Source organism: Microbacterium lushaniae (genome assembly GCF_008727775.1).
GTDB lineage: Bacteria > Actinomycetota > Actinomycetes > Actinomycetales > Microbacteriaceae > Microbacterium > Microbacterium lushaniae.
This window is the reverse complement of the sequence record NZ_CP044232.1, coordinates 1643291-1696798: the sequence shown is the minus strand read 5'-3', so window position 1 is coordinate 1696798 and position 53508 is coordinate 1643291. Positions and strand designations below refer to the sequence as shown.

The 53508-nt window shown below is 68.9% G+C and carries 64 protein-coding genes, 1 tRNA gene and 1 pseudogene (2 of these 66 only partly in view); 33 read left to right on the top strand and 33 right to left on the bottom strand.

The genetic code is table 11. The features are described from left to right. Positions 1–365: the 5' portion of a hypothetical protein gene (locus tag F6J85_RS08015; protein WP_150924550.1), read on the bottom strand. Its footprint begins 4 nt before the window's first position; 365 of the gene's 369 nt are visible here — the first part of the coding sequence; it begins with the start codon at positions 363–365; the stop codon falls past the left edge of the window. 114 nt (positions 366–479) lie between these two features. On the opposite strand from F6J85_RS08015, the gene F6J85_RS08010 reads away from it, so the two are divergent. Beyond that, on the top strand, positions 480–908 hold the full coding sequence (locus F6J85_RS08010; RefSeq protein WP_150924549.1) for a hypothetical protein: 429 nt from the start codon (positions 480–482) through the stop codon (positions 906–908). 63 nt (positions 909–971) lie between these two features. Here the strand turns inward: F6J85_RS08010 and F6J85_RS08005 are convergent, their stop codons facing one another. Further along, the gene (locus tag F6J85_RS08005) at positions 972–1442 is read right to left on the bottom strand and encodes an NUDIX domain-containing protein (protein WP_150924548.1); all 471 of its coding nucleotides are present in this window, start codon (positions 1440–1442) and stop codon (positions 972–974) included. Positions 1443–1508: 66 nt separating this feature from the next. Between F6J85_RS08005 and F6J85_RS08000 the strand changes: the two genes are divergently transcribed. Next, positions 1509–1973 (top strand): pyridoxamine 5'-phosphate oxidase family protein, encoded by a 465-nt coding sequence (locus tag F6J85_RS08000; RefSeq protein WP_150924547.1) that lies wholly within the window; start codon positions 1509–1511, stop codon positions 1971–1973. A 10-nt stretch (positions 1974–1983) separates the two neighbouring features. On the opposite strand, the gene F6J85_RS07995 is transcribed toward F6J85_RS08000, so the two are convergent. Both F6J85_RS07995 and arfB read right to left on the bottom strand, forming a co-directional pair. Further along, the gene (locus F6J85_RS07995; protein WP_150924546.1) at positions 1984–2424 is read right to left on the bottom strand and encodes a VOC family protein; all 441 of its coding nucleotides are present in this window, start codon (positions 2422–2424) and stop codon (positions 1984–1986) included. 53 nt (positions 2425–2477) lie between these two features. Next, positions 2478–2915, bottom strand: coding sequence for an alternative ribosome rescue aminoacyl-tRNA hydrolase ArfB (arfB, locus tag F6J85_RS07990; protein WP_150924545.1), 438 nt, complete (start codon positions 2913–2915; stop codon positions 2478–2480). 168 nt (positions 2916–3083) lie between these two features. Here arfB and F6J85_RS07985 point away from each other — a divergent pair, with 168 nt between their 5' ends. Both F6J85_RS07985 and F6J85_RS07980 read left to right on the top strand, forming a co-directional pair. Continuing rightward, positions 3084–3608: a helix-turn-helix domain-containing protein gene (locus F6J85_RS07985; RefSeq protein ID WP_150921188.1), complete on the top strand. Its 525-nt coding sequence runs from the start codon at positions 3084–3086 to the stop codon at positions 3606–3608. Further along, positions 3605–3847, top strand: coding sequence for a hypothetical protein (locus tag F6J85_RS07980; RefSeq protein ID WP_150924544.1), 243 nt, complete (start codon positions 3605–3607; stop codon positions 3845–3847). Before F6J85_RS07985 ends, F6J85_RS07980 begins: the two co-directional genes overlap by 4 nt. A 110-nt stretch (positions 3848–3957) precedes the next feature. Here F6J85_RS07980 and F6J85_RS07975 read toward each other — a convergent pair whose 3' ends face one another. The 6 genes from F6J85_RS07975 to F6J85_RS07950 all read right to left on the bottom strand — a co-directional run bounded on the left by F6J85_RS07975 (position 3958) and on the right by F6J85_RS07950 (position 7207). After that, positions 3958–4338, bottom strand: coding sequence for a hypothetical protein (locus F6J85_RS07975; protein WP_150924543.1), 381 nt, complete (start codon positions 4336–4338; stop codon positions 3958–3960). Between the two features lie 303 nt (positions 4339–4641). Next, entirely contained in the window at positions 4642–5067 is a 426-nt protein-coding gene (locus tag F6J85_RS07970) for a MerR family transcriptional regulator (RefSeq protein WP_150924542.1), read from the bottom strand. Then, a complete protein-coding gene (locus F6J85_RS07965; protein WP_150924541.1) occupies positions 5064–5405 on the bottom strand; it encodes a hypothetical protein in 342 nt (113 codons plus the stop codon). Before F6J85_RS07965 ends, F6J85_RS07970 begins: the two co-directional genes overlap by 4 nt. Before the next feature lie 302 nt (positions 5406–5707). Continuing rightward, positions 5708–6271: a dihydrofolate reductase family protein gene (locus tag F6J85_RS07960; protein WP_150924540.1), complete on the bottom strand. Its 564-nt coding sequence runs from the start codon at positions 6269–6271 to the stop codon at positions 5708–5710. Positions 6272–6275: 4 nt separating this feature from the next. Then, positions 6276–6806, bottom strand: a complete 531-nt coding sequence (locus F6J85_RS07955; RefSeq protein WP_150924539.1) for an SRPBCC family protein — start codon at positions 6804–6806, stop codon at positions 6276–6278. Next, positions 6806–7207, bottom strand: coding sequence for an ArsR/SmtB family transcription factor (locus F6J85_RS07950; RefSeq protein WP_150924538.1), 402 nt, complete (start codon positions 7205–7207; stop codon positions 6806–6808). Before F6J85_RS07950 ends, F6J85_RS07955 begins: the two co-directional genes overlap by 1 nt. A 117-nt stretch (positions 7208–7324) precedes the next feature. Between F6J85_RS07950 and F6J85_RS07945 the strand changes: the two genes are divergently transcribed. The 9 genes from F6J85_RS07945 to F6J85_RS07905 all read left to right on the top strand — a co-directional run bounded on the left by F6J85_RS07945 (position 7325) and on the right by F6J85_RS07905 (position 15653). Beyond that, a complete protein-coding gene (locus F6J85_RS07945; protein WP_150924537.1) occupies positions 7325–8581 on the top strand; it encodes an MFS transporter in 1257 nt (418 codons plus the stop codon). Continuing rightward, complete coding sequence (locus F6J85_RS07940) at positions 8574–9320, top strand: MerR family transcriptional regulator (RefSeq protein WP_150924536.1); 747 nt, start codon at positions 8574–8576, stop codon at positions 9318–9320. The genes F6J85_RS07945 and F6J85_RS07940 overlap by 8 nt, the downstream gene beginning before the upstream one ends. A gap of 50 nt (positions 9321–9370) precedes the next feature. Then, positions 9371–9703, top strand: a complete 333-nt coding sequence (locus F6J85_RS07935; protein WP_150924535.1) for an ArsR/SmtB family transcription factor — start codon at positions 9371–9373, stop codon at positions 9701–9703. Then, positions 9700–10356, top strand: a complete 657-nt coding sequence (locus tag F6J85_RS07930) for a cation efflux transmembrane domain-containing protein (protein WP_150924534.1) — start codon at positions 9700–9702, stop codon at positions 10354–10356. Before F6J85_RS07935 ends, F6J85_RS07930 begins: the two co-directional genes overlap by 4 nt. A gap of 330 nt (positions 10357–10686) precedes the next feature. Continuing rightward, complete coding sequence (locus tag F6J85_RS07925) at positions 10687–11610, top strand: hypothetical protein (protein ID WP_150924533.1); 924 nt, start codon at positions 10687–10689, stop codon at positions 11608–11610. Further along, positions 11600–11950, top strand: a complete 351-nt coding sequence (locus tag F6J85_RS07920; RefSeq protein WP_150924532.1) for a GntR family transcriptional regulator — start codon at positions 11600–11602, stop codon at positions 11948–11950. Before F6J85_RS07925 ends, F6J85_RS07920 begins: the two co-directional genes overlap by 11 nt. A 172-nt stretch (positions 11951–12122) precedes the next feature. After that, positions 12123–12722 (top strand): RNA polymerase sigma factor, encoded by a 600-nt coding sequence (locus F6J85_RS07915; protein ID WP_238707096.1) that lies wholly within the window; start codon positions 12123–12125, stop codon positions 12720–12722. After that, positions 12685–13866: a hypothetical protein gene (locus tag F6J85_RS07910; protein ID WP_150924531.1), complete on the top strand. Its 1182-nt coding sequence runs from the start codon at positions 12685–12687 to the stop codon at positions 13864–13866. The genes F6J85_RS07915 and F6J85_RS07910 overlap by 38 nt, the downstream gene beginning before the upstream one ends. 851 nt (positions 13867–14717) lie before the next feature. Then, a complete protein-coding gene (locus F6J85_RS07905) occupies positions 14718–15653 on the top strand; it encodes a CPBP family intramembrane glutamic endopeptidase (RefSeq protein ID WP_191906788.1) in 936 nt (311 codons plus the stop codon). Positions 15654–15669: 16 nt separating this feature from the next. On the opposite strand, the gene F6J85_RS07900 is transcribed toward F6J85_RS07905, so the two are convergent. Further along, a complete protein-coding gene (locus tag F6J85_RS07900) occupies positions 15670–15852 on the bottom strand; it encodes a hypothetical protein (protein WP_150924529.1) in 183 nt (60 codons plus the stop codon). A 260-nt stretch (positions 15853–16112) separates the two neighbouring features. On the opposite strand from F6J85_RS07900, the gene F6J85_RS07895 reads away from it, so the two are divergent. Then, positions 16113–16538 carry a DUF4279 domain-containing protein gene (locus F6J85_RS07895; RefSeq protein ID WP_191906787.1) on the top strand — a complete coding sequence of 142 codons (426 nt, stop codon included), beginning with the start codon at positions 16113–16115 and terminating at the stop codon, positions 16536–16538. A gap of 281 nt (positions 16539–16819) precedes the next feature. On the opposite strand, the gene F6J85_RS07890 is transcribed toward F6J85_RS07895, so the two are convergent. Further along, positions 16820–17341 carry an RNA polymerase sigma factor gene (locus F6J85_RS07890; RefSeq protein ID WP_150924527.1) on the bottom strand — a complete coding sequence of 174 codons (522 nt, stop codon included), beginning with the start codon at positions 17339–17341 and terminating at the stop codon, positions 16820–16822. A gap of 23 nt (positions 17342–17364) precedes the next feature. Further along, a complete protein-coding gene (locus tag F6J85_RS07885; RefSeq protein WP_150924526.1) occupies positions 17365–17955 on the bottom strand; it encodes a hypothetical protein in 591 nt (196 codons plus the stop codon). Positions 17956–18277: 322 nt separating this feature from the next. On the opposite strand from F6J85_RS07885, the gene F6J85_RS07880 reads away from it, so the two are divergent. Beyond that, positions 18278–18586, top strand: a complete 309-nt coding sequence (locus F6J85_RS07880; protein WP_150924525.1) for a hypothetical protein — start codon at positions 18278–18280, stop codon at positions 18584–18586. An 818-nt stretch (positions 18587–19404) separates the two neighbouring features. Next, a complete protein-coding gene (locus tag F6J85_RS07875; RefSeq protein WP_150924524.1) occupies positions 19405–19752 on the top strand; it encodes a hypothetical protein in 348 nt (115 codons plus the stop codon). Between the two features lie 67 nt (positions 19753–19819). Here the strand turns inward: F6J85_RS07875 and F6J85_RS07870 are convergent, their stop codons facing one another. After that, the gene (locus tag F6J85_RS07870) at positions 19820–20314 is read right to left on the bottom strand and encodes a DUF2199 domain-containing protein (protein ID WP_191906786.1); all 495 of its coding nucleotides are present in this window, start codon (positions 20312–20314) and stop codon (positions 19820–19822) included. Between the two features lie 129 nt (positions 20315–20443). Beyond that, positions 20444–20899 carry a hypothetical protein gene (locus F6J85_RS07865; protein ID WP_150924522.1) on the bottom strand — a complete coding sequence of 152 codons (456 nt, stop codon included), beginning with the start codon at positions 20897–20899 and terminating at the stop codon, positions 20444–20446. A 946-nt stretch (positions 20900–21845) separates the two neighbouring features. Between F6J85_RS07865 and F6J85_RS07860 the strand changes: the two genes are divergently transcribed. From F6J85_RS07860 to F6J85_RS07840, 5 genes are read left to right on the top strand one after another with little or no spacing between them, the layout of a single operon-like run. Continuing rightward, entirely contained in the window at positions 21846–22919 is a 1074-nt protein-coding gene (locus F6J85_RS07860; protein ID WP_150924521.1) for an ABC transporter permease, read from the top strand. Further along, positions 22916–23341, top strand: a complete 426-nt coding sequence (locus F6J85_RS07855; RefSeq protein WP_150924520.1) for a hypothetical protein — start codon at positions 22916–22918, stop codon at positions 23339–23341. Before F6J85_RS07860 ends, F6J85_RS07855 begins: the two co-directional genes overlap by 4 nt. After that, entirely contained in the window at positions 23266–23562 is a 297-nt protein-coding gene (locus F6J85_RS07850; RefSeq protein WP_338037106.1) for a helix-turn-helix transcriptional regulator, read from the top strand. The genes F6J85_RS07855 and F6J85_RS07850 overlap by 76 nt, the downstream gene beginning before the upstream one ends. Beyond that, a complete protein-coding gene (locus tag F6J85_RS07845) occupies positions 23559–24512 on the top strand; it encodes an ABC transporter ATP-binding protein (RefSeq protein WP_150924518.1) in 954 nt (317 codons plus the stop codon). The genes F6J85_RS07850 and F6J85_RS07845 overlap by 4 nt, the downstream gene beginning before the upstream one ends. Continuing rightward, positions 24509–25282 carry an ABC transporter permease gene (locus F6J85_RS07840; protein WP_150924517.1) on the top strand — a complete coding sequence of 258 codons (774 nt, stop codon included), beginning with the start codon at positions 24509–24511 and terminating at the stop codon, positions 25280–25282. Before F6J85_RS07845 ends, F6J85_RS07840 begins: the two co-directional genes overlap by 4 nt. A gap of 474 nt (positions 25283–25756) precedes the next feature. Here the strand turns inward: F6J85_RS07840 and F6J85_RS07835 are convergent, their stop codons facing one another. Beyond that, positions 25757–25990, bottom strand: a complete 234-nt coding sequence (locus F6J85_RS07835; RefSeq protein WP_150924516.1) for a hypothetical protein — start codon at positions 25988–25990, stop codon at positions 25757–25759. A 491-nt stretch (positions 25991–26481) separates the two neighbouring features. Between F6J85_RS07835 and F6J85_RS07830 the strand changes: the two genes are divergently transcribed. The 4 genes from F6J85_RS07830 (at position 26482) to F6J85_RS07815 (ending at position 29782) form a co-directional block, all read left to right on the top strand. Then, positions 26482–27225, top strand: coding sequence for a hypothetical protein (locus F6J85_RS07830; protein ID WP_150924515.1), 744 nt, complete (start codon positions 26482–26484; stop codon positions 27223–27225). A gap of 220 nt (positions 27226–27445) precedes the next feature. Continuing rightward, positions 27446–28606 (top strand): serine/threonine-protein kinase, encoded by a 1161-nt coding sequence (locus tag F6J85_RS07825; RefSeq protein WP_150924514.1) that lies wholly within the window; start codon positions 27446–27448, stop codon positions 28604–28606. After that, positions 28603–29142: a hypothetical protein gene (locus F6J85_RS07820; RefSeq protein WP_150924513.1), complete on the top strand. Its 540-nt coding sequence runs from the start codon at positions 28603–28605 to the stop codon at positions 29140–29142. The genes F6J85_RS07825 and F6J85_RS07820 overlap by 4 nt, the downstream gene beginning before the upstream one ends. An 82-nt stretch (positions 29143–29224) precedes the next feature. Beyond that, on the top strand, positions 29225–29782 hold the full coding sequence (locus tag F6J85_RS07815; protein WP_150924512.1) for an HdeD family acid-resistance protein: 558 nt from the start codon (positions 29225–29227) through the stop codon (positions 29780–29782). Positions 29783–29800: 18 nt separating this feature from the next. On the opposite strand, the gene F6J85_RS07810 is transcribed toward F6J85_RS07815, so the two are convergent. Then, positions 29801–30253 (bottom strand): GNAT family N-acetyltransferase, encoded by a 453-nt coding sequence (locus F6J85_RS07810; RefSeq protein WP_150924511.1) that lies wholly within the window; start codon positions 30251–30253, stop codon positions 29801–29803. Between F6J85_RS07810 and F6J85_RS18205 the strand changes: the two are divergent. Further along, positions 30240–30780, top strand: a pseudogene (locus F6J85_RS18205) (DUF6226 family protein). The gene F6J85_RS07810 and the pseudogene F6J85_RS18205 sit on opposite strands and share 14 nt — an antisense overlap. A 4-nt stretch (positions 30781–30784) precedes the next feature. On the opposite strand, the gene F6J85_RS07800 reads toward F6J85_RS18205, so the two are convergent. After that, a complete protein-coding gene (locus tag F6J85_RS07800; protein ID WP_150924510.1) occupies positions 30785–32779 on the bottom strand; it encodes a S9 family peptidase in 1995 nt (664 codons plus the stop codon). 2 nt (positions 32780–32781) lie between these two features. After that, positions 32782–33546 (bottom strand): SDR family oxidoreductase, encoded by a 765-nt coding sequence (locus F6J85_RS07795; protein WP_150924509.1) that lies wholly within the window; start codon positions 33544–33546, stop codon positions 32782–32784. Positions 33547–33671: 125 nt separating this feature from the next. Here F6J85_RS07795 and F6J85_RS07790 point away from each other — a divergent pair, with 125 nt between their 5' ends. The 4 genes from F6J85_RS07790 (at position 33672) to F6J85_RS07775 (ending at position 36479) form a co-directional block, all read left to right on the top strand. After that, positions 33672–34145 (top strand): NfeD family protein, encoded by a 474-nt coding sequence (locus F6J85_RS07790; protein ID WP_202980882.1) that lies wholly within the window; start codon positions 33672–33674, stop codon positions 34143–34145. Then, complete coding sequence (locus F6J85_RS07785) at positions 34142–35215, top strand: SPFH domain-containing protein (protein WP_150924508.1); 1074 nt, start codon at positions 34142–34144, stop codon at positions 35213–35215. The genes F6J85_RS07790 and F6J85_RS07785 overlap by 4 nt, the downstream gene beginning before the upstream one ends. Before the next feature lie 3 nt (positions 35216–35218). Beyond that, complete coding sequence (locus tag F6J85_RS07780) at positions 35219–35995, top strand: glycerophosphodiester phosphodiesterase family protein (protein ID WP_150924507.1); 777 nt, start codon at positions 35219–35221, stop codon at positions 35993–35995. 106 nt (positions 35996–36101) lie between these two features. Beyond that, complete coding sequence (locus F6J85_RS07775) at positions 36102–36479, top strand: RNA polymerase-binding protein RbpA (protein WP_135065978.1); 378 nt, start codon at positions 36102–36104, stop codon at positions 36477–36479. 72 nt (positions 36480–36551) lie between these two features. Here the strand turns inward: F6J85_RS07775 and lnt are convergent, their stop codons facing one another. The 9 genes from lnt to F6J85_RS07730 form a co-directional block, all read right to left on the bottom strand. Further along, complete coding sequence (lnt, locus tag F6J85_RS07770) at positions 36552–38081, bottom strand: apolipoprotein N-acyltransferase (RefSeq protein ID WP_150924506.1); 1530 nt, start codon at positions 38079–38081, stop codon at positions 36552–36554. Positions 38082–38120: 39 nt separating this feature from the next. Further along, the gene (locus F6J85_RS07765; protein ID WP_150924505.1) at positions 38121–40607 is read right to left on the bottom strand and encodes a DEAD/DEAH box helicase; all 2487 of its coding nucleotides are present in this window, start codon (positions 40605–40607) and stop codon (positions 38121–38123) included. Further along, entirely contained in the window at positions 40604–41362 is a 759-nt protein-coding gene (tatC, locus tag F6J85_RS07760; protein ID WP_150927278.1) for a twin-arginine translocase subunit TatC, read from the bottom strand. Before tatC ends, F6J85_RS07765 begins: the two co-directional genes overlap by 4 nt. A 72-nt stretch (positions 41363–41434) precedes the next feature. Then, a complete protein-coding gene (tatA, locus tag F6J85_RS07755; protein ID WP_224793545.1) occupies positions 41435–41686 on the bottom strand; it encodes a twin-arginine translocase TatA/TatE family subunit in 252 nt (83 codons plus the stop codon). A gap of 80 nt (positions 41687–41766) precedes the next feature. Next, positions 41767–42738, bottom strand: a complete 972-nt coding sequence (locus F6J85_RS07750; RefSeq protein ID WP_150924504.1) for a WYL domain-containing protein — start codon at positions 42736–42738, stop codon at positions 41767–41769. Beyond that, positions 42735–43727: a helix-turn-helix transcriptional regulator gene (locus tag F6J85_RS07745; RefSeq protein ID WP_150920844.1), complete on the bottom strand. Its 993-nt coding sequence runs from the start codon at positions 43725–43727 to the stop codon at positions 42735–42737. The genes F6J85_RS07750 and F6J85_RS07745 overlap by 4 nt, the downstream gene beginning before the upstream one ends. Positions 43728–43815: 88 nt before the next feature. Then, on the bottom strand, positions 43816–44763 hold the full coding sequence (locus F6J85_RS07740) for an FKBP-type peptidyl-prolyl cis-trans isomerase (RefSeq protein WP_150924503.1): 948 nt from the start codon (positions 44761–44763) through the stop codon (positions 43816–43818). Positions 44764–44772: 9 nt separating this feature from the next. After that, positions 44773–45786 carry a tRNA (adenine-N1)-methyltransferase gene (locus F6J85_RS07735; protein WP_150920846.1) on the bottom strand — a complete coding sequence of 338 codons (1014 nt, stop codon included), beginning with the start codon at positions 45784–45786 and terminating at the stop codon, positions 44773–44775. Continuing rightward, positions 45783–46466, bottom strand: coding sequence for an HAD family hydrolase (locus tag F6J85_RS07730; protein ID WP_150924502.1), 684 nt, complete (start codon positions 46464–46466; stop codon positions 45783–45785). Before F6J85_RS07730 ends, F6J85_RS07735 begins: the two co-directional genes overlap by 4 nt. A gap of 99 nt (positions 46467–46565) precedes the next feature. Between F6J85_RS07730 and F6J85_RS07725 the strand changes: the two genes are divergently transcribed. Next, entirely contained in the window at positions 46566–47435 is an 870-nt protein-coding gene (locus F6J85_RS07725) for a PAC2 family protein (protein ID WP_150924501.1), read from the top strand. Positions 47436–47448: 13 nt separating this feature from the next. Here the strand turns inward: F6J85_RS07725 and F6J85_RS07720 are convergent, their stop codons facing one another. Together F6J85_RS07720 and F6J85_RS07715 are read right to left on the bottom strand one after the other, a co-directional pair. Next, positions 47449–48279, bottom strand: a complete 831-nt coding sequence (locus tag F6J85_RS07720) for an undecaprenyl-diphosphate phosphatase (protein ID WP_150924500.1) — start codon at positions 48277–48279, stop codon at positions 47449–47451. Positions 48280–48288: 9 nt separating this feature from the next. Further along, positions 48289–49590, bottom strand: coding sequence for a M20/M25/M40 family metallo-hydrolase (locus F6J85_RS07715; protein ID WP_150924499.1), 1302 nt, complete (start codon positions 49588–49590; stop codon positions 48289–48291). A gap of 129 nt (positions 49591–49719) precedes the next feature. On the opposite strand from F6J85_RS07715, the gene F6J85_RS07710 reads away from it, so the two are divergent. Next, positions 49720–49804, top strand: a tRNA-Leu gene (locus F6J85_RS07710). A 165-nt stretch (positions 49805–49969) separates the two neighbouring features. After that, positions 49970–51316 (top strand): NADP-specific glutamate dehydrogenase, encoded by a 1347-nt coding sequence (gdhA, locus tag F6J85_RS07705; protein WP_150924498.1) that lies wholly within the window; start codon positions 49970–49972, stop codon positions 51314–51316. 183 nt (positions 51317–51499) lie between these two features. Here gdhA and F6J85_RS07700 read toward each other — a convergent pair whose 3' ends face one another. The 3 genes from F6J85_RS07700 to F6J85_RS07690 all read right to left on the bottom strand — a co-directional run. Then, positions 51500–52543: a VIT1/CCC1 transporter family protein gene (locus tag F6J85_RS07700; RefSeq protein ID WP_150920855.1), complete on the bottom strand. Its 1044-nt coding sequence runs from the start codon at positions 52541–52543 to the stop codon at positions 51500–51502. An 81-nt stretch (positions 52544–52624) separates the two neighbouring features. Next, entirely contained in the window at positions 52625–53149 is a 525-nt protein-coding gene (locus F6J85_RS07695; RefSeq protein ID WP_150924497.1) for an SRPBCC family protein, read from the bottom strand. Next, positions 53146–53508 carry the final stretch of a DEAD/DEAH box helicase gene (locus tag F6J85_RS07690; protein ID WP_150924496.1) on the bottom strand. 1548 nt of this gene lie beyond the right edge of the window, so 363 of the gene's 1911 nt are visible here — the last part of the coding sequence; its start codon lies beyond the right edge, outside the window; its stop codon occupies positions 53146–53148. The genes F6J85_RS07695 and F6J85_RS07690 overlap by 4 nt, the downstream gene beginning before the upstream one ends.

The window sequence follows — 53508 nt, the reverse complement described above, 5'->3', positions numbered from 1 at the left end:
GCGGGCCCCTCTCGGCGAGACAGCGGGCGGAGGAGCTCCTCGGTCACCGGGAATGTCACCGCGTAGTAGATCTGGGGTGCGTTCATATCGCCCCAGTCATCCTTCTTCACGCGGATCGCGACAGGAGACACCTCTGCGATCCGCACCCGCAGCCAGGAACCGTCGTCCAACCGCAACTCATGCGGGTCGGCGAGGTATCCGAGTCCGAGGTCGTCGAGGACCTGCTCCGCAACCATCCACTCCACGACGTCCGTCCGCAGACGCCCCAGCAGATCGATGGCGACGAATCCCTCGCCCACGGGCTTCATCCACCCCAGACGTTCCCCGTCGCCCGAGCGCCGGTGTTCGATCCAATCGGCTTCCACGTCACAAGGGTAGCGATCCCCGCCCGCACGGCTGGGGTTCGAGGGTCCTCATGTCGGATGCGCCGGCGGAGCCGTACCCGCCGACCCGGCCGCAGTTGCTAACGTGAAGGCGCCATGAAGAACGACGTCCGCCAGAAGGCGCAGGAATTGGGGCGGGCGACTGCCGCGTCGTTCGCCGACGCGGAGATGGACGACGACACCGCCCGCCGGAAGCTGATCGCGGTGCTGAACCCCGCCGTCCGGAAGTGGATGCAGCCGCGCCGCCTGAGCCGCCGCTGGTGGTACGCCGTGGGTGCCGCTGCGCTGGCCGGTGTGATCGCGCTGGCCATCGCCGTGGGAATGACGTCGCCGGCCGGCACGTGGATGGCGTGGGGTGGCATCGCACTCCTGGCCGCCTCAGCCGTGCTCGGCTACGTGCTGTTCGAGGGCTTCACCGGCATGGCCAAGCCGCAGTGGCCGGTGGTGGAGGAGGGTGTCGCTGCCGGGCTCGCGACCCTCGCAGCGCGTCGCCGCGCCCCGCAGCAGCGTTCCACATCACGCTGACGCGGAGCCGCCAGGCGAGGAGTGCACGCCGATGAGCGCCGCTCGCGCAGGTCAAGCGGTGCTCTACGCCATCGCCGCGTCGGCGAGGACGCGATCGATCCAGTGCCGCCGCGGCAGCTCCGCGATACGGTCCCGCGGGAACCAGCCGAGCTCGAGAATCTCGTCCATGTCGGGCGCAGCGGCGCTCAGCAGGTGACACTCGAAGGCGGTCGTGACGTACGCCACACGATCGCCATTGGGATAGTCGACCATCATCGGCTGACCACCGTAGGCCCCGATGATGCCGGCGACCGCGATCGAGGCGCCGGTCTCCTCGCGCACCTCGCGGATGACCGCATCCTTCGGCTCCTCGCCCGGTTCCACGGCACCGCCGATGAGGCTCCACAGGCCTGAGTGCGCGTGCCGAGCGAGCAGGAATCGCTCACGATCGCGGATGACCGCGGTGACGCCCGGGAGAAGCAGCAGGTCGTGCCCGATCCGAGCTCGGATCGACGCGACGTAGTCGGACTTGGACGCGTTCGGCCCGCTCGACATGCGGCGAGTCTATGCAGCACGCTGCACAGGGTGGCCCCTCATCGCCCGGCGTGCCACCTTGGGGAGATGAGGCCCGAAGACGCCGCCCAGGATCCCCGTGGGCTGGCCCGCGCTCTCATCGCGGACAACTCCTACCTGACTCTCGCCACGGCCGACCTCGCGGGCGTGCCGTGGGCGACACCGGTGTGGTTCGCCCACCGGGAGCTCGAGATGTTCGTCTGGGCGTCCAAGCCCGCGGCGCGGCACTCGCGGAACATCTCGGCGAACCCGGGCGTGTCACTGGTGATCTTCGACTCCGCCAAGGCGCCCGGGGAGGGGAGCGCCCTGTACGTCTCCGCCGACGCCGCGCTGGTCGATGAGCGCGATCTCCAGGACGCCCTGGTGGTGTACAACGCGAAGTCGAGGAAGCAGGGACTGGGGGAGTGGGATCCGGCGAACCTCCGCGACCCGGCACCGCACCGCCTCTACCGTGCCGTCGCCCGGGAAGCGTTCGTCCTCGACGACCACGACGAACGGGTCGAGGTCACGTGAAGCGCTGCGCTCAGGGTGCGGGATGAAGTTCCTGAGCCAGCATCACGATGATCCCGCTCGGACCGCGAAGGTACGTGAGCCGGTAGGTGTCCTCGTAGGTGCCGACGCCGCGAAGCGGGTGATACCCGTGCTTCGCCGCGGTCCTGAGAGCGTCGTCGAGGTCGTCGACGGCGAATGCGACCCGGTGCATCCCGATCTCGTTCGGAAGCGTCGGTGACATCTCGATCGCTTCGGGGTGGATGTACTCGAACAGTTCCAGGCGCCCATGCCCGTCCGGCGTCTGAAGCATCGCGATCTTGACGTGGTTCCCGTCCAGGCCGACTGCGGTATCGGCCCACTCCCCGCTGACGGTGTCGCGGCCGAGGACGTTGAGCCCCAGGTCGGTGAAGAAGGCGATCGCCGCCTCGATGTCGCGGACGGCGATCCCGACGTTGTCGAGCCTGACGGTCATCGGTTCTCCATTCGCATGGCTGTGATTCTCGCGGTCTGGTCGCCTGCGCGCCATCACTCGTGGGGCGGCCTGCGCAGACGCTTGACATCGGTGCGTCTCTTCTTCGCGTCCAGCCGCCGCTTCTTCGAGCCACGGCTGGGAGCGGTCGGTCGCCGCGACGGCGACGGCGGGCGCAGCGCGTCCGCCACGACTGCGGCCAGCCGCGCGCGTGCCGCATCACGGTTGCGCAGCTGTGCGCGGTGCTCGGATGCGGTGATCGTGAGCACCCCGTCGACCAGGCGGCCGCTCAGACGCTCGAGGATGCGCTCGCGCTGGGACGGGGAGAGGACGGCTGAGCGTGCCGCATCCCACACGAGTTCGACGCGGGAGTCGGCGGTGTTCACCCCCTGCCCGCCCGGGCCGGAGGAACGCGAGAACCGCCACGACAGCTCGGACTCCGGGATCGTGATGCCCCTGCCCACGGGAAGGCCGGGACGGTGGGCGGCGGGCATGCATCCATCATCCTCCTCCGCTCCAGTCGCGCCCATCGCCGGAGCGTCGTGGAACGATCGCGTCGCACAGTGGCGTCATTGCGATGGAATGGGGTGGCGGGTCGCCGGCGGGCACCTGACGGCTCGGTGGCGTGGTGATGATGGAGAGGCGAGGCGAGCATGGGATCTATGAACGTGACACGGATCGTGGATCTCAGGCAGCAGCGCGGCTGGACTCAGGAACGGCTCGCCGCGGAGAGCGGTGTCGGGCTCCGGACCATCCAACGGCTGGAAGCCGGGCAGGACGCCAGTTTGGAGACGCTGTCGCTGGTGGCAGGTGCGCTCCGGGTCGAGGTGCGGGACCTGTTCGCCGTGATCGACGATGCGCACCTGAGCAGCCGTGTGGAATCGCTCGAAGCCCGCGCCGAGGAGCAACAGGCGGGGCGCGACCGCATCGCGGCGGCCTGGCGGTGGCTGTACGTCGGAGTGGGCATCGTCCTGAGCCTGCTGGCCTTCACGCTCGGGCCGTACGGCCTCGTGCTGTTCCTCGCATACTGGTCCGGCGGATATCTGATCCTCCTCGCCATCCGCAGGATCTACCTCGAGCCGCGCCTCGAGGCGCGGTTCCCGTTGGCTCGGAGCAAGCGGCAGCGGCGAGCGCAGCCCACCCCGCCGCGACCATCCGACGTCGAAGCCACCGAGGAGGCACGATGACGGGCACCGATGGATTCACGCTGGGGGAGTTGACGCTTCACGTGTTCGGACCGCCCGACGCATTCGCCGCCGTCTACCGGGACGTCCTGGCGTTGCTGGAGGGCACGTACGACGACGCCACGTGGGAGCTCGCCTCCCGCGACGATGTAAGCGGCGAGCCCGATCAGCGCGAGCGGTGTCGGCGCCTGGCCGAAGAAGCCGAGCTTCACGCCCAGCTCGGTCGGCCGCGGTCAGCCTGACGGGGGAGCCGCCACGGTAGAGCTTGTGAGCGTCGTGCTTGCGGCGGGCGCCTGGCTGATCTCCTGGTATCCGTCGCACCGACGATGAACCGCCGCATCGCCTCGGACGATCATCGGTTCAGCTGATCGACCACGGCGATACGGTCGAGACGCTCGAGGAGGAGCTCGCCGGTGGAGGCCATGCCACCGATCGCCCACGCGGCGATCAGCGCGGCGATGAGCAGCATGCCGAGGATGGCGGGCAACGCGTATCCCCGCTTGATGGTCAGGACGACGGCCGTGATCGCGCTGAGGATGGTGATCGTCTTTCCTGCCACTGCGGTGAATGCCATCCGGATGGCTGTGTCCTCGGTGAGCGGGCCGTAGCCGTGTAGGGCTGCACCCAGCGCGACGGGGATCACGACGACGCCGAGGACCAGCACCGTGCCGCGACTGATGCGGGGGCGGCGCTTCGCCGCGGGACCGTCTTGCGTCGTGGAGGGCGTCGTCATGCTTGCGACCCTATCCACCCGGCCCTCGCGAACGGGAGCCCCCATGCCGCGACCGAACTCCTCAAATACGCGGCGCCCGGCGCCGATCCAGCCCCAGAACCGGCACGGGCGGCACGAGTTTGAGGAGTTCGGGCGGCCTCGGCACGGGTACAGCCCGCCCTGCTCACTCGCAGCCGAAACGGCAGAGGGGTGGACGCTCTCTTCCGCGACTGGTTCGGCGTCGTCCGTCCCGACGCGCTGGTCGACGACAACGGCAACCTGATCCGCATCGGGACACGGCAGTAGGACTGTACGCCGTTGACGTCAGCGTCCGGTCGAGGTGGTGATCCCGGCGAACGGGATCGGGCAGTTGTCTTCGAGAGCGCATTGCGCCAAGTCGCCGCAGTCATTCGCGATGACCTCACGCAGCGTGCCGGCCATCTGGTCGAGCGCACGCATCTTGGCCTCCACATCGGCGAGCTTCGCCCGGGCGCTCTCTGCCAGTCTCGGACGGCGCCGGTGCGCGTGGGAGCCCGTCTCGACGAGTTCTTCCACCTCTGCGAGGGTGAACCCGAGCGCCTGCGCGGCTTTGATCACACGCAGGAGCGTGACGGCGTCCTCGTCGTAGATGCGGTGACCGCCGAGCGTGCGTTCCGGATCCCCCAGCAATCCGCGCCGCTCGTAGTAGCGGATGGTCTCCGGATTGACTCCCGCGCGCGAAGCCAGCTCCCCGGCTCGGAGCGCCGTCATGAGCGTCGCAGGCCGGCGGCCTGCTCCGTCCCGTCCACGAGCGCCGCGAGCACGTCGGCGTAGGGCTCCGGGACGCGGATCGCGACTCGGAGGGCATCCGCCTCATCCGTGAGCGTGAAACCGAAGAAGGAGCAGCAGTGAGTCTCCCGCGCGATGAGCTCCTCCGCGCGTTCCCGCGAACCCCGGTTCAGCAGCAGATCTGCCTGACCCGCCGCCGTCAGCGCAGCGGAGACGAGCTCGTCACGGAACAGGCCAGCGAATTCCTGCTCCCGGAGCGGGCGTTCGGCGGTGGGCAGTGCGCACGATTCCGGCGCCCATGTCGCTTGTGAGTCCGTCATGGAGCAACGCTAAACCCGGACCTGGGTACGAGATGCAAACAGATCCGTTCCGTCGCCGCGCGACCCCATGCCGCCCGAACTCCTCAAATCCGCGGCTCCTGGCGCTAAACCACGCCCGGAACCGGCATAGGCGGCACGAGTTTGAGGAGTTCGGGCGGCCGGGGTGGCGGGGTAGACGGCGCCTTCGAGTGCCAGTGGATGCCGGCCACCGACGCCCCCGCGCGCCTCAAGCCCCGTCGGCACGAGCGCCGGACCTGAGCCCCTGCCACAGCGGTGCCAGGCCGGCGCTGCGACGCAGGCAGTCAGCGGATGGTCTCGTACCTGCTCAGCACGACGCCGTCGGGGAAGGTCCGCGTCTCCACCAGATTCAGGTGCACCCAGTGGTCCAGGGCCGTGAAGAACGGCGTGCCGCCGCCCACCAGGACCGGATGCGTGACGAGGGTGTACTCGTCGATCAGCCCGGCCCGCATCGCGGCCGCGGCAAGGGTGGCACCACCGATGTCCATAGCGCCGCCGTCCTGCGCCTTGAGCCGCGCGATCTCGGTGACTGCGTCGCCCGTGACCAGACGGGCGTTCCAGTCGAGCGGGATGGTCCGGGACGAGAACACCACCTTCGGCATATCGCGCCAGCGGCCGGCGAACTCGATGGCTGCCGGGGTCGCGCCCGGTTGCCGGTCGGCGGTCGGCCAGTCAGCGCTCATCGTCTCCCACAGCCTGCGCCCGTACAGCGCCAGGCCCGTCGCGGCCACCCGGTCGGACCACCATTGGAACAGCTCGTCGCTCGGCATGCTCCAGCCGAGGTCACCGCCGGGCGCGGCGATGTAGCCGTCCAAGCTCGTGTTCATGGCGAATGTCAGTTTGCGCATGGCGTCAGCCTCTCGTGAGCGGGTGTTCGGGACGTACCGCGGCACGTCCGACAGGATTCATCGACGCCGCCGTCTGCGCACCGACCAGGGTGGCGCCCAGTTTGGTCAGCGCTTGGCTCCACCCCTGCGCGGCGTTGCCGGTCAGGGGTTGGGGGAGCCACTGGCGGATCTCGAGACGCGTCCGCCCGCCGGTCGCGTCGTAGAACTCGAACCGGATCCTCGTCTGGAATGGCTCGATGCCGCCTGGGATCCGGCCGGTGACGTGCATGACCCCGTCGAGCAGCTCCCCGTCGGTGACTTCTGTGAGGTCGACGGTGACACGGACCCGTATGCCTGGATCGGTCGCCGAGACCTCCGTCCACCGCTGGTGACCGCCCGCGCGGACGTCGAACTCGACCTCTTCGCGTGGCAGTGAATTGCCGATCGGGCCCCACCAGGCCGTGAAGTGATCCGGATCTGTGAAGGCTCGATACACCAGTTCTCGCGGCGCGTCGAGCACGCGTGAGATGTCGATCTGCGCCGGGTCTGTGTGCATCAGGGCTCCTCGCGATCCGTGGCCGCGTCGATGGGCGTTTGCGGGCTCGGCTCCGGCGGGGTCGTTCCGCTTTCGGCGGCCTGCACGGCGGCGAGGTGGGCGTCGAGGCGGGTGAGGGAGGAGTCCCAGAACTGCCGGTAGCCCTCGATCCACTCGGCGGCCTCCCGCAGAGGCGCAGCTTCGAGGTGACTCGCGCGCCACTTGCCCGAGCGCGTCCGGGAGATGAGCGTGGCGTGTTCCAGCACCTTCAGATGCCGCGATACGGCCGGCATCGAGATCGGAAGGGGCTCGGTGAGCTCTGTGACGGTGGCGTCGCGCTCGGCCAGACCCGCGAGGATTGCCCGGCGAGTCGGGTCGGCCAGTGCCGAGAAAACGACGCTGAGTTGGTCGGTACCGGCCACTCACACCCCCAGACATTTAACGTGTACGTGAAATGTATTCGCCCGAGCGACGCTCGTCAAGGGTGTCGCGAACGGGCGGCTTGACCCCGCCCCTACGTCACGGTTTCAACTGGGTGCATGAGGCTCATTCCATTCGCCTATCTGGCGTCCTATCTCCTGTCGCTGCTCGGCAACTCCATCGCCGGAGTGGCACTGCCTTTGATCGTGTTGCAGGTCACCGGCAGCGCGCTCGGTGCCGGTGCGGTCGCCGCGGCGACCGCCGTTCCTGCCGTGCTCGCTGGTCTGCTGATGGGGGTCGTCATCGACCGCATCAACCGCCGCACGTCGTCCGTTCTGACGGACCTCGTGTCGGCGGCGGCTGTCGCGGCGCTCCCACTGATCGACATGCTCTCGGGATTGAGCCTGGGCTGGTTCATCCTCTTCGGGATCGTCGGTTCGCTCGGCGACGTGCCGGGCATGACCGCCCGGGATGCCCTGCTCCCCGCGATCGTCCGTCATAGCGGGCTCGCTTCGGAACGGCTCGTAGGAATCCGCGAGTCCCTGGGCGCGGTCGCCCTGCTGCTCGGGCCCGCGGCCGCCGGAACACTGATGGTGCTGTTCGAGGGATCCACGGTGCTGTGGATCACCGCGGCCACCTCGCTGGCCGCAGCGCTGTTGACGCTGCTCATCCCGCACCATGTCGGCGACATCGTCGTCACTGCCGAGGGGGAGGCCACGGCGGCCGGCAGCGGATGGGTGCAGCTCCGGCTCGGATGGCGGGTGCTGTTGCGCAGTCGGTTCCTGATCGTCACGACCGCTCTGAGCGTCGTGTCGGTGATCGTGCTCGCCTCCCTGCAGGGGCTCATCCTGCCGGTGTACTTCACGCGCCTCGAGCAGCCCGGAATGCTGGGCTTCGTCCTCACCGCCCTCGCCGCCGGAATGCTCGTCGGCGGCACGATCTACGCGATCGCCGGCGCTCGCGGGCGGCGACGCGCATGGTTCCTCGCCGGGGTGTTCGGCAGTGCGCTCGGCTTCGTCCTGATCGCCGCCCTGTCGTCGGAGTGGGTCGTCTTCGGGGGCGCGTTCGTCGTCGGCCTGTCCAGTGGGCTGTTCGCCAGTCTCATGGGCGTGCTGATGATCGAGCGCGTCCCGGAGCAGATGCGCGGGCGGATCATGGGCACGCAGAACGCGATCCTCACCGCCGCCCCGGCGTTCGGCATCCTCACCGCCGCCGTGCTCACCGAGTACGCGGGGGTGAACGTCGCGGCGATCGCCCTCGTGAGCGTCGGCCTGATTGCGCTGGGCCTGAGCGTGTTCGCACCCTCGCTGCGTAACCTGGAACCGGAGTCGGCAGAGGCAGGCACGGGCGGAGCGGCGGTGATTCACAGTGCATAGCGGAGAGCTGGCGCACCTCGCGGGGGTCACCGTCCGGGCGCTGCGCCACTACCACCAGGTCGGCGTACTGCCTGAGCCAGAGCGCCGCAGTAACGGCTACCGCAGCTACGACGTGCACGACCTCATCCGGGTCCTGCGGATCAAGCGCCTCGCCTCCCTCGGGGTCCCCTTGGAGCGGATGCCGGAGCTTCTCGACGACGCGGCTTCGGACGGTGGCGGACTGCTGGACGAGCTGGATGCCGAGTTGGCGGCGCAGATCGACCGGCTCACGGAGCAACGCGAGCTCATCGCCCGCCTCCGCATCCACGATGCGCCACCGGATGTTCCTCCCGAGCTGGCCCCGTTCCTTGCGATCTTCGCGGCTGCGGGACTCTCGCCCGGCCTCGCCCGGATCGACCGCGACCAATCGGTGCTGCTGGCCCACCTCGTCGGAGAGGAGGGGATGCCGTCGCTCGCGAAGCTCTACCAACGGATCAGCGCGACCACGCTCGTGCCGGCCGTGGCCGGCATCGCGAAACGGTTCGACCAGCTGGGGCCGGAGAGCACGCAGCGGGACATCGACGAACTGGTCGACAGCTTCGTGGAAGCCTTCGGACCGTTGGTCGACGAGTTCTCCGATGGATCAGAGCCCTACGACCTGACCGGCTCCGCGACACTGTTCGACCAGTACACGGCGGACGTGCTGAACGATCAACAACGACGTACGCTCGCACAGCTCGAGGCCACCCTCGACAAGTAGTCGATCCCGGGGGAGCGGGAACAATTCACGCTCTGCTGTACTATTGACCCATGCTCACCGTCACCCGGTCGCACACCACCGCACTGTCACGCCTCGGCCACGCCCTGTCGGACCCGACTCGTGCCGGCGTGCTCCTGGCGTTGCGCAACGGGCCGGCCTACCCGTCGGAACTCGCCGATGACCTGGGGGTCTCACGACAGGTGATGTCGAATCAGCTGGCCTACCTTCGCGGGTGCGGGCTCGTGGAGGCCGTCCCCGAGGGTCGGCGTTCGTCGTACCGGCTCGCCGACGTCGATCTTGCTCCGGCTCTCGGCGGGCTCTTACCGGTGGTGCTGTCGGTCGAGCCGGACTGCTGCGCGGGGGAGGAGTGCACCTGCACATGACCCTCGGATCCCTCACGCACGCGCGCCGCCACACCCTGCAGCGACGCATCCGCTGGATCGTCGCGGTCACGATCGGCTACAACCTCATCGAGGCCGTCGTCGCGATCACCGCCGGGGCCGCGGCATCCTCTGGCGCACTCATCGCGTTCGGCCTGGACTCGACCATCGAAGTGGCCTCCGCAGCCGCTGTGGCTTGGCAGTTCACCCGCCGCGATCCGGAGCGCTGGGAAAAGGGCACACTGCGCGTCATCGCGGTGGCCTTCTTCGCCCTCGCCGCCTACGTGATCGCCACCTCGCTGCTCACGCTGGTCGGCCGCGTCGAAGCCGAACACAGCACCCTCGGAATCGTCATCACCGCAATGAGCGTCGTCATCATGCCGTTCCTTTCACTGGCAGAACGCCGGACCGGTCGCGAACTCGGCTCGGCGACGGCCGTTGCCGATTCCCAGCAGACGCTCATCTGCACGTATCTTTCGGCGGCCGTACTGATCGGCCTGGTGCTCAACACCATGCTCGGCTGGTGGTGGGCAGACGCCATCGCCGGTCTCGTCATCGCCGGATTCGCCATCCGGGAAGGCATGGAGGCCTGGCGCGGCGACGCATGCGCAACCTCTGTCGGCATGATCCTCGAGAGCGACGACGACCAAGACTGAACAGAAGGGACGGACCGCAATCAACCCCGACAGGCAGGCCTGGTTCATGGACTGGCTCCGGGCGAGCAACGCGACGGATATGAGGCGGTCAAACGCCGCCTGAGCACTCAACAGGTCGGCAAAGCCGATTACGACGACTACCCACGAGCCGAGAACGCGTTCTTCGATGACGTGCAAGTCGAGTTCGAGGGATGGGGCAGGGCTTCGCGGACGATCCTGCGGACGGGGGACTGCGGTTTGGAGTCGCGAACGGGTGATGCTGGTCTTGATTCTGTACTAGTTCGTTGACACACTGACCGTACTATCGGTCTAGTACAGAGGGGGAGGGCGATGCCTACCCTGCTGGCGATTACTCCAGGGCTAGTCGGCTTGCTGATCGCGATGGTGGTCATCCGGCTCTGGCCGCACTCGGTGCCGTTGGTTCCGCGAATCCGGTCAGTTAGTGCCGGTGTAGGGCTCGGCCTTGCACTCACGGTTGAGATTGTGGTGCTCGCGAGCGGCAACTGGCCGTTCCAGAGCGCTGGGCACCCGTGGCCGCTGGAGTGGCTCTCCGGCATTCCCGGTGATTGGCAAGTCGCGGCGCCACTCTTGGCTGCATCGATCGCGGTCGCCTTCCAGGCGGTCCCGGTGCCGGCCCGACCTCCATCGACGACCGCGGTGCTCACCCGGCGCACGCCGTTCGCGTTCGCACCGAAACGCTGGCTCATCACGGCAGGAGTCCTCATCACCGTCGCAGCCGCCCTCGCGGTGGCGGGCGGGCTGGCATCGCAACCGGACGAGGACGGCGCGTTCACGATGTGGGTGCAGGACGCTGGCGTCGGGAGCGTGGGCCGTCTCATCTACGGGTGGGCCTTCTCTCTGCCCAGTGTGGTGCTGTTGTCCCTGCTCGGCGCGGCGACGCTGCTGGCGTTGCTGTCCGTCGCGCGGCCATCGATCGCGGAAGACGCAGCGGGCGACCAGGCGATCCGCCGCTCGTGGAGCCGCACCATCCTGGCAACGACATGCGGGGCCGTGCTGATTCATGTAGGGGGCGTGCTGACGTTCTTCGCCTACACAGCGAACTTACGCACTGGCGTACCGCTCGATGATGCAATCATCCCGGTGTTTCCGCCGTTCGCAGCGCTCGCGCCGCTGCTGATCGTTCTGGGCGTCGGTGCGATCATCGCGGGGTTCGTCATCTGGTTCCGACTGTTTTTGGAGCAGATGAGCATCGCGGCTGCCGTACGTCACAGCGACGCGGGTCATGCGCATTGAACTGGCCCGATCGACCCCACCGGCTGACCAGATCGTCGATCAGCTGCGGGGTTTCATTTCCTCCGGCCGGCTCGCCGCCGGCGAGCGCCTACCGTCAGTGCGTCAGCTCGCCCGCGACCTGTCCGTCGCACCCGGGACGGTGGCGAAAGCGTACCGGGCGCTCGAAGCAGAGGGATTCCTCACCGCCAAAGCCGGGGGCAGTACTCGTGTGAGTTCATCCGCGGGCGCGACGGACCGGAAAGTGCTCGACGCCGCTCGGGTGCTTTCAGCTCAATGCGCTCAGAGTGGCGTCGATCTCGAAGACGCCGTGCGCATCCTTCGCGCAGTGTGGGACGCATAACGAGCTCTTTGCCGGGGGAGCGCGTCACCCATTTTCATACTGAAGCTGGTGGAGTACTCATCGCCCCGAAAGAGAGACTTCACGGAGCGGTCCGACGAATCAACGCATGTAGGCGAAGGCGGGGCGGAAAAATTTGCGTGAACTCGAGTAGCCGAATCGGACAATACTCAGTGTGACCACCCACGACGGCGAGATCATCCGCCGTTCCCTAGAGCAGCCGGCGGCGTTCGCCGAACTCTACGACCGGCACGAGCGTGTCATCTTCCGCTATGCAGCCCGCCGGCTGGGTGCGCCCAAGGCGGATGACATCGCCTCGGAGACGTTTCTCGTCGCGTTCACGCGCCGACGAGACTTCACCGGCAGCGAGGACGCGCGGCCGTGGTTGCTCGGTATCGCGACCACGCTGATGCGGCATCAGGCGCGAACGGAAGCGAAGGCGTGGCGGGGCATGCTCGCGTCGGACCTAGCCCGCACAGACATCGACCAGATCGACGCCGCGGACGCTCGCCTGGATGCGAAGCGCCTCGCCGGCCGCCTCGGCAAAGCACTCGCCCGCCTGCCCGCCGGCGACCGCGACACCCTCCTGTTGCACACGTTCGGGGAACTCGACTACGAGGGCATCAGCCAGGCGTTGAGCATCCCGGTCGGCACCGTCCGTTCACGACTGAACCGCGCGCGCCGCAAGCTGCGCGCCGCTATCGACCCGGCTTCGAGCCAAGAGAAGGAACAGAGCCATGGACGAAATCTCGCTCCTGCGCCGAGCGCGGACTGACATCCCCGAGCGCCCGCCGGCGAGTGTTGCCCGCGGACGGGCTGCGTTGTTCGCCCAGATCGAGGCGGAAACAGCCTACGCGCCGTTCGCAGCCGTCGGGGACGACACATCCTTCGCGCCTCTGCCGCTTCGCCGCCGACGGCGCCGCACCGTGGCGTGGACCGGGTTCTCTGCCCTGGGCGCCGGCGCCGCCCTCACCGTCGCGCTTGTCGCCGGCAACGTGTTCGGAGTGACGGGCTGGCACGGCGGAGCTGATCCCGCAGCCGCCGACGCACTGAACGCCGCAGCCATCGCCACCCTTGAAGTTACCGACCCCTCGGTGAGCGCCGGACAGTACCTGCGCGTGCGCACCGACGCCGTGTATATGACGCAAGCATGGCTCGACGAAGACGTGGACGCCGCCCGCGTGAACGGCGTAGTGCAGGACCTGGGAACGGTAGAGGCTCAGTACTACATGCAAGGGGAGCAGTTGGAGCTGTTCCGCCCTGCGAATCACAACGACACCTGGTGGGGGATCCAGTGCCGGGCGCGCGTGGCCCAGACCTTCGGCCCGAAATCGGAGCTGGCGGCGCAGCAGAACCCCTCGATGACGCAGGGGCCCGTTGGACACCTCATAGAGCTGCCAGGCGGGAGGATCAAGTACGAGTTGCCGGGCGGGGGGATCGAGTTCGGCAACCCGGTGGGCGGATTCACCGTCCCGGGTGGCGCGAGCGATGACTTCACGCAGCTTCCGTTGGAACCGGGGGAGCTGCTCACGGAGATCTATCGTCTGAACGGTGAGTCAGGCCGTTCCCGGGACGGCCAAGCACTCGTGTGGATCGCGGACACTCTACGTGGAGGCGCCGTGCCAGCCGAATTCCGCGCCGCCATGTATCAAGCGGCCGCGCTGATCCCGGGGGTCACCATCACAGACGAACAGGCGACCCTCAACGGAGCCACAGGCATCGCCATCGGCCGTGATGAAGCGGACAACTTCCGGCAAGAGATCATCATCGACCCCGCAACCGGACAATTCATCGGGGAGCGGCACGTAACGCTGGAAGGCTACGGCCCTGCAGCCGTCGGCGACCCTATTGGATGGACGGCTGTCACGACCGAGATCGTCGAGGCCGCGCCGACCGACGTATCCACTTGCAGCGAGTGACGGCCCGTTGGAGGGTCCTCGCCCGATCACTGATGCGTTCGTCGCGGGTTACGGATCAAAATCACCCCGTGAGCCCTTGTCAGCGGGGTGTGAGCTTGACGATGAAGCCGCTCAGGTCGCGCCCCGCGGACAGTTCGAACGTTCGCGAGGTGAGATCTGTGGTGCATGGCCCGGCCTGTTCGGAACCTCGGTGCCCAGCACCACACTGCTTGTGTGGACATCCACTTCATCTATTGAGGGAACCAGGGGGCAAGAGCCCGAACTCGTTGTCGTGACCACGAGAGTCTCACCAAGTGCCCACGCCTCTACAAACGACGAGCCTTCACCCTCCACGACAAGCGGGACGCCTGTCGTGGAGGGGCGCCCAAGGAAGCCGGGCGGATCGTACTGCTCCACGTTGGAGCATGCAGTTAGCGCCAGAAGCAGCAGTGCATTCGCGACCAGTTTCGAGGGGCGCGGGTGGTTTCCGATTCGAGCCGGTCGTTGGTCGTTCATACGAACTCCGAAATCGCCGCGATGATGGGTGGGACATTACTCACAGCGTGTCGGCTGCCGCACGATCGTCTCAGTGATAGCTCGATCGAGGAGTACCGTCAGCATTTCGCTGCGACTAATGGACTAGCGGCCGTTGACGCCCCGCCTAGGAGTCGGCCACTTCTCGGGGGAGGTCTGTGATGTCGATCGGCTGGGTCGGTGGGAAGGTCAGATCGCCGGGTCGTGGTTTGTACATCGCTGCTGACTCGGCGACTCGCGTAGAGCACAGCGCTTGACCCTGTGCCGACCACAGGGCTTCTCATGGCAGTGGGCATCCGGCCATCGGCTGCCCGCCGACCCCGAACGAGAAAATGCTCATGAAAGACCTCGCGAACACCGTCCCTTCCAACGTCGAGTACCACCGGGTCCTCGCTGGAGAGAAGCGCCGCATCGGACGCGGGATCCTCGCGATCGTGCTCCTGATCGCCGGCCTGTTGCTCAGCAGCATCGTCCTGGTCGCCGGAGCAGGCGTGATCGACGCCGCCATCGGCACGGATGGCCGGGCGGGGTATACGCCTCTGGCGCACGCCGCCGCGTTGGTGAGCGTCGGTTTGATGATCCCGTGGAGCATGCTGCTCCAGCGCTGGCTGTACGGGGTGAAGGGCGCGTCGCTGCATTCCGTGGTGTCGCGGTTCCGGTTCGACATCTTCGGACGGGCGCTGCTGGTCATCCTGCCCGCATGGATCGTCTTTCTGGCCATCCAGTACTCCGCGCCGATTCCGGAGGGCGTCACGTGGACGAACACGGACGTGGTGTGGTTCATCGTCGCGACGCTCCTGTTCACCCCGCTCCAGGCTGCGGGGGAGGAGTACGGCTACCGGGGCCTGGTCTTCCGGGTCGCGGGAGGGTGGGCGCGCGGCAAGCGAGCGGGACTCGTCACCGGTATCGCGGTCTCGAGCGTGGTCTTCGCGGCCATCCACTTCTCGGCCGATCCGTGGCAGAACCTCTGGTACCTCCTGTTCGCCGCCGGGACGGCGCTGATCACGTGGCGCACGGGCGGCCTCGAAGTCGCCGTGGTGCTGCATGCCGGGCTCAACACCCTGGTCTTCATGTTCGAAGCCGCTCTGCGCCAGGACTTCCAGGCCGGGATGGATCGCTCCGCTGGTGTCGGAGACGCGGCGCTGCTCGCACCCGCCATCGTCGTCCTCCTCGTCACGGTGGTGATCTGGATGCTGACCCGGCGCACGGGACCGGCGCGCACACCGGTCGCCACCGCGTCGCGGATGGAGGCGGTGGCCGCTCGGGTCTCGTAGGCCGACTCGGCGCCGGTCACCGGTTGCGGTGCGGACGCCCGTTCAGTGTCGCGATCCCTGCCACGAGCGCGGCGAGAGCCAGGATGCCCGCCAGCCAGGAGGTCACGGGTACGTAACCGCTGGTGCCGGTTGCGTCGGCGTAGAGCCCGACGGTGGCCCACGCCACACCGGCTGGGTCTGTCGCATGCGTGGGTGACATCTGAGTCGGCTTGCCCTGAGGGGTGGCCTGGAAAGATGTCATCGTGCCCAAGCCCTGGCACAGGACGCGTCCTGCGCGCCGGGGAGGGTGGCTGCAGACTTCGCAAACGGGTAACGCAACCTCTGCTGAGGAACCGCGTTACCCGTTTCCTGACTAATGTGCAGCGCAGCAGGTAGGCCCCGCCGGTTGGGGGCCCCTTCGACGCCTGTTCTGCGCGCCAAGCGATGCAGGGGCGATGGCCACCACCGTATGCTCAGGCCATGATTCGGTCCGGCAGAGCGTCACTCGTGGTGTTGTCGACCGACACGGAGCCGGCCTCCATCTCCGAGATGCTCACCCTTGAACCAAGCGAGGTAGGACGCAAGGGTGCACAGCTCCGCTCCGGTCGCGTTCGCGAACACCACTTCTGGTCGCTCGACGTCGACTCACTCGACAACACGGATGAGGACCAGAGCGGCACCCGAGCCCTTCGTGCGCTTCTTGTGCGCTGCGGCCCCGCCCTTGATCGAGTCGGGAAGTTGCCACCCGACTGCGACGCCCGGATCTGGTGGTCCGCCGACTCAGACTCGGCTCAGGGTGGGTTTGTTCTGCCGGTGGACCTGACCGAGAAGATTTCAGCTCTAGGCCTCGATGTCTATGCAACCGTGTTCTTCGACCGGGGTAGCGAGAAAGTCCCCAGCACATAGTCGCGTGCGCTCACAGCGGCATGCGGTCGGGAAGGCGATTGCAGTCTTTCGCAACGGGCAGTACGGCTTCTGCTGGAAAAGCGCGTTACGCGTTTCTCACTAACTAAGCGGGCCGATTATCGAAACCTCCGACCGCCGGAGACGACGATCGGGACCACGCATCCGTGTTGATGTGGACGCATGATCCCCAGCGGGGGGGGGAGGGGCCGACTCAGCTGCGGACGGGCGGAGACGGCTGGGGTAAGGCCACCAGAATCCGCTGGGTGGGTGGCAGCACGAGGTCAGACGGCCGCGGCTCGTGCATTCGCCGTCCCCTTCCTTTCCGTGTCGTCTTCTTCGAGGGCATCTCGCAGTTGCTGTCTCGCTCGGGCGAGGCGCGAGCGCGCGGTTGACGGGTTGATTCCGAGCACCGAAGCCGCTTCATGGGAGGCCAACCCGTCCCAGTAGGTCAACCGAATGAGTTCGGCGTCCTCTTCGGGTAGCCGTGCAAGGGCGTCCCGCACTTCGATGGAGTCGGCGGCGTCGACGGCTGTCGGCATCGCCCGCATGTCGCTCGCGAGGCGATCAACAGCAGCCAATCGGCGAGCCGAGGCACGCCGGGAGTCCCGCAACACGTTGTGCGCGGTGGCAAAGAGCCACATGCGTCCCTGCGTGCCGTCCGAGGGGATCTTTCGACGGAGTTTCCAAGCTGTCAGGAGAAGCTCACCATAGGCTTCGGCGGCATCTTCTCGGTTGGCGAGGCGGCGTTGAAAGTACCGGAGCAGATCGTTCGCATTGCGTTGGACGAGCTCCTGGAGCGACATGGCACTGTTCCCGCCCGCCAGTCTCACTGGCAGCCCTGTGCCTGGCTCAATAGGCTCACGGAGCCAGCTTCTTTCGACGTCGACAGACCACGATCCTCGAGCTCAGCGAACAGAATTTTGGCGACCGTCTGGTGCATCGCGGACTGAGCGATTTCTTCGTCGGTATAGTGCGCAACACCCGGGCTTCCGTCGGCGAACGGCTGATCGTTTGCCACTATCAGCTCGGCAGCAGCCGCAGAAGTGTCCAGGGCATCCAGATCCAGCGCTGCGACGATCTCGTGCGCTTCCTGCACCACGGGCGCGTCGTCAGCAACTCCGTCGGGCTTCACCACGAGTCCTGCGAAGCAGGTCTCGCCGTCCGGTCCGGGGATCTGGTACACGTTGTCAGCCGTCCAGCCCCACGGGGTCTGCAAACCGTTGCCCGCTACAGCGACCGTGCCGGCCCCGACGAGCACCACTGATGCGGCCGCGCTGGCCGCCCACAGGCGCACCTGACGCGTGCGACGCGCACGAGCCTCGCGGAGAATGCGGCCGCTGTGGTCGGCGAGGCCGATGGGGGTGGCAGTGTTCGGTGCCGCATTGCGAACCCGGGACTCAAAATCGAGGTCGTTCATGGGTAGACGCCTTCCTGATAGAAGCATTACCCAGTACATGGCCGCACCTCTGTCAGGTGTCCACGCGCGTCGGACATCCGTCCTGATGACGTCCGGTGAGCCCCAAACGATCGGCGGGGGGAGTGACGCGTGCAGGAGTCGCAACGGGTAACGCAACCTCTGCTGGGAAACCGCGTTACCCGTTTCCTCACTATCCACGCACCTGAACCGCATCGTTGTGGACTCCGGCTCGGCGGGCGACTAAGAGCCGGGCGTGGCGACAGTCACGCGAAAAGCTCATATATCTCTCAAAGGCGACCGACGGTAGGGCACACTGACCACCATGCAACGGGGACTCGCGTCGGCGGCCTACATCACGAGCGGTGGCCTGCTCGGGATTGGCGGGCTCCTGGTCGTCAGCTTTGCGCTGTTGCCGGCTATCGAAGCGGTGCTGTTGACGGTGGGCACCAATGGCGCCTTCCTTCTCATGATCGACGTGAATGAGTTCTTCGAGGCGGTGGTGCTTCCCCTGCTTGTCGCGTTGCTCGGCGCGGGGATCGCCATCGGCGGGCTCGCGCTGCTGCTCCAGGGGGTTGCGAGCGCGCTTGGAGACGCGCCCACCAGACCGGATAAGGAGGGTGATTCTCAATGAGAAGTCTTCACCAACGGCGCAGGACGAATAGCGCGTTCCGTTTACTCGTGGCAGCCGGCATCGGCGGGATGGCCGCGGTCACTACCGGTTGCTCGTCGGTGTCGCTCACACCGTCTCTTGACGACGAGCTGCATGCCGATCTCACGCACATGGTCGAAAGCGCCCGAAACGATCTGTGGTCGTATCGGGACTCTCTGGCCACCGACCCGGAAGGAACGCTCCCGCAGATCGGTTCCGTCTATGACGCGAGACCGCTGTACGAGGATCCCACTGCTGTCCTAAAGGGAGGGGTCTACACACTCCTGGGCGTTTCCTCGTCGCACGAGGGAGCCGCGCTGACCCTGGCAGCTTCTGCCGACGCGCATTCTGGCGGGCGGGTGGTTTTATCAGTCGCGGAGTGCCGCGGTGTGCTTCGTTTTACGGTTCCCCGTCGAGGAGCGGGTGGTCCACGCCGACCCGTCAGATTGCACCGACGGCCGAGGACATGGGCTCATCGATGTGGCCGACTATGCACGCCACGGCGACCCAATCTCTCTGCGCGAACTCGACGTCCGCCGCACCGTAACCGAGGCTGACTTTCAGCCACTCCCGTGCCAGTGCAGCAGCGGCGGCCGCTGCGATTGTCCAGGAGGATGAACGGCGCGGCGCGGCGCTATGCTCCGATCATGATCAGGTTCTCTGCCGGCTTCTCGGTTAGCCGCACCGTTGTAGCGGCGTGCGCTCTCGCCGTCACCGCAGGGATCGCCGGGTGTGCTCCGGCTGGGTCCGTCGCCGCGACGCCCGAAACCACAGCCCCTGTCGTCACCCCTTCTGCCACCATGGCTCCTTCCACCGTGACGGATATCGAGACGTGCGAGGCGTTCACCGACGTCTCGACCATCCTTCAGAACGCGGGGGCGGCCCTCCACGAGGGGCGCATGTCACAGAAGGAGTACGACGGCTGGATGCGACTCGCCACGCGGGTCCTCGACCGGGTTCCCACGCGGGGCGAGGGGGCCGTCAGCGATGCCGTTGCGGCGCTGAAGGCGGAATACCCTCCCATCCCCGCGGGAGCCCAGGGCGCAACCAGCATCGGCAACCCGGGGCCGAACACAGCGCCCTCCCCAGCCGACGCCTGTGAGGCAGCCGGCTACCAGATCTTCGCCGAGGGCTTCACGGGCGGATAGCGCCTGAACGGGAGAAATCACCCGTCTCGGGGCACAGGCGAGCGATCAGACGCGCGTGACCCGGGGATCAGTTCCCCCAGTAGGCGGCGAGAACGAGGTCGTGATTCCACGTGTCGGCGATAACTGATTGGAGCTGATTCGCACTGCTCTGGGTGCAGTATGGGATGCTCTCCGGATCTCGAACCGCGATACTGACGGGCGAGCCCAGCAGTCCCCATGGCTGAACCGAATTGCCGAGATAGCCGTCAAGCGCGAGGTCCTGATACTCAGGTTTCCACCAGACATCGAATACGCGACCGAACTCGGCTGGGTCGATTGCTATCCATACTCCGTACGTGACAACGTGATCATCGGTCAGCGTGACAGGAAGAAGAGCGCGGACGAATGCTCCGACATTCTGCACCTGCATCAGCGTCGACGACTTGGCATCCGGTCCTGACAACCACATGTCCGCTGCGTCAATTTGGCCAGCGTCCAGGACCGGATCCGGAAGCGCAAACTTGATGTGCCGGTCGTGGGCGTCAAGGGCCCGGCCGCAATCCGCACAGGTATCGAACTCCATACCGCGACCATAGAGCCGAACCGTCGGGGCATGTTGTTGAGCAATGAGCGAATGCCACGGGCGAGCGACGGGGGAGTGGATCGCCCAACGGTGCGCGACCATGGAGAGGTATGGCGGGCAGACGGTCCGCTATTGACGGGCGTCGACCGTTGGAAGGCGCTTCGACTCGCGCGTCCCGTCGGAGCCTGCCTGCGCCGGTGGGAGTGCGAAGAAGGCGATCAAACCGGCTGCGACGAACACGCCCATCAAAACCAGAATGCCAATGCCGGCTCCCACCGCGGCTGACTCCGAAGCTGTGAGTCCCCGCATCACGCCAAGCTGAGCGAGCAACGAACTCGCAGCTGCGGCGCTAGCGGCGACGCTGATCGCGATGAAAGCGCGAGTGGCATTCGACCATTTCGATTGCGCCAGCGCGAGGATTGTCAGCCCGACCGAAAGAGTCGACAAGAGGCAAATGCCAATGAGCCAACCCGCCACAAAACTCTCGACCGGCATGTAGTTCGTGACGGTGCCGCCGCGCCAATGGGACGGGACCTCCTGAGGGAGGTCCGGCCAGATGCGGGGGAGAGCGTATGCGGCCAGCATTGACGCCATCGGTAGGACGACTCCGATGAGGGCTATTCGGATCGTCCTCACTCCGCCAACCTAAACCGGTCATCGAAACATTGGCGAAGGCGCGGACCTTCACGTAGTAGTCCTTGCAACAACCTTCGAGGCATGCGGCGCGGGTGGAGACGACTGGCCGTCCAAAGACACTCTTGGTGAAGGACGCTACGACGCCGAAGGGGAACGGACGTGAGGAGAGCAGGCTCGCCGTCGCGTGAGCCCAGACGATGGCGGGTGGCACTGAACCGCGCGGGAATATCAACGACGGCGCTCGGTGGCATCGCACTCGTAGCTCTGACCGGGTCGCTCCGGCGCCGGTCGCCTGTCCCGCTATCGGGTGGGGGCACACTCTTACCGTCGAGGTGACGGGCCAGACCTCCTCCGTGCGAAGTGTCCAGCTCTGCACGGAGGACGGATGCGCTCCTGGACCTGACGTCAATTCCAGTAGCCCGCTTAGCCTCATCAGGGTGGCCGAACGGAGCGGGGACAGGTGGATGTTCGCAACTGACGTGTTCCTGCTCGAAGAAGTCACAGTCCGCGCGCTTGATGCCGACGGCTCTGTCGTGTCTGAGGGCTCCGTCAGCCCCGACTGGAAGCGGGTCGGGGGGAGCGAGCAATGCGGGGGACCAAGCACCGCGCTCGTAACAGTCTCCATTTGAGACGAGAGGCCAGCGACTGCATCCGCGGCCGTAAGCATGGAGCGCAGCTGGAGACTGAACCGCGTCGACCTGCCGGCCATGGTTCAGCGAGCCGCGCGCGCACCCGCATTAGGCAAGACCGCGCTTCGAAAGAGGGAGGGGACGCTCCGGCGGAAGCGGAGGGAAAGACAAGGGACCTTGACACCCCGTCCCGGACTGGTACAGGCTGAACTCTGTCAAGCGTCCTTGTCACTGCCTCGGATGGGCTGCAAAGGGGATGAATCGCCATGAGCGGCAGGGTCGGAGTCGGGTGGTGGTCGAGCCGCGCGGCCTATGCACGGCTTGCCACCATCAGCGGCCGGGACATGCTGCGCAATCCGTTGAGCGGCCTGTCGATGCTGTTCATGTTCGTGGTGATCGTGGCGATCTATGTGTCGATGTGGGTCACGTTCACGGTCTTGGGCGCTTCTCCGACCGTTGCAGTGATCCCTGCAGACGTGCAGGTGTCACAGGCTCTGGAGCAAGCCGGTGTCGCAGTTGTCGATCCGGGAGTGGACGACCGAAACGCGGAGGTCCGGCGCGATGGCGATCGTGTTTCCGTGGTGCTGGATGGGTCGGCTCGCCCGGCATGGAACTCGATATGGGTTGCTCTCCGTGATGCGGGATTCTCGGCCCATGCGATCACTGTTGTTGACGATCGTGGCGATGTGAGGCTCGATCCGTTGCGCGCGTACCTGGGTGTGGCGGCGATGACGGCTATTTCGAGTGCGGCCTTCATCGGGTTGACGGTCCCGCTCGTGGGCATGCGAGAGCGAGGGCTGCTCCGGTTGTTCGGAACCACGCCGCTTCGCCGCTCCACGTTCTTGCTGGCCCAGGTGCCCGCGCGGTTTGTCGTCGTGCTCGTCGAAGTTCTCATCATCGTCGTGATCGCGGTGTGGCGCCGCTATGTCGATGGGCTCGACGTGGTCAGCCTCGCTGTGACTGTCGTTACGGGGAGCTCGATGCTGTTCGCTCTCGCGCTGGTGTTCGCGGGGCGGTCACGGAATGCCGAGGCGACCCAGCAGGGCATGGCGATGCTGACGATCCTGCTCGTCTTCGCATCGGGCGGCATCGTGCCGCCGAGTGCGCTTCCGGTCGTTGCCCAGGCTGCGATGAACGCACTGCCGACGACGTGGTTCGTCGCCGCGGTGAACGCTGACCTCACCGGCGCTGACTCGTTCGTTCCCCTGCCGGTTCTGTGGCTGTTCATGGGGCTGGGAGCGTGCGGCGCACTTCTGCTCGCGGCACGGCGTTTCGAGTGGGACCAGTCCGAACCGAGACAACCGACGCCCACGGGCCAGCGAAGGAAGGTAACGCCATGAGCAACGACGATGACCTGCGCGGGCGAACACGTGCCGAGCGCAGTGCGGGACGGCGCTACGTGGGGGAGTTCACGATCGGCGTCGCGGCCTACCTCCTCCTGTTCTTGGTGCTGCCGCGACTTGTCGTGACGGAGCCCGGATCGGCGTGGAGCGTCGTCATCGCCCTGACTCCCATAGCGCCCGTCCTGTGGATGGTGATCGCGATGGCACGTCACGTTCGCCGCGTCGACGAGCTTCAACGCGCGCTCCTGCTACACAGCTTCACCGTGGGCTTCGGTGCGGCGATGCTGATCGCGCTCGCGATCGCCCTCGTCACTGGCGCCGGGATTGACACACGTCACAGCGAATGGGCGGTGTTCATCGGTGGGATGGCGGCCTGGGGGGTCTCGCTCGGGGCGTTCTCGTTCCGGGCGAACCGATGAGGAACGACGTCCGGCGCCTCCGCACCGAGCGTGGCTGGACGCAAGTGCAGTTCGCCGAGTCGCTCGGCGTGTCTCGTCAGACCGTCAACGCACTCGAAACCGGGAAGTACGACCCCTCGCTCCCGCTGGCATTCCGTATCTCGGCGTTATTCCAGGTATCGATCGAAGCGATCTTCTTCCCCGGGGAGACTGACACCCCGCCGACCGGAGGCAGACGATGACCACCCGAGCGCCCGAGGATGTGATCGTCGTGGACGCGCTGCGGAAGGTCTACGACGAGAAGGAAGCGGTCGCGGGCATCACCTTCTCGGTGCGTCGGGGTGAGGTATTCGGGCTACTCGGCCCCAACGGGTCAGGCAAGACCACAGCGCTGGAGACGATAGTCGGGTTGCGTCGCCCGACCTCCGGCACCGTCACCGTTCTCGGCGTCGATCCGGCAAGGGACCGCCGCCGCATCACTGAACGCGTCGCGGTGCAGCCCCAGGCGGCGGCGCTGTTTCCCACCCTGACCGTGCGCGAGACGATCCAGTTGTTCGCCTCCTTCTACGGGGCGCGCCAGGACCCCGAGGCGATCATCGAAGAAGTCGGGCTCCAAGACGAAGCGCGCGCCCGCGTCAAGAACCTCTCCGGCGGACAGGAACGCCGCCTCCTGATCGGAATAGCACTGGTCGGCAAGCCCGAGATTCTCGTCCTGGACGAGCCCTCCGCCGGTCTTGACCCGGCATCGCGGCGCAACCTCTGGAGCATCATCGAACGACAGCGCGAGCGTGGTACGTCGGTACTGCTCTCGACTCACCACATGGATGAAGCCACACAGGTGTGCGACCGGCTCGCGATCCTCGTCCATGGGAGCATCGCGGTCGAAGGGGAGCCCGATGCCCTCATCCGGCAGTACTCGGCGACCGCGACCGTCTCGTTCACGTTGCCGCCGACGACCACCGGCATCGACATCAACGCACTCGGGCTGACCGGCGACATCACGACCACCGAAACGTACGGCGGCACCCGCGTAGCCGTGGTGACCGATGACGCCGACGCGGTGCTGCGCCGTCTGACCTTCACCCCCGGGCTCCACGCGTTCGACTACGCCGTCAAACACGGTTCCCTGGAAGACGTGTTCCTCGACGCCGCCGACCGGAAGCCCACGGAATCCACCAACGTGATGCCATGACCGCGGTTGCACCGATACGTCGAAGCCAGTTCCCGGAGCTGGTGAGGACACACGCCCGCGAAGTCATCAGAGATGGCCGAGCGGTCCTCGCGATCCTGGTGAGCTTCATCGCTCTGATCGCGCTTCTCGGAGGAATCGACCTGATCATCGCAGGTTCGATGGGACAACCGCCTCGGATTCTGCAGAGCGGCCTTGGACTCGTCAGCGTTACAGGCTTCATGGCGGTCGCGTTCGTCATCACGACCGTGCCGCTGGTCAACTACCGTCACCGCGGAATCCTCCGGCAGCTCGCAACCACCCCGGCACGCCGAGCAACGTTTCTGCTCGCGCACGTTCCCATACGTGCAGCCATCATCTTCACAGAGACCGTCATCGTCATCGCAGTCGCTCTGATCGGCGGACTCGACGCCAGCCAGGCGCTGCCGCTGGCATTCACCCTGCTGCTCGGAGCCGGAATGATCCTCTCGCTCGGCTACCTCCTCGCCGCACGCATGACCAACCCGGACGCCGCGTTGCAACTGTCGTACATCGTCCCGATGCTCGTCCTCGTCACCTCCGGCGCATTGTTCCCGCTGGGCATCTACCCCCCGGCAGTCAGGATCGCGCTGTCTGGGCTACCGACGACCTGGCTCGTGGACTCGATCAACGCGCAGATCGGAGGCAACGCCCCGACCCTGCCAGTTGGTCTCACGTGGTTCCTCATGGGACTGCTCACACTCGTCGTCTCGTGCGCGACACCTCGCCTGTTCCGATGGACGAAATCGGATTGACCCCGACTGAAGTGACGATGAGAGCAAGGCGGTCTCCGCGACGCGGTAAGGGGAGTGGGCCGTGGCCGAGGTGGCGGTGACGGATCGCCCATCGTACGAACTCGCGAGCAGTGCGGTGCGTCGTCGGGCCGGAGAGCAGCCAGTCGTCGACGTCTGCTGCGTGCATTCGGTCCTGACATCCACATGTCCTCTGCGTCAATTTCACCAGCGTCTAGGATCGGGTCCGGAAGTGCGAACTTGATGTGCCGGTCGTGGGCGTCAAGGGTTCGGCCGCAATCCGCACAGGTATCGAACTCCATACCGCGACCAAAGAGCCGAACCGTCGGGCCATGCCGTTGAGCGACGAGCGAATGTCAGGGGCGAGCGACGGGGGAGTGGGTCACCAATGGTGCGCGACCATGGAGAGATACGGCGGGCAGACAGTCCGCTACTGGGGGGCGTGAACCAACCAGCGGCGAAGGCGCTGACCTTGACCTAACAGTCCTTGTAGCGGCCTGCTGCGATATCCGCTTCCTTTTTATGTGACGATGCCTGGACAGCGGCCCTCTTTCTGCGGCGGATGTAGGTGAGCGTGGCCGAGATGATCAACCCAACGATCTGATTCAAAGCGAAAACCAGTCCGAATAGGATGATCGCCGCAAACATTCCGAGCATAAGGAGAACGGACGGCAGAGGGATGAACGCCACGAGCCATGCTCCGTTGTCCATGAAGTCAACGTAGACCGGGCCAGCTGACTTCGTACACGGGTAACGCACGTCTTGCTGTGAACGCGCGTTACCCGTTTCTCACTAAGCGGGCCGATCATCGAAACCTTGAGAGCCGGAGACGATGATCGGGACCACGCAGGCGCGTTGATGTGGACGCATGATCCCGAGCGGTGGGGAGGGGGGCCGGCTTCGGCTAACGCGACTCTAATCTGACATAATGTGCATTATCGGCACTGGGTCAATCGACGGGATTGTTCTTACGTGAGGCCCTGCTCAGACTTCAATGGCACTCACGCTGTCCATCCGATCGCCCGCCCTCAGGAGCGTCATCCTCGTTAGACGCGTCGCGCTAGATCCGCAAGCTCGAGCCTCGTGTCAGGCGCCGTCTCTTCGACGCGATCGACGCGCTGACGCCTGACGCCCGCCGTCTAGGATGCCCCGAGCCGAGGCTGATCCGCACGGCTTCACCCATCTCTGCTACAACCGATGTTGTGACCGAGTCCAGCGCCGTCCGCCACGCCCGCGAGGATCAATTCGAGGACGGTGTGCGATTGGCCACGCTCGAGTGGCAGCAGGCGCTCGAGACCCCATCGCTTCGGAGTGGGATGGCGCTGTCCACGATCGCTCTGCCCGTAAAGGCGATCGCACTGGTGGCTCCGCTGGGCGGGGTGCTGGCCCCCTTCGGCGGCTCGGGGGCCGACGTGTTCTCCGGCACCGACCTCATGAGTCCCGATCTCGCGCGCTCGGTCGCTGTGATCTGCTTCTGGATCGCCGCGGTCGGTCAGGCGTGGGCGCTCATCGATTGGTGGCGCTTCGGCCGGCCGAAGGATGGCTATGGAATCGCCGCCGCGTCGCTCTCGGTAGCAGCGGCGGTTGTCGCGATGTGGTGGCACACCTCGCGCTCCGGACCGGCGGATCTGCCGATGCTCGCGGTCCCCATCGTCACCACGGGCGTGCTGGGCGCTGTCGGGCTGGTCGCACGCTTGATCGGCTCGCGCAACCACACCATGCGGCAGACCAGGCTCATTGCGCTGGGCACGCGGATGCGTTCCCTCCCCGGCGAGGAGCAGCAGGCGCTGCTCGCTGAGCGACGCGAGATCCTCGACGTCCTGCACGGGCGCGGCCTTGTCGACAGAGGCCTCGTCGAGCGCGCCTCCGCAGTGCGGCTGGGCGACTGGTGGCTCCTCGACGACGGCGAGACGGCGACACGGTCGGAATCCCCGACGCGGCCGTGACGGCGTGGCGGCCCCGGTCGAATCTGCACAGGTCGTGCAGCGACCTGGACGCCGGAAGATCGGCGGGTGAGCGGTAAGCGGACAGGGCGGACTCCCAGCGCCGACGCCACTTAGCACTCCGACGTTCGTGCCGCACGCACCTCCTGCGAAGCTGCCCGCAGCCGTAGTCTGTGGCCGTGCAAACGATCGCGAGAGAACCTGCTCGGGCGGGAGGGACGTCGTGACGGATCTCGCGCACTCCCCCGCTGCCCCGGCGCCCGGGCGCGTGCTCGGCGGCCGCTACCGCCTCGAGGCGCTGATCGGGCGGGGCGGGTACGCGAGCGTGTACCGCGCGATCGACGAACACCTCGAGCGGGCCGTGGCCGTCAAGGTTTTCACCGCGAGCACCGCCGATGGCACCGACCGCGCCCGCGTGGCGTCAGAGACGCGCGTGCTCGCCTCGCTCACGCATCCATCACTCGTGACGCTCTTCGATGCGCGGCTCGACGAGGATCCGTCGTACTTCGTGATGGAACTCATCGACGGCCCCACACTGAGCGAGCGGATCGCCGACGCACCGCTGGACCCCGTCACCGCCGCATCCGTCGCCGCCGACCTGGCCGAGGCGCTGCACGTCATCCACGCGCGCGGCATCGTACACCGCGACGTCAAACCGTCCAACGTCCTGCTGCGCCCCGCCCCGATGCCGTCCCAGCCGCCGCGCGCGACGCTCGCCGACTTCGGGATCGCCTACCTCATCGACTCCGCGCGGGTCACCGCGACCGGAACGCTCATCGGCACAGCGGCGTATCTCAGCCCCGAGCAGGCCCGCGGCGAGACGCCCACGGCGGCCGCCGACGTGTACGCGCTCGGCCTCGTGCTGCTCGAATCCCTCACCGGGCGACGCGCATACGCGCAGGCCACGCCCCACGAAGCGCTCGTCGCACGACTCGTGCGCTCCCCCGAGGTTCCGGCCGCACTCCCCCACGGATGGCGCGTCCTCCTGTCCGCCATGACGGCGATGGATCCGGCCCACCGGCCCGACGCGCACGCGATCCAGCGTGCCGCCGTGCGCTTGAAGACCGAGGAGAGCGGAGGCTGGGATCCGACGGCGGTGACCATTCCCGCGCCCCGAGCCGAGGCCGGTCCGCATGACGTCACCGACCGGACGGCGGTGCTGCCCGCTGACGAGACATCGGATGTCCCGCTCCCCGCACGCTCGTCGCGCCGACGCGCCATGTGGCTCATCGCCGCCGCCGTCCTCGTCGTCGCCGGGCTCGTCGCGGCGGTGCTCGCTGCGACCGTGTGGGGAGGCCCCCCCGCACCGGACCCAACGCTCCCCGCGTTGCCCGAGCCCCTCGGTGAGCACATGCGTCAGCTCCTGGATCAGGTGTCGCCATGATGCGCCGGGCACCGGCCCTCGTCGGCCTGCTGCTGGCCGCGGCCGTCGCGCTGGCGGGATGCGGCAGCCCGCCCTCGCCCGGTGAGGACCTGCGTGCGCTCGTGGTCACCGCCGCGGAATACGCTGCCGCAGGCGATCTCACCGGAGCGACCACGTCCATCGACCAGGTCGAGTCCCGCGTCCGCTCGTCGCGCGAGGACGGTGGTCTGACGGCCGATGAAGCGGACCGCCTCCTGGCGACCATCGCGCTCGTGCGGGCCGACCTCGCCGCGCTCGCGACGCCGGCGCCCGAACCCGAGCAACCCGTCACGGTCGTCCCCGAAGAGCAGGCCCCGGTGAACGAGACGCCCGCCGGCGACGAGAACCCGGGTTCGGACGACGGCGGACCGGCAGACAACGGCAATGGGAACGGCAACGGCAACGGCAACGGCGAGGACAAGGACAAGGACAAGGACAAAGGGAAAGACAAGAACGAGGGAAAGGGCGAGGAGAAGGGCAAGGAGAACAACGGGAAAGGCACGGGGGAAGTCCCCTGATCGCAGGCCTCTCCCCCTCCGTCCGGGGGTGCCCTATGGTGAGCCCGAAGCGTCTCAGCTTCCTCACAGAAAGGAGGGCGCCATGTCCTTGGACACGTCCTTCGAGCGCGGCGCCGTGACCTCCATCCGCACCGCCCTCGGCGTCAGCGGCGCTTTGTCCCTCATCGTGGGCATCCTCATCCTCGTATGGCCCGGGCGGACGGCAGAGGTCGCCGTCGCCATCATCGCCATCTGGGCGGTCGTGGCAGGACTCGTATATGCCGCGCTCGGCATCTTCTCCCGGGTCCTGGGTGGATGGGGCCGCGTCGGCTACATCGCCCTCGGCGTGCTCTTCGTCGTCGCGGGCGTCGTGGCCCTGATCAACCTCGCCGCCGCGACGGTCGGGTTCGCCGCCTTCCTGGGGGTCTTCATCGGAATCCTGTGGATCGTGGAGGGTGTGGTGTCGCTCTCCACGCTGGGCGACGCGGCTTCGAAGGGCTGGACGATCTTCTTCGCGATCGTCAGCATCCTCGCCGGCATCGTGCTGGTCTTCACGCCCGCCTACGTGGCACTGCTGTGGCTGTTCCTGGGTATCGGACTCATCGTGCTCGGTGTCATCCAGATCGTGCGCGCCTTCATGTTCGGCCGCAGCCGGCTCTGAGTCCGACCGCCGGCGGGGTCAGGGCGCCGCCGGCTGCATGTCGTAGGTGACCCACGGTGTCGCCGATGCCACCTTGTCGTAGACGCGGCGGGCGGTGGCGTTGTCTTCCGCCGTGATCCACCGGACGACGTTCGCGCCCTCCTGCGCCGCGATGTCGCCCGCCCGTTCCAGCAGTGCGGTGGCCACGCCGGAACCGCGGGCATCGGGGGCGGTGAAGAGGTCGTCGAGATACAGCCCCATGCCGGCCGTGGACGGGCGCGCGAACCGGCGGAGATTGGCCAGCCCGACGATCCGCCCGGCGTCGACGGCGACGAGCCCGATGAAGCCGTGCTCGCCGGCTGACACCCAGTCCCACGCCGTCCGCACCGCCGTCGGGTCCGATGGGATCTCGTAGAACGTCCGGTAGCCCTCGTAGAGATCGCACCATCCGGCCCGGTCGCCGGCGGTGACGGTTCGTATGTCGATCGTCATCCCGTCAGAGTACGTGCGCGAGGATGACGATGTGAGACCGTATTCGCGCCCGCCCATCGATGCGCCGGTCTTCCACGACGCTGAGGGCCAGGTCATCGACTACGGGAACAGATGGGAGGGGTCGCCCCCGGAGGAGACCTACTCCGTCGACACCCATCCGGTGCGCTTCGCTCCGATCCACACGATCGCCGACGCCCTCAGTGTTCACCGCATACCCCGGCGTCTTGCTGCACGCCGGTCTGCTGCACGACTTCCGCTACCCGGTGTGCGGCTGCGACGCGTGCGATTCCACCTGGAATGCCGAAGCCGACCTCCTGGAGCAGCAGGTGCTCGCCGTCGTCACCGGCCATTACCGCGAGAGCGCCGAACGCGGATTCCGCCCCCGGGTCGAGCACGCGTTCACCTACCCCGACGGAGCGTCGTCCGGGCAAACGCCCGCACGAGCCCTCCCCGCGGAGCGTCTCAGAGCGGCCAGGCCCATCCTCCGGACCCAGCCCGACGGATGGGCAGCCTGGCCGGTCGCTTGAGCGGTCAGGCGCTCACGGGCAGGTGACGGCGCCACCATTCCAGGATGGCCGTGAACCGCTCGACGCGGTGACGCGGCTGACCGCCGCGCGTGAGCTCGTGGTTCTCCCCGGGGAAGATGAGCATCTCCGTCTCGGTGCCCTGGCGCTTGAGCGCGCTGTAGTAGCGCGTCGCCTGCTCGAGCGGGCAGCGGAAGTCCAGCTCCGAGTGGATGACCAGGGTCGGGGTGCTCACGCGGTCCACGACGGCCATCGGGCTCTGCGCCCGCATCGCGTCCGGATCCGTCCCCACATACTCGTCGCCGAAGAATGCGCCGATGTCGCTCGTGCCCTGGAACGACACCGGGTCCAAGAACCCGCGCTCCACGATCGCGCCGGCGAAGCGCGACTCGTGCGCGATGATCCACGCCGTCATGTACCCGCCGTAGGAGCCGCCCATGACACCGACCCGGCCCGCGTCCAGCCGCTCGTCGGCCGCGAGAGCGCCGTCGAGGAAGTCCATGATGTCGGTGTAGTCGATGGTTCCCATCGCACCGCGGATGGCGCGGCCGTGCGCGCGGCCGTATCCGGCGCTGCCGCGCGGGTTGCAGTACACGACCGCGTAGCCGGCGTCTACGAGCACCTGCGTCTCATCGAATGCGTGCACGCCGTACGTGGCGTAGGGCCCGCCGTGGATCTGGAGCAGCACCGGGAAGGGGCCCTCCCCCTCCGGGGTGGCGATCCATCCGTGCACCCGGTAACCGTCGCGCGCCGGCACCTCGAGTTCGCGCGGCGCGACGAGCCCCGCACGTTCAAGGGCGGCACCGAAGTCGGTGATCACGCGCGGCGATCCTGCGCCATCGATCAGCACGAGCTCGCCCAGAGATTCCGGCGTGCTCACCGAGGCGACGATCCGCTCCCCCGCCGCAGCGACCCCCGCCACTTCCACGTCGCCCCCGAGAACCTCCGTGACGCCGCCGTCGCGGGTGACGCGCAGCAGGCGCACGCGGCCGCGCGTGCGGTCCTGGACGAGGACGTCGGATCCGATCGGCGTCGCCTGGCTGCCGACCTCACCGAGGTCGATCGTCTCGGGATCGGTGAGGATGCGGGGGCCGCTCCCCTCCACGATCCACAGCGCCACACCCGGCGCGACGAAGTCCAGCCCGCGGGGGCCGACATCGTTGGCGAGGAGGAACACGGTGCCGTCGTCGGCGACGGCGACATCGTTCACATCGAGATTCGCGGTCGTGCCGACCACCTCGCGCGTCGAACGGTCGTGGACGGTGACGGCCACGACCGGTCGCCGCAGGTCGGGAGCATCCTGCTCGAGCACGTCGGGGACCACGAGGAGCTCGCGCCCGTCGGCGGTCCAGGTCGGTGCGCCCCAGCTGACCGGGCCCTCCGTCAGGGCGACCGCCTCGGACGCCACGACCGGCTTGACCGGCGCGTCCTCGCCCTCCGCGAGCACGCGCGGGGCCGGCTCGTAGAAGGGCTCCGCATCGACGTCGGGCGCGTCCACGACGAACAGCTGCGCGGGGCGATCGGCGAGGTAGCCCAGGCCGTTGGCGTTCCACCGGATGGCCGTGATGCGCCGCGGCGCCTCCGCCGTCGCATCCAGCCCCTCCACGGTGCCGTAACGGCCGTCCTCGGCGATGCGGGCGGTGTAGGCCAAGCTCGTGCCGTCGGGCGACCACGCGAACGCCTCGACCCCGGAGGGAGCGTCGGTGGCCTGCACCGGCTCCCCTCCCCCGGATGCCACGACGAACACCTGCGGGCGATTCTTCGTGTCTGCGCGCAGGAAGCCCACCCGCGTGCCGTCACGCGTGATCTCGGGCGCCGCATCCGCCGTGCCACGCGTGAGCCGCCGGGGATCTCCGTCGGGCAGATCGATGCGCCACAGCTGACCGACGTTGCGGTTGGCTGCGATGTCGGGACGTGAGGAGGCCACCACCGCGAAGGAGCCGTCGCGGGCCAGCGCGGGGCGTCCGAGGGAGACGAGGGCCTCGATGTCGTCGGCGCGCATCGTCACTCCTGCCCGAATGATGACGTGTCACCGATCAGCCGCGTGTTGTCGGCGGGGATCGGCTCAACCGCGGCCCGGGCGACCTCCGCGGCGAACTCCGACACGTTGTACAGGCGACCGGCCGATTCGCGTCGCGACGCGATCGCACCGGGGTTGGCGCGCTCCAGGAGGGTCGCGGTGATGGTGCCCTCGATCATGTCGCCCGAGACCACGACGAACCCGACCCCGCGCTCGGCGAGCTCGGGCACGAACTCCCGGAGCGCGTCCTCGCCCGCACGCTTGGAGAGTGCGACGGGCTCGTACTCGGGCATCGTCGGCGTCGTGCGGATGAAGTGAGCCTGGTGGCTCGTGACGAAGACGACCCGCGAGCCGTCACCGAGGAGCGGCATGGCCGTCTCCAGAACGCGCACCTGCGCGTCGCGGTTGAGCGCGAGGGCGTAGTCCTCACCCATGCCCGCCTCCATGCCACCGGAGGCGTTGAGCACCAGGATGTCCAGGTTGCCGAAGGCACGCTGCACCTCGTCGAACATGGCCTGCACCGAATCGGAGTCGGTCAGGTCGGCGCCCACGACGAGGACCTCCACGCCCAGACCGCGCAGCTCCGCACCGAGCTTCTCGGCCCGCGGGGCCTTGTTGCGGTAGTTCACCACGACGTTGGCACCGGCCTGCGCCAGGTAACGCGCCGTGTCCGCGCCGATGCCGCGGGAGGATCCCGTCACGAGAGCGGTCTTACCCCGGAGCGAGTCGGGCGGGAGGATCTGTGACACGGGGGTCTCCTGGTTCGACGGGGTTCTGCGCCGCGCCGCGGGGGTCGCGCACGACTGTTCGACCCTACCAATCCGGGCCCGGCGCACACCCCGCGTGGTACGTTCGGAAAGAGGGGAGGCGCATCGTGGACCTACTCCAGAACGTCGCGCAATGGGCATGGATCGGCTGGCTCGTGCTCATGCTGATCTTCCTGGTCATCGAGATGCTCACGCTGGATCTGACCTTCCTGATGCTCTCGATCGGTGGGCTCGCGGGCCTGGGCTCGGATCTGCTCGGTGCACCGCTGTGGCTGCAGGTGATCCTCGCCGCCGCCGTGGCCGCCGTCCTGCTGCTGGCCCTTCGGCCCCCGCTGCTCAAGCGCCTCCACCGCAGCTCCGACAGCAGTCCGTCCAACGTCGACGCGCTGCTCGGACTGGAAGGCCGCGTGCTGGCCACGGTGTCCACATTCGCGGGGCAGGTCAAGCTCGCCAACGGTGACATCTGGACCGCGCGCAGCGACGGCCGGGGCGAGATCGAACCCGGCACCCCCGTCCGGGTCGCACGCATCGACGGTGCCACCGCCTACGTCCGCCCCCGACCCGAGGAGCTCCCCGAATGACCGCATCCGAGGTCATCCCCACCGTGATCGGCTGGGCGCTGGCGATCGCCGTCCTGATCTTCGTCGTGGTGGTGCTCTTCCGCGCCATCCGCATCATCCCGCAGGCCAGTGCCGGCGTCGTCGAGCGCCTCGGCAAATATCACAAGACGCTGCAGCCGGGTCTCAACATCCTGGTCCCCTTCATCGACCGGGTACGCCCTCTCATCGACATGCGCGAGCAGGTCGTGTCCTTCCCGCCGCAGCCGGTGATCACCGAGGACAACCTCGTCGTCTCCATCGACACGGTCGTCTACTTCCAGGTCACCGACGCCCGTGCGGCGACCTACGAGATCGCCAACTACCTGGGCGCCGTCGAGCAGCTGACCACCACGACGCTCCGCAACGTCGTCGGCGGGCTGAATCTCGAGGAGGCGCTCACCAGCCGCGACAACATCAACGGCCAGCTGCGCGTCGTCCTCGACGAGGCCACCGGCAAGTGGGGCATCCGGGTCGGTCGCGTCGAGCTCAAGGCCATCGACCCGCCGGTGAGCATCCAGGACTCCATGGAGAAGCAGATGCGTGCCGAGCGCGACCGGCGTGCGGCGATCCTCACGGCGGAGGGCTCGAAGCAGTCGCAGATCCTCGAGGCCGAAGGGCGTCGGCAGGCGGAGATCCTCCGCGCGGAGGGCGACAAGCAGGCCGCCGTCCTCCGGGCCCAGGGCGAGTCCGAGGCGATCCAGATGGTCTTCCACGCCATCCATGAGGGCGACCCCGATGAGAAGCTCCTCGCCTATCAGTATCTGCAGACCCTGCCGAAGATCAGTGAGAGCCCGTCGAGCAAGCTGTGGATCATCCCCAGCGAACTGACCGAGGCGCTCAAGGGCATCGGCGATGCGTTCGGCGGGCGCCAGCCCGAGCCGGCGCTGCGCCGGGCACCCCGCCCCCCGCAGCCCGCTCCCCCGCGCGACGGCGCGGCGGAGGCTGTCGCCGCGGCGCGCGAAGCGGCCTCCGCGGCCGACGACATCGCCGCGCAGGCTCGTTCCAGCGTGCCCCCGGGCCCCGGCGACCTCGGTTCCGGCGCGCCCGCGTAAACGATGGTGCACCCCTACCTCCGCGGCGCGCGAACGCCCCGGGTCCTGGCCCACCGCGGTCTGGTGACGCCGGATGCGGCCGCCGCGGGCGTCGTGGACAACTCCTTCGCCGCCGTGGCCGCCGCCCACGCCGCGGGGGTCGAGTTCGTCGAATCCGACTGCCACCTGACCGCCGACGGCGTCGTCGTGCTCGTGCATGACGACGACCTCTCGCGCATCGCAGGCGACCCGCGCCGCGTCGCGGACGTCCGGCTGCACGAGCTGGCCGACCTGCTGGCCGACCGCGGCGGCCTCCTGACCCTGGAGCAGGCCCTGGATGCCTTCCCGGACCTGCGTTTCAACCTCGATGTGAAAGCGGACGGTGCCGAGGAGGCGGTGGGCCGACTCGTCGCGCCGCATGCCGAGCGCGTGCTGCTCACGAGCTTCTCCGACGAGCGCCGGCTGGCAGCCCTCGCCGCCGCCGAACGGGCCGGCGCGCCGCTCCTGCCCGCCACCTCCCCCGGTTCCCGCACCCTCGGCCGCCTGCTGGCGGCGCTGACCATGCGCAGTCGCCGCGCGACCGACGCTGCACTCCGGGACCTGGACGCGCTGCAGATCCCCGAGCGGCATCGGCGGCTGCGCGTTCTCACGCCGCGGCTCCTGGACGCCGCGCACGCCCACGACGTCGAGGTGCACGTCTGGACGGTCAACGATCCAGAGGACATGCGGCGGCTGCGCCGCGCCGGCGTCGACGGTCTCGTCACCGATCGGGCGGACGTCGCACTCGCTCTCTCCGCCTGAACAATGCCCCTGAGCATCCTCTGTGAATGCTCGATGAGCAGGTCCCGTTCGGATGGTTCGCCCAGCGCAGAGCGTTATACCTGAACAGCGACGAGAGGACCACACAATGGCAGACCGCAGTCTTCGCGGAGTGCGACTCGGCGCCCAGAGCCTACAGAGCGAAGAGGGCGTCGTTTTTCACGACCGTACACAGCACACCTACACCTGCACGTCCTGTGCACGTGACACGACACTGACATTCGCCGCCGACGCGGAGGTGCCCCCGTCCTGGGAGTGCCGCACGTGCGGCGCCGAGGCGCTGCTTCGCATCGGCGAGGGCACGGCCACCGTCGACCACAGCGAGGACAAGGCGCCCCGCACGCACTGGGACATGCTGCTCGAGCGGCGCACCCTCCCCGAGCTGGAGGAACTGCTCGAGGAGCGCCTCGCCTACATCCGCGCCCGCCGCGGAGGCGGCAGCGCCCCGGAGAAGCTCTCGGCCTGAGCGCAGGCCCACCACGATGCCGGTCCCCTCGGGGGCCGGCATCGTCGCGTGCGGGCATGCCCGCAGCGGGCGTCAGGCGCGGGTGCGGCGGTCTCGCCAGAAGGTCAGCGCGCCCAGCACGACGAGGGTCAGCAGGCTCCCCCATCCCAGGATCACCTGCACGGCCGGGCCCACCACCGACGCCGGCGTGAGACCCTCGCGCAGCGGCACGTCGGTGAGCATCGCGCCGGCCTCCCCCGCCGGCAGCGCGTCGATCACGGTGCCGTCGGGGGCGATGACCTGGCTCGTGCCCACCGTGGAGATGTTCACGACCGCGCGCCCGGTCTCGATGGCGCGCATGCGCGCGGCGGCCAGCTGCTGCAGGTTCTCGTCGGTGTCGCGGAAGTCGGCGTTGTTCGTCTGGAAGACGTACAGCTGGGCGCCGTCGCGCGCCCCCTCCCAGATGACGTCGTCGTAGATGACGTCGAAGCAGATCGCGAGACCGATCGGGATGCCGTCCAGATCGAGGACGGGCGGATTCGTGCCGGGCGTGTACTCGCGTCCGATGAGGCCGACGAGGTCCGGCACGATCATCTCGAAGAACCACCGGTCCGGCACCCACTCGCCGAAGGGCACCGGATGCGTCTTGTCGTGCAGCTGCCCTGGGCCCTCTTCGGCCGTCCACAGCATCGAGGTGTTGAACACGTCGGCCCCGCGCCCGGTGGCGGCGTTGACGAGCAGGGGCGCGCCGATCCGCTCCGACAGGGCGTCGAGCGTGCGTGCCGTGCCGGGGGTCTGCAGAGGGTCGGAGTCCACCCCGCCCTCGGGCCACACCAGCAGGTCGAGCTCTTCCCCCAGCAGCGGGGCGGTGGCCGCAAGCTGCGCGTTGATCAGGTCGCCGGGGCCCCGCGCATCGAAGTACCCGCTCGGGCCGTTGCCCTGCACGCTGCCCACTCGCAGCGTGCCGGCCGGCGTGGTGGGGAACGCGGGCACGGCGACCAGGAGCACACCCAGCGCCGCGGCGGGCACCGCGGTGCGGACGTCACGGAAGCGCGCGGCCCGCACCCACTCCACCACGGCGGCCGTGAACGCGACGACGAGGAAGGTCAGGCCGGTGACCCCCGTCCACGATGCGATGCCCGCGAGCGGGCTCTCGGACAGGCTCATGCCGATGCGCCCCCACGGGAAGCCGGTGTAGGGCCACGAGCCGGTCCACAGCTCCCGCATCGTCCACAGGCCCGCCACGAGCGCCGGCAGGGCGACCAGTTGCGCCCACCTGCCCGGAAGGACGCGCGGCAGCCACCGGTAGGCGAGGGCGATCGGCACGGAGCCCACGGCCCAGAAGACCGTCTCGACGCCGGCCAGGCCCAGCCACGGCACGATACCCAGGTACCGCGTCGCCCACGACACGTGCACGAACCAGAACGCCGCGCCGAACACCAGCCCCACCAGCAGTGCGCCGCCGACGCTCCGCCCGATCAGGGAGACCAGAGCGAAGGCGATGCCGACGAACACCAGCGGCCATGCGCCGATGTCGGGGAACGCCGCATCCAGCGCGATGCCACCGACGGCGGCGGTGAGCACCGCGGCCCACAACGGCAGCGGCGGACGGGGTCGGGGCACGCATCGACCCTAACCGCGGGATGCTGACCGGAGGCTGTGTCAGACGGTGGAATACGCGACGATTCCCCGCCGCACGCCGTCCAGGGCCCGGCGGGCCACCGTCGCGACGGGGCCGTCCGCGACGAGGGAGAGCTGGTCGAGCAGATCGATGGTCTGCTTCGCCCAGCGGACGAAGTCGCCCGCAGCCATGTCGGCGTCCACGAGCACCCGGTCAAGCGGTCCGCCGCGGGCCCACTGGTGCATCGCGCTGGCCAGCCCCGCCGCGATGGGCTCGGTGCCGGGAAGGCGATGCTCGCGTTCGAGGTCGTCGAGCTCCTGCCACAGTGTCTGGGTGGCATCCAGCGCCGGCCGGAAGACGCCACGGGGCAGCCCGTGCTCACCGGGACCGGCGTCGTCGCGACGCGGCTCGTAGACGAGCGAGCACGCGATCGCCGCCATGGCCGGAGCATCTAGGCCGCTCCACAGTCCGCGGCGCAGCGACTCCGCCACCAGCAGGTCGCGCTGACCGTAGATGCGGCGCATCGTGCGCCCCGCGGGCGTCAGGCGCGTCGTGCCGTCGTCGTCCGCGACGACGTACTGCAGTTCGGTGAGCACGTCCACGACACGATCGAACGTGCGCGCCACGGTGCCGGTGCGGGAGCGGATCTGGGAACGGGTCTTGTCGGTCGAGCGCTTGAGCTTCCAGTACCGTTCCGCCCACCGCGCGTGGTTCTCGCGATCGGGGCAGGAGTGGGCGGGGTGACGCTGCATGCGCTTGCGCAGCGACAGCAGCTCGCGCTGCCGCTTCTCCCGTGTCGCGCGCGATGCGGTCGCGTCGCGTCGGTTGAGCTTTTCGACGTCGGCGAGTTCGCGGCGGATCGCGGAGTACTCCCGGAAGTCGCCGCGATCGCACGTCATGGCCTGCTCGTACCCGGCCAGCGACTCCTCCGCCTCGCGCACCTGGCGGGCCAGTCCCACGACGGCCCGGTCGGCCTGGAACTGCGCGAACGAGGACTCCAGGATCTCGCGGGCCCGCGACCGCCCGAACTGGTCGATGAGGTTCACGGCCATGTTGTAGGTGGGGCGGAAGCTGGAGTTCAGCGGATACGTGCGGCGCGAGGCGAGTGCGGCGACCGACTGCGGGTCGAGCCCCTCGGTCCACTGGATGACGGCGTGGCCTTCCACGTCGATGCCCCGCCGCCCCGCACGGCCGGTGAGCTGCGTGTACTCCCCCGACGTGATCGCCACGCGCGCCTCGCCGTTGAACTTCTCGAGCTTTTCCAGCACGACCGTGCGGGCGGGCATGTTGATTCCGAGCGCGAGAGTCTCCGTCGCGAAGACGGCCTTGACGAGCTTGCGCTGGAAAAGCTCCTCCACGACCTCCTTGAACGCCGGCAGGAGCCCGGCGTGGTGGGCCGCGACGCCGCGCTCGAGGTTGTCGCGCCACTCCCAGAAGCCGAGCACCGCGAGATCCTCCTCGCGGAGGGTGCGGGTGCGCTCCTCGACGATCTCTCGGATCTCCTGCCGCTCCTCCGCCGAGGTCAGCCGCAGGTTCGCCCGCCGCACCTGCTGCACGGCGCCGTCGCAGCCCGCGCGACTGAAGATGAAGAAGATCGCCGGCAGGAGGTTCGAGCGGGCGAGGAGGTCGACCACCTGCGGGCGGTCGAGCCGCTCGAAGCGCGGGATGTTCGCCGAGCGCACCGGGCGCTGACCGGGTCGCGGGGGTCGGCGCCCCTGCGCGATGGTGCCCGCCTGGCGTCCGGACCGGTACGCCTGGTTGCGGCGGTTGTTCTCATACGTCGCCCCCGACCCGGAGCGGATACGCAGGAGCTCCTGGTTGACCTGGGCGGTGGCGACACCGGCCCGGTCGTCGAAGAGGGGCAGGAGGTCGCCGCGCACGAGCACGTGCTGTTCGAGTGGCACGGGGCGCACCTCGGAGACGATCACCTGCGTGTCACCGCGCACGGTGTCCAGCCAATCGCCGAACTCCTCCGCGTTGGACACCGTCGCCGACAGCGACACCAGGCGCACCGAGGGCGGAAGGTGGATGATGACCTCCTCCCACACCGCGCCCCGGAACCGGTCGGCGAGGTAGTGCACCTCGTCCATCACGACGTAGCGAAGTCCGTGCAGGGCCGACGAGTCGGCGTACAGCATGTTCCGCAGCACCTCGGTGGTCATCACGACGATGCGCGCGGAGCCGTTGATGTTGGTGTCTCCGGTGAGCAGACCCACCTCGTCGGGGCCGTACACCTCGACCAGCTCACGGAACTTCTGATTCGACAGCGCCTTCATGGGCGTCGTGTAGAACGCTTTCTCACCCGGCTCCTGCATCGCCAGGTGCACGGCGAACTCGCCCACGATGGTCTTGCCCGCGCCCGTGGGCGCGGCCACCAGGACGCTGCGGCCCTCTTCGAGCGCCTGACATCCGGCGACCTGGAACTCGTCGAGTTCGAAGCGCTGCATGGCGGCGAACTCGGTGGTCAGCGGATGCTGTGCCCGCTGCGACGCGCGCGCGAAGCGCTCGGCGGGGCTGGCCTGACTCACGCGGCGGCCTCCGGCGGCAGGAAGGCATTCTCCCGGCGCCGGCGGCGGCGGTCGAACAGCAGGGACAGGCCGGCCGCGGCGAAGAACAGCACGACGAGGATGCCCGCCAGCAGCAGCATGCTCACGACATCGGCGGCGGGGGTGGCCAGGGCGGCGAAGATCGTCGCGACCAGCACGGCCACCCGCCAGCCCTTCAGGATCGCCTTCCCGCTCATGACGCCGGCGAGGTTCAACGCCACGAGGAAGACAGGAAGCACGAAGGCGACGCCGATGACGATGAGCAGCTTGAAGACGAAGTCGTAATAGGTGACGGCGGTGAACAGCTGCGCACCCTGATCGGGCACGAACGTGGCCATCAATTCGATGATGTGGGGCATGATGACCACGCCCACCACGCATCCGCCGAAGAACAGCGGCACGGCGGCAGCGACGAACCCGACGGTGTACCGGGTCTCCTTGCGCGTGAGGCCCGGCATGATGAAGGCCCAGATCTGCCACATCCAGACCGGCGCCGACAGCAGGAGGCCGATCGCGAAGGCGATCCGCATGCGCATGTCGAACGCGGACGTGACGGTGTCGAAGTTGAGGGCGACGAGGTCGGTGCCGCGGTCGGCGGCGACCGTGCGAATGGGCTCCGTGAGCACGTCGATCACGCCGTCGGTGATGAAGAACGCGACGACCATGCCTACGACCAGCGCCGCCGCGGCGATCATCAGCCGCTTGCGCAGCTCGATGAGATGCTGGCCGAGCGACATGCGACGGTCACGCCGTCGCGGCTTGCCGGGCTGTTCTCCCACCCGTGGCGGATCGGTCGTGACCACGACCGGTCAGGGGGTGGAGTCGGGCGTCCCGCCGGGCCGGTCCGCCACGGTGTTCGCCGACGTGCGCGCGTCGGGACGATCGGCGGGCGCCGTCTCGGTGGTGTCCTCCTGCTTCATCGCCTTGATCTCGCCACGGAACACGCGGGCGGACTGCCCCATGCTCTTGGCGAGGGCGGGCAGCTTGGCCGCGCCGAACAGAAGCAGGATGACGGCGAGGATGATCAGGAGGTGCCAAGGGCCGAAAGCATTGCCGAGCATGAGATCTCCTCGAGGATTACGGGATTCCCCCAGTGTAGCTCCCGTGCCGCCGCGGCGGCCGTAGCGCAGGGGTGCGCCGGTCAGCCCTCGCCGCGATACTGCGCGAGCCCGGCCCGAGCCCAGGAGGCCGCGGCGCACCGCGCGGCGGGCGGGTCGAGGATCTCCACGTCTCCCCCGCGCCGGGCGGCGAGGCGCTTGAGGCTGTGCTCATCGGCCACGTGCAGCGTCGCAGTGATGGCGGAGCCCGCCTTCTGGGTCGCAGCCCGATCGAGGTAGTCGCCGAGCAGAGGCGCGAGAGCGGCCGGGAAACGGATGCGGGCCACCACGTCGTTCTCGCCCGGTTCGAACAGCTCCGGCACCCGCTCCGCGCCGTGCGTGATCGCGATGTCGGTGAGGGTGAAATCGCTCGCCCGCTCGAGGTGGAACGTGCGCATCGCCTCGCGCATGTGGCACCATCCCTGCAGGTACCACTGGCCGCTGGCGATGTGCACCTTGACCGGGTCGACGGTGCGGGTGGTGGCGGGGGCGTCCGGGGCCTTGTACGTGAACGACACCGCGACCCGGCGCCGCAGGGCCTCGTCGACCACGTCGCGCACGCCGTCGACCGGCCCGGGCGCGACGATGACGTCGGCGGGCGTGGCCGAGGCCCCGCGCGCGAGCTTGGCGAGCAGGGCGTTGACGAGCTCGTTCGTGCCCACCCCCGGCAGGGTGCGGGCCAGCTGCAGGCCTGCGAGCAGCGCCGCCGCCTCCCGAGCCGTCAGACGCGGCGACCGCTCCAGGCCCACGGTGTTGGTGATCGAGATGACATCCCGGGAATCCAGCAGATCCCAGTCGATGTCGAAAAGGTCGTTCGGCAGCTGCCAGAAGCCGCCGTCACCGGGCAGGCCGATGACGGTGAGTCTCTCGACCATGGCCCGCATCTCCGCGGGTGCCACCTCGAACTCGGCGGCGGCCTCGGCGATCGACACCTCCCCCTTGCCGATGAGGTACGGCACGAGCTGGAGCATGAGTGCCGCGCGGTCGGTGGCGAGCAACGGCTTGCGCGCGCTCATGCGGCGTCTCCGTGCAGGCGCAGCGTCGCCTCGAGGCGACGGATCACCTGGTCGCGCAGCTCGACCGGGGCCACGACGCGCACCTCGGGACCGTACGAGGCCAGTTCGTCGGCGAACACGTGCACGTCGACGAACGGTACGCGCAGTCCCTGCTCGGCCGGCGTGGCGCGGCGCTGCAGGCGCAGGGCCGCCTCGGTGCCCGGATGCACCTCCAGCAGCGCCGTCTGGGAGGCGGCCACCGCCTGGAGTCCCGACAGCGCCCGCTCCCCCGCATCCTGACGCAGCGCCGGGTCGAACCGGTCGCGCGTGATCTGCACGTCGCCGACGATGCGGGCGAGGAGGAACGTGCGCTCGGCGTCGATGTTGAGATCGTGGCCGAAGACGTGCCAGCGCGCCTCGTACTCCACGAGTGCCAGCGGGCGGATGCGGCGCTCCCGCGCGGCGCGGTCACCCGGGCGCAGGTAGGGGAAGCGCACGATGCGGCTCTGCTCGATCGCGGACTGCAGGGCGGGGAAGGCCGGGTCGCGCAGGCTGATCCGAGGCGCGTAGCCGATTATCGGCTCGTCCACGGCGATCCCCAGCGCCCGGATCTTGCGCAGGCCGCTGCGCGCATCGGCCGACATCGACTCCGAGCCCCACACACTCCCGGCGATGTTCAGCAGCGCGATCTCGGCGGGAGTGAAGGTGATGTCGGCGGGCAGGGCGTACTCGGCGGTGGGCACGCGGTAGCGCGCTTCGCGCAGATCGTCGGGGTCGGCGTAGTCGCCGATCGTCTCGATCGGCACGCCGAGGCCGCGGAGGCTCTCCTTGTCGCGCTCGAACATCTTCTCCAGCGCATCCTTGGATGCCCCGCTCTCGGCCTGCTCGCGGTAGCCGGCGACAGAGGACAGGATCGTGTCCTTGGTCAGCCCCTGCTCGGTGGCCATGAGCGCCACCACCAGGTTGACCAGGCGCTCCTCAGGAGCGTTCTTCACCGGTCGCGTAGGCACCTTGACATCCTAGGGTCGGACCCGTCGTCGGTCACGTCTGTGGCGCGGCCGGACGGTGCGTGGGGTCTCCGCCGGGCGGCGACGGTGCTCAGCCTTGGACGCCGAGGATGTCGATGACGTAGACCAGGGACGAGCCACCCGGGACGACGCCCTGCTGCTGGTCGCCGAAGCCCTCTTCGGGCGGAAGCACGACGAGCACCTGGGAGCCCACCGTCTGGCCTTCCAGCGCAGACACGACCGCGGGGGGAAGCGTCTGCTCCGACACGGCACGGGGCGCGGCGTTCCACGTCGTGTCGAAGACCTCACCGGTCTCCCACACGACGCCCGTGGAGTGAGCGAGCGCGACCTCGTCGGCGGTCACCTCGGGTCCGTCGCCGCGCTTGAGCACCTCGACGGTGACCTCAGCCGGCGGCGTCCCCTCGGGCACGATGATGCCGGGGCGCCCGTCGGGAGCGCGCACGACGGTGGGAAGCCCGTGGCCCTCGATGAACTGGTCGGCTCCGTCGGCCTTCGGCAGGTACACCTTCCGCACGTCGACGATGGCGACGGCCGACTCGTCCTCGGCCAGGCCGAGGCTCTGCGCCGTCCCGTCCGCGAGGCTGTCGGGAGCCAGGCCCACGACAACGCGCGAACCCTCGGTGACGCACTCCAGTGCGTCGACCAGGCCGGGGAAGCCCTGGAGCCACTCCGTCAGGCTGAACGCCCGGGTGAGGTCGCCGTTGTAGGGCGTCGCGATGACCGTCTCACCGGTCGCGCCGCCGCTGATGGTGATGTCGAGCACCACGAGCTGGTTCTCGTCCTCGATGGCCGCGCCGTCGCCGCGCTCGAGCACCTTCGACACCGTGGAATCGACATGGAACGGAGTGCGCACGTCCACGCGCGGCTCGCCAGCTGCGGCGCCGCTCACCTCCACCAGATCCAGCGCCCCGCCGGCCCCTTGCGTGGGGTTGCAGGATGCCTCCGGCGACGTGGAGCAGCCGACGAGACCCACGGCGATCAGGGCCGTGGCGGTGAGGAGAGCGGGGGTTCTGCGCACCGGAACAGTCTAGGGGGTGGGCTCCGCGTCACCCTGTCCCGCCGCCTGGCGCACGCCCTCGGCGGCGCGCTGGGCGTCACGGATGCGCTTGCGCAGGTTCTTGTCGGTGATCTCGCGATCCCCGACGGCGCCGGGCGTCCAGATCTCCACGTCCTCGTCGGCGTAGGACGGTTTCTTCAGAGCGCGTTTGCGCACGTCGGGCGGCACCGCACCCGGGGCGAGCCTGCGCGCGGTGATGAGGAAGCCCGTGTGCGCCACCATGCGGTGGTCCGGGCGCACGGCGAGGCCCTCGACGTGCCATCCGCGCACCATCGTCTCGCTGGCCTCGGGCTCGGTGAACAGCCCCGTGCCGCGGAGGTACTCGGCGACGCGGCTGAGCTGGGTGGCCGTGGCGACGTAGCAGAGCACGACGCCACCGGGGGTCAGCGCGTCGGCGACGACGTCGATGCACTCCCACGGGGCGAGCATGTCGAGCACGACACGGTCGGCGCTGCCCGGTGCGACGGCATCGGGGAGAGCCTCGACCAGGTCGCCCACCCGCAGGTCCCACGTGGGCGGTTCCTCACCGAGGTACGTCTCGACGTTGGCGCGCGCGACCTCCGCGAACTCCTCGCGACGCTCGAACGACACCAGTCGCCCAGCCGGGCCGATCGCGCGCAGGAGCCACAGTGCGAGCGCACCCGAGCCGACGCCGGCTTCCACCACGACGGCGCCGGGGAAGATGTCGGCCTGCGCGATGATCTGCGCGGCATCCTTCGGATACACGATCGCCGCTCCGCGCGGCATCGACATCACGAAATCGCGCAGCAGCGGACGCAGGGCGAGGTACTCGTGGCCGGCGCTGTTGACCACGACGGAGCCGTCGGGCTGGCCGACCAGGCTCGCGTGCGGGAGGACGCCGTTGTGGGTGTGCAGCTCGCCGCCCTCGCGCAGCGTGACGGTGTGCAGACGCCCCTTGGGTCCGGTCAGCTGCACGCGGTCGCCGATACGGAACGGCCCGCTCAGGTGCGGGGTCTCACTCACCGCCGGCTCCCGGCCGGGGCGTGAGCGGCGTGGAGGGCCCGCAGGTCGTCGGTGGTGCGTCCGTCCAGGGTCGGCCACAGCTCGTGCGCGCCCACACCGGTGAGCGAGAGCAGGAGCGGCACGCCGAGGGAGACGGCGCCGCTGGCCACGGCCGCGCGCAGGCCGTTCGGGGAATCCTCGATCGCGACGGTGTCGGCCGGATCCACCCCGAGCATCGTGCACGCCTGCAGATACGCGTCGGGGTACGGTTTGGGCCGGGTCGCCTCGTCGCCGGCGATCACGACGTCGAAGGCGTCGAAGTCGATGCGTTCGACCACGCTGTCGGCCATGCGGCGCACCGACATCGTCACCAGCGCGGTCTTCACGCCCTGGGCGCGCAGATCGGCCAGCAGCTCGCGCGCGCCGGGGCGGAAGGGCACGCCGTTGGCGGCGAGGCTCGCCATGACGCTGTCGGTGAGTGCGTCGATGATGTCGGGGATGCTCATCTTCACCCCGGCGTCCTGCAGGACACGTGCGGAGTCGGACAGGCCCCGTCCGACCAGCTGCAGAGCCTGCTCGTGGGACCACGTCCCCCCGAATCGCTCGACGAGCGGGGTCTCCGCCGCCATCCAGTACGGTTCGGTGTCCACCAGTGTGCCGTCCATGTCCCACAGGACGGCGGCGGGGAGGGAAGAAGTCATCCGACCATCGTAACGAGCGGCCGCACCGCCTCCCGCCCGGCCCGGCGCTCGTGCGATGCGCCTATCCTGGGATGACCTGCCGCAGGCTGAGGAGGTTGCGTGGACGCACTGGGTCGCCGGGTTCTGGTCACCGCCTTCGACGGATGGAACGACGCGGGCGAGGCCGCCTCGGCCGCCGTGGCGCTGCTGCGCGAACAGGGCGAGTACGAGCCGGTGTTCACCGTCGACCCCGAGCTGTACTTCGACTACCAGTACACGCGCCCGCACATGGTCAGCGACGGCGAGGGGCGGCGGATGCTGCGGTGGCCGGACGCCACCCTCTACAAGCCCGCACGTCCGGCGCGCGCCGGCACCGAGCTGTGGCTGCTCACCGGCGCCGAGCCCGCGCGCGCGTGGCAGGCCTTCGCGAGCGAGTTCGTGGACGTGGCGCTGCGGGAAGACATCACGGGATTCGTGGCGCTGGGGTCGATGATGTCCGACGTCCCGCACACGCGCCCCATCTCCGTCTTCGCCGGCAGCGAGAACGAGCGCCTGCGCGACGTGCTCGGCCTGGAGCGCAGCACGTACGAGGGCCCGGTGGGGATACTCAGCGCACTGGCCGTGGCCGCCGACGCCGCCGGCATCCCCGCCGCGACGCTGTGGGCGAGCGTTCCGCACTACGTCGCAGGGCACACCCCCTCACCCAAGGCGACCCTCGCTCTGCTCGACCGCCTCGAAGACCTCACCGGCGCGCAGGTTCCCCGCGGCGACCTCGCCGGTGAGGCCGCCGCGTGGGAGGCGTCGATCGACGCCGCCGCCGCGGACGACGAGGAGATGACGGAGTACATCCGCCAGCTCGAGCGCACGCGCGACACGTGGGACTCCCCCGAAGCCTCCGGAGACGCCATCGCGCAGGAGTTCGAGCGCTATCTGCGTCGCCGCGGCGACGGCCCGACCAAGCCAGGACGCGACGAGCCGCCGCGCCGCTGAGCTCGGCCGCGCGTCAGTACGGCTGGAGGACGTTCGTGGCGAGCAGCACCATGAGCACGCCGCCGAGGACGACGCGGTAGATCACGAACGGCAGGAAGCTGCGCCGCTTGATGTACTGCATGAGGAAGGCGATGACGGCCAGGCCCACCCCGAAGGCGACGACCGTGGCGACGCCGGTCTCGGCGAGGTTGTACGGGCCGCCGGGCTCTTCGAAGCTCTGCAGCAGCTCGTAGAACCCGCTGCCGAAGACGGCGGGGACGGCGAGGAGGAACGCGTACTCGGCGGCCGAGGGACGCGTGTACCCGAGCGCCAGCCCGAGGGTCGTCGTCGCCCCCGAGCGCGACACGCCCGGGACGAGGGCGAGCGCCTGAGCGAATCCGAGTGCGACCCCGTGCGGGTAGGTGAGGCTGTTCAGTTCCCGCGTGCGCTTACCCCACCGGTCGGCGGCGCCCAGCAGGAGGCCGAAGACGATGAGCACGGTGGCCACGAGCCACAGGTTGCGGAACGTATCGCGGATGACCGACTGGAACAGGAAGCCGAGGACGCCGATCGGGATCGTCCCGATGATGATGAGCCACCCCATCCGCGCGTCCGGGTCGTTGCGCGGAACCCGTCCGGCGAGGGACTGCGCCCACCGCGAGATGATGCGCACGATCGTGCCCCAGAAGTACACCAGCACGGCGAGCTCGGTGCCGATCTGGGTGATCGCGGTGAAGGTGGCGCCGGGATCGGTGGCCGAGGGCAGGAACTCCCCCACGATGCGCAGATGCGCGCTGGAGGAGACGGGCAGGAACTCGGTCAGCCCTTGGACGAGTCCGAGGATGATCGCCTCGAGAACGTGCATGCGCGCCTTTCAGTAGGTCCGGAGGAGATCGGTGAGCACGTGCTGGCCGAAGACGAGCGCGTCGACGGGGACGCGCTCATCGACACCGTGGAACATACCGGTGAAGTCGAGGTCGGCCGGCAGGCGCAACGGCGCGAAGCCGTAGCCGTCGATCCCGAGCGTCGACAGCGCCTTGTTGTCGGTGCCCCCGCCCATGAGGTACGGCAGGACCGGCACGCCCGGGTCTGCGCGGTCCAGCGCCGCGACCATCGCGTCGACGAGGTCGCCCCGGAAGGGCACCTCGAGCCCGATGTCCTGGTGGACGATCTCCACGTCCACGTGGGGGCCGACGACCTCACGGATCTGCGCCAGCACGGCAGCTTCGGTGCCCGGAAGTGCACGCACGTCCACGAGCGCCTCCGCGCGGTCGGGGATGACGTTGTGCTTGTAGCCGGCGGTCAGCCCGGTGGGGTTCGCCGTGGTGCGCAGCGTCGAGCGCAGGAACGGCGCGCTGTCCCCCGCGCGGTCGGCGAGGGCGTCGGGGTCGCCGGCGTCGTCGCCGGTGAGCCGCTCCAGGCCCGCGAGGAACTGCGTGGTGGTGTCGGTCAGCCGCACCGGCCATGCCGTGCGCCCGAGGGCGGCGACCGCCTCGGCGAGGGCGGTGACGGCGTTGTCGGGATGCAGCCGGCTGCCGTGACCGGCCCGCCCGCGCGCGACGAGCCGGATCCAGATGAGGGCCTTCTCCCCCACCTGCAGCAGGTAGGCGCGGCCCTCGCCGACGGGGATGGAGTATCCACCGACCTCGCTGATGGCCTGGGTGGCTCCGGCGAACCACTCCGGCCGGTCGCGCACGACCAGCGCGGAGCCCTCCACGCCGCCGTTCTCCTCGTCGGCGAAGAAGGTCAGCACCAGATCGCGTTCGGGCTGTTCGCCGGCGCGCAGGATGTCGGCCACGGACGTGAGGATCATGGCATCCATGTCCTTCATGTCCACCGCGCCGCGCCCCCACAGCACGCCGTCGCGGATCTCGCCCGCGAACGGATCGACGCTCCAGTCCTCCGCGATGGCGGGCACGACGTCGAGGTGCCCGTGCAGGACCAGGGCGGGCTTGCTCGGGTCGCGGCCGGGCACACGGGCGGAGACGTTCGTCCGGCGCGGGATCGGCTCGTAGTACTCCGGGCGCAGCCCCAGGCCCTCCAGATAGGCGCCGACGTACTCGGCGGCCTCCCGCTCCCCCTCGGCGCGTCCGCCGCCGTAGTTGGACGTGTCGAAGCGGATCAGGTCGGCGGCGATGCGGGCGACCTCGGGGTGCGCGGACTCGCTCGAAGACATGCGCCTACGCTACCGGCCGCGTGCACCCGCCCCGTTCCCCGTGCGACGCGGCGCGGGCGCGCCGACGATTATCGGCGCGTCCGTCCGACGTGCTAATCTCGATCTTCGTTGCGAAAGCAACTCACCCATGCGCGGGTGGCGGAATAGGTAGACGCGCTAGCTTGAGGTGCTAGTGCCCGTATAGGGCGTGGGGGTTCAAGTCCCCCCTCGCGCACAGAGTGAAAAGGGTCCCGTGAGGGGCCCTTTTCCCGTTTCCGGACCGGGTCGTCCGACTCTCCGGTTTCTCGCTGGGACGGTGTGGGGATAGCGTCGAGGACGGTGCGCCCGCTGCTGGCGCGCCTGTCGCGCGTGCGGCAGAGCACCACCCGAAGGAGCATCCGTGTCCGTTCTCGAGCCGAGCCTCGTCCCCGTCTTCGAAGAAGTCGTCCGTCGCAACCCCGGGGAGGCGGAGTTCCACCAGGCCGTCCGCGAGGTCTTCGAAAGCCTCGCGCCCGTCGTGGCGAAGCATCCGCAGTACGCCGACGAGGAGATCATCCGCCGGCTGTGCGAGCCGGAGCGGCAGATCATCTTCCGCGTGCCGTGGACCGACGATGCCGGGCACGTGCAGCTGAACCGCGGCTTCCGCGTGGAGTTCAACTCCGCGCTCGGTCCGTACAAGGGCGGCCTCCGGTTCCACCCGAGCGTGTACCTGGGCATCGTGAAGTTCCTGGGATTCGAGCAGATCTTCAAGAACGCCCTCACGGGCATGCCCATCGGCGGCGGGAAGGGCGGCAGCGACTTCGACCCGAAGGGCCGCTCGAACGGCGAGATCATGCGGTTCTGCCAGTCGTTCATGACGGAGCTGTACCGCCACCTCGGCGAGCACACCGACGTCCCGGCCGGCGACATCGGGGTGGGCGGACGTGAGATCGGCTACCTGTTCGGTCAGTACAAGCGCATCACGAACCGCTACGAGTCGGGCGTGCTCACCGGCAAGGGCCTCACGTGGGGCGGATCTCAGGTGCGCACGGAGGCGACCGGGTACGGGGTGGTCTTCTTCGTCGACGAGATGCTCCGCGACGCCGGGGACGCGCTCGAGGGCAAGCGCGTGGTCGTCTCCGGCTCGGGCAACGTCGCCATCTACGCCATCGAGAAGGTCCACCAGCTCGGCGGTGTCGTGGTGGCCTGCTCGGATTCCGCCGGATACGTCGTTGACGAGGCCGGCATCGATCTGGATCTGCTCAAGGACATCAAGAACACCCGCCGCGGGCGGATGAGCGACTACGCCGACGAGCGTCCGGGTGCGCGGTTCCTCGAGGGCGGATCGATCTGGGACGTTCCGTGCGACATCGCGCTGCCGTGCGCGACGCAGAACGAGCTGGACGCCGGCGGCGCGGCGGCACTCGCGCGCGGGGGCTGCACGATCGTGGCCGAAGGCGCCAACATGCCCACGACCCCCGACGCGATCCGCACCCTGCGCGAAGCCGGCGTGCGCTTCGCGCCCGGCAAGGCCGTCAACGCCGGCGGCGTCGCCACGAGCGCCCTCGAGATGCAGCAGAACGCCTCACGGGACTCGTGGACCTTCGCGCACACCGAGGAGCGGCTCGAGCAGATCATGCGGTCGATCCACGACCGGTGCCTGGAGACGGCCGACGAATACGGGGTGCCCGGCGACTACGTCGCCGGGGCCAACATCGCCGGGTTCATCCACGTCGCCGACGCCATGCTGGCCCTCGGTCACATCTGAGCCGCCGCATCCCGGCCTCAGAGCCACGACACCGCGGATTCTCCTGAGCTCCCGCCGCCAACGCGCAGAACTCAGGAGAATCCGACACCCCGCGTCCCCGGGCGCCCCCAAACCGCCGGATTCTCCTGAGTTCTGAACGACACCGGCCGGGCGCTGGCCCTCGGCCACATCTGAGCCTTCGGGTCACGCCACCGCGACGCCGAAGGCCAGCCCGAGGACGTACGTGACGGCGGCCGCGCCGTAGCCGATGAGCAGCTGACGCAGCGCGCGGCGCAGCGGCGACGCGCCCGACAGCAGCCCCACGGTGGCGCCGGTGCCCAGGAGCGCGAGCCCGACCAGCACGAGGGCCACAACGATCGCGACCGGTCCGGAGAGCCCGAAGACCCACGGCAGCACCGGCAGCACGGCGCCGGAGGCGAAGAAGAGGAAGCTCGAGGCGGCGGCGCGCCATGCGCCGCCGACGATCTCGTGCGCGTCGGGGCTGGCCGGCTCCCCCGCACGCGGGGCGCCGCGGCCGGTCTCCTGCGCGGCGGCGACGACCCGGCGCGCCCGGGCCAGGGACTCCGCGGCCGGCAGCCCGCGCGTGCGATACACGAGGGCCAGCTCGTTGGCGTCCAGGTCGAGGTGCGGCAGGGCCTCGTCGGCGTACTCGTTGGGCTCGGTGGCCTGCAGCAGCTCGCGCTGCGACCGCACCGAGACGAACTCGCCCGCCGCCATGGACAGCGCCCCGGCGAGGAGCCCGGCGATGCCGCTGAAGAGCACGAAAGCCGGCGCGACACCGGTCGCCCCGATGCCGAGGACGAGCGCCAGGTTGGAGACGAGCCCGTCGTTGGCACCGAACACCGCGGCGCGGAACGTGCCGGAAAGCCGCCGGCGCCCCCGCGCGGCGAGTCCGCGCACCACCTCGTGGTGCACCTTCTCGTCCGCAGCCATCGCCGCCGACGCGTACGGCTCGTCGTCGTAGGGCGAGCGCGCCTCCGCGTTCTGGGCCAGGGCGAGGACGAACAGCCACCCGAACCGTCGCGCCATCCACGTCAGCAGGCGTGTGCCCGCTCCCGGGCGCGGCAATCGCGCGGGCTCGCCGCCGAGCAGGTCCAGCCAGTGCGCGGCGTGGCGATCCTCCGCGTCGGCGAGGGCCTGCAGGATGTCGCGCTCTTCGCCGTCGCGGCGGGTGGCCAGCTCGCGGTACAGGCCCGCCTCGGCCCGCTCGTCGACGAGATACCGCATCCAGCGACGCCGGTCTCGCTCGGTCGGGGCGGATGGGGCGCGCGTCACGACAGGCTCCGATCTGGTGGGGATGCTTCCACGCTATCCGGGCGGCGCAGGCAGGCCCGGCGCGAGTGCGGAACTGCCAGCATTTCGGGGCTCCGAAGCGCGCGCCACCTCCCGGCGCAGGCCCCGCTCGCCGGTCCTCATGACGACCGCGTGCGCGGCGACGAAGGCGGGATGCAGCACAGTGGCGGTCGCGTTCATCCACCATCGCCGGGTCGACACCTGCCATCGCAGCGTGATCTCGGTGGCCGCTGCCCCCACCGGGATCAGATCCACCGTTCCCGCACCGGCGAGGTCGCCGCCGCTTCGGACCACGAGTCGGCGACCGGGCGACACGTCCACGAGCGTCAGGTGCACGCGCAGGCGGTAGCCGAAGGGGCTGCGCACCACCAGGGTGATCCGCTCCCCCGGTGCCATCCGGCTCGGCGCATCGGCCACGCGAACGCCGGGCCACCACGTCGCCGCGCCCGGGCGGAGCATCCGTTCGGCCGCGGCCCAGCACAGCGGCGCTTCGGCGGCCACCCGCCAGCGCGACGTGAAGTCGTAGCGGCGGGCTCTCACGAGTGCACGCGGCGGCGCAGCAGTTCGATGCGCGCCTGCAGCTGCGCCACGGTCGCGTGCGAGACGGCCGGGCCCCCGCACAGCCGGCGCAGCTCTGCATGCACGAGGCCGTGCGCCTCACCGGTCTGCCGCGCGTAGAGCCCGACGAGGCTGTTGAGCAGCTGCCGCTGCTCCTTCAGCGAACGATGCAGCGGCTGCGGCAGCGTCGATTCCGGTGCCGCCGCCGCGCCCTCCGCCGGCGCGGCGGATTCGCGCGCCTCACGGGCGGTGCGGTGGCGCGACTGGCGGGACACGCGCGACATGAGCACCTCGTGCACCTGGTCGGGTTCGAGCAGGCCGGGGATGCCGAGGAACTCCTC

Coding starts and splice junctions, on each gene's coding strand:
- F6J85_RS08010 (WP_150924549.1), top strand. CDS start 480: ATGAAGAACGACGTCCGCCAGAAGGCGCAGGAATTGGGGCGGGCGACT.
- F6J85_RS08005 (WP_150924548.1), bottom strand. CDS start 1,442: ATGTCGAGCGGGCCGAACGCGTCCAAGTCCGACTACGTCGCGTCGATC.
- F6J85_RS08000 (WP_150924547.1), top strand. CDS start 1,509: ATGAGGCCCGAAGACGCCGCCCAGGATCCCCGTGGGCTGGCCCGCGCT.
- F6J85_RS07995 (WP_150924546.1), bottom strand. CDS start 2,424: ATGACCGTCAGGCTCGACAACGTCGGGATCGCCGTCCGCGACATCGAG.
- arfB (WP_150924545.1), bottom strand. CDS start 2,915: ATGCCCGCCGCCCACCGTCCCGGCCTTCCCGTGGGCAGGGGCATCACG.
- F6J85_RS07985 (WP_150921188.1), top strand. CDS start 3,084: ATGAACGTGACACGGATCGTGGATCTCAGGCAGCAGCGCGGCTGGACT.
- F6J85_RS07980 (WP_150924544.1), top strand. CDS start 3,605: ATGACGGGCACCGATGGATTCACGCTGGGGGAGTTGACGCTTCACGTG.
- F6J85_RS07975 (WP_150924543.1), bottom strand. CDS start 4,338: ATGACGACGCCCTCCACGACGCAAGACGGTCCCGCGGCGAAGCGCCGC.
- F6J85_RS07970 (WP_150924542.1), bottom strand. CDS start 5,067: ATGACGGCGCTCCGAGCCGGGGAGCTGGCTTCGCGCGCGGGAGTCAAT.
- F6J85_RS07965 (WP_150924541.1), bottom strand. CDS start 5,405: ATGACGGACTCACAAGCGACATGGGCGCCGGAATCGTGCGCACTGCCC.
- F6J85_RS07960 (WP_150924540.1), bottom strand. CDS start 6,271: ATGCGCAAACTGACATTCGCCATGAACACGAGCTTGGACGGCTACATC.
- F6J85_RS07955 (WP_150924539.1), bottom strand. CDS start 6,806: ATGCACACAGACCCGGCGCAGATCGACATCTCACGCGTGCTCGACGCG.
- F6J85_RS07945 (WP_150924537.1), top strand. CDS start 7,325: ATGAGGCTCATTCCATTCGCCTATCTGGCGTCCTATCTCCTGTCGCTG.
- F6J85_RS07935 (WP_150924535.1), top strand. CDS start 9,371: ATGCTCACCGTCACCCGGTCGCACACCACCGCACTGTCACGCCTCGGC.
- F6J85_RS07930 (WP_150924534.1), top strand. CDS start 9,700: ATGACCCTCGGATCCCTCACGCACGCGCGCCGCCACACCCTGCAGCGA.
- F6J85_RS07925 (WP_150924533.1), top strand. CDS start 10,687: ATGCCTACCCTGCTGGCGATTACTCCAGGGCTAGTCGGCTTGCTGATC.
- F6J85_RS07920 (WP_150924532.1), top strand. CDS start 11,600: ATGCGCATTGAACTGGCCCGATCGACCCCACCGGCTGACCAGATCGTC.
- F6J85_RS07910 (WP_150924531.1), top strand. CDS start 12,685: ATGGACGAAATCTCGCTCCTGCGCCGAGCGCGGACTGACATCCCCGAG.
- F6J85_RS07905 (WP_191906788.1), top strand. CDS start 14,718: ATGAAAGACCTCGCGAACACCGTCCCTTCCAACGTCGAGTACCACCGG.
- F6J85_RS07900 (WP_150924529.1), bottom strand. CDS start 15,852: ATGTCACCCACGCATGCGACAGACCCAGCCGGTGTGGCGTGGGCCACC.
- F6J85_RS07895 (WP_191906787.1), top strand. CDS start 16,113: ATGATTCGGTCCGGCAGAGCGTCACTCGTGGTGTTGTCGACCGACACG.
- F6J85_RS07890 (WP_150924527.1), bottom strand. CDS start 17,341: ATGTCGCTCCAGGAGCTCGTCCAACGCAATGCGAACGATCTGCTCCGG.
- F6J85_RS07885 (WP_150924526.1), bottom strand. CDS start 17,955: ATGAACGACCTCGATTTTGAGTCCCGGGTTCGCAATGCGGCACCGAAC.
- F6J85_RS07880 (WP_150924525.1), top strand. CDS start 18,278: ATGCAACGGGGACTCGCGTCGGCGGCCTACATCACGAGCGGTGGCCTG.
- F6J85_RS07875 (WP_150924524.1), top strand. CDS start 19,405: ATGGCTCCTTCCACCGTGACGGATATCGAGACGTGCGAGGCGTTCACC.
- F6J85_RS07870 (WP_191906786.1), bottom strand. CDS start 20,314: ATGGAGTTCGATACCTGTGCGGATTGCGGCCGGGCCCTTGACGCCCAC.
- F6J85_RS07865 (WP_150924522.1), bottom strand. CDS start 20,899: ATGCTGGCCGCATACGCTCTCCCCCGCATCTGGCCGGACCTCCCTCAG.
- F6J85_RS07860 (WP_150924521.1), top strand. CDS start 21,846: ATGAGCGGCAGGGTCGGAGTCGGGTGGTGGTCGAGCCGCGCGGCCTAT.
- F6J85_RS07855 (WP_150924520.1), top strand. CDS start 22,916: ATGAGCAACGACGATGACCTGCGCGGGCGAACACGTGCCGAGCGCAGT.
- F6J85_RS07850 (WP_338037106.1), top strand. CDS start 23,266: ATGGGCGGTGTTCATCGGTGGGATGGCGGCCTGGGGGGTCTCGCTCGG.
- F6J85_RS07845 (WP_150924518.1), top strand. CDS start 23,559: ATGACCACCCGAGCGCCCGAGGATGTGATCGTCGTGGACGCGCTGCGG.
- F6J85_RS07840 (WP_150924517.1), top strand. CDS start 24,509: ATGACCGCGGTTGCACCGATACGTCGAAGCCAGTTCCCGGAGCTGGTG.
- F6J85_RS07835 (WP_150924516.1), bottom strand. CDS start 25,990: ATGGACAACGGAGCATGGCTCGTGGCGTTCATCCCTCTGCCGTCCGTT.
- F6J85_RS07820 (WP_150924513.1), top strand. CDS start 28,603: ATGATGCGCCGGGCACCGGCCCTCGTCGGCCTGCTGCTGGCCGCGGCC.
- F6J85_RS07815 (WP_150924512.1), top strand. CDS start 29,225: ATGTCCTTGGACACGTCCTTCGAGCGCGGCGCCGTGACCTCCATCCGC.
- F6J85_RS07810 (WP_150924511.1), bottom strand. CDS start 30,253: ATGACGATCGACATACGAACCGTCACCGCCGGCGACCGGGCCGGATGG.
- F6J85_RS07800 (WP_150924510.1), bottom strand. CDS start 32,779: ATGCGCGCCGACGACATCGAGGCCCTCGTCTCCCTCGGACGCCCCGCG.
- F6J85_RS07785 (WP_150924508.1), top strand. CDS start 34,142: ATGACCGCATCCGAGGTCATCCCCACCGTGATCGGCTGGGCGCTGGCG.
- F6J85_RS07780 (WP_150924507.1), top strand. CDS start 35,219: ATGGTGCACCCCTACCTCCGCGGCGCGCGAACGCCCCGGGTCCTGGCC.
- F6J85_RS07775 (WP_135065978.1), top strand. CDS start 36,102: ATGGCAGACCGCAGTCTTCGCGGAGTGCGACTCGGCGCCCAGAGCCTA.
- tatC (WP_150927278.1), bottom strand. CDS start 41,362: ATGTCGCTCGGCCAGCATCTCATCGAGCTGCGCAAGCGGCTGATGATC.
- tatA (WP_224793545.1), bottom strand. CDS start 41,686: ATGCTCGGCAATGCTTTCGGCCCTTGGCACCTCCTGATCATCCTCGCC.
- F6J85_RS07750 (WP_150924504.1), bottom strand. CDS start 42,738: ATGAGCGCGCGCAAGCCGTTGCTCGCCACCGACCGCGCGGCACTCATG.
- F6J85_RS07730 (WP_150924502.1), bottom strand. CDS start 46,466: ATGACTTCTTCCCTCCCCGCCGCCGTCCTGTGGGACATGGACGGCACA.
- F6J85_RS07720 (WP_150924500.1), bottom strand. CDS start 48,279: ATGCACGTTCTCGAGGCGATCATCCTCGGACTCGTCCAAGGGCTGACC.
- F6J85_RS07715 (WP_150924499.1), bottom strand. CDS start 49,590: ATGTCTTCGAGCGAGTCCGCGCACCCCGAGGTCGCCCGCATCGCCGCC.
- F6J85_RS07700 (WP_150920855.1), bottom strand. CDS start 52,543: ATGCGGTATCTCGTCGACGAGCGGGCCGAGGCGGGCCTGTACCGCGAG.